52 protein-coding genes are annotated in these 41,850 nt (G+C 44.5%); 21 read left to right on the forward strand and 31 right to left on the reverse strand.

Features of this window, described 5'->3' with window-relative positions; all coding sequences use genetic code 11:
• From MICAI_RS02165 to MICAI_RS02180, 4 genes are all read left to right on the forward strand, one after another.
• Window positions 1–355: RNA-guided endonuclease TnpB family protein (locus MICAI_RS02165; RefSeq protein ID WP_039899490.1), on the forward strand; the 355-nt coding region annotated here is incomplete at its 5' end.
• A 124-nt stretch (window positions 356–479) separates the two neighbouring features.
• Window positions 480–782 (forward strand): hypothetical protein, encoded by a 303-nt coding sequence (locus tag MICAI_RS02170; RefSeq protein WP_008197202.1) that lies wholly within the window; start codon window positions 480–482, stop codon window positions 780–782.
• Window positions 783–837: 55 nt separating this feature from the next.
• A complete protein-coding gene (locus tag MICAI_RS02175) occupies window positions 838–1,293 on the forward strand; it encodes a (2Fe-2S) ferredoxin domain-containing protein (RefSeq protein ID WP_008197204.1) in 456 nt (151 codons plus the stop codon).
• A gap of 132 nt (window positions 1,294–1,425) precedes the next feature.
• Window positions 1,426–2,100: a response regulator transcription factor gene (locus MICAI_RS02180; RefSeq protein WP_008197207.1), complete on the forward strand. Its 675-nt coding sequence runs from the start codon at window positions 1,426–1,428 to the stop codon at window positions 2,098–2,100.
• Between the two features lie 376 nt (window positions 2,101–2,476).
• On the opposite strand, the gene MICAI_RS02185 is transcribed toward MICAI_RS02180, so the two are convergent.
• Window positions 2,477–3,076, reverse strand: a complete 600-nt coding sequence (locus MICAI_RS02185; RefSeq protein WP_002734165.1) for an ATP-dependent Clp protease proteolytic subunit — start codon at window positions 3,074–3,076, stop codon at window positions 2,477–2,479.
• A gap of 35 nt (window positions 3,077–3,111) precedes the next feature.
• A complete protein-coding gene (locus MICAI_RS02190) occupies window positions 3,112–3,798 on the reverse strand; it encodes an ATP-dependent Clp protease proteolytic subunit (RefSeq protein WP_002746650.1) in 687 nt (228 codons plus the stop codon).
• Window positions 3,799–4,538: 740 nt separating this feature from the next.
• Here MICAI_RS02190 and MICAI_RS02195 point away from each other — a divergent pair.
• On the forward strand, window positions 4,539–6,764 hold the full coding sequence (locus MICAI_RS02195; RefSeq protein WP_008197228.1) for a DNA methyltransferase: 2,226 nt from the start codon (window positions 4,539–4,541) through the stop codon (window positions 6,762–6,764).
• 658 nt (window positions 6,765–7,422) lie between these two features.
• On the opposite strand, the gene MICAI_RS02200 is transcribed toward MICAI_RS02195, so the two are convergent.
• The 22 genes from MICAI_RS02200 to MICAI_RS02305 all read right to left on the reverse strand — a co-directional run bounded on the left by MICAI_RS02200 (window position 7,423) and on the right by MICAI_RS02305 (window position 20,350).
• The gene (locus MICAI_RS02200; protein ID WP_002753892.1) at window positions 7,423–7,989 is read right to left on the reverse strand and encodes an adenylate kinase; all 567 of its coding nucleotides are present in this window, start codon (window positions 7,987–7,989) and stop codon (window positions 7,423–7,425) included.
• 71 nt (window positions 7,990–8,060) lie between these two features.
• Window positions 8,061–9,380 carry a preprotein translocase subunit SecY gene (secY, locus tag MICAI_RS02205; RefSeq protein WP_008197232.1) on the reverse strand — a complete coding sequence of 440 codons (1,320 nt, stop codon included), beginning with the start codon at window positions 9,378–9,380 and terminating at the stop codon, window positions 8,061–8,063.
• A gap of 331 nt (window positions 9,381–9,711) precedes the next feature.
• On the reverse strand, window positions 9,712–10,155 hold the full coding sequence (gene rplO, locus MICAI_RS02210; RefSeq protein WP_002780095.1) for a 50S ribosomal protein L15: 444 nt from the start codon (window positions 10,153–10,155) through the stop codon (window positions 9,712–9,714).
• 10 nt (window positions 10,156–10,165) lie between these two features.
• Entirely contained in the window at window positions 10,166–10,687 is a 522-nt protein-coding gene (rpsE, locus tag MICAI_RS02215) for a 30S ribosomal protein S5 (RefSeq protein WP_002757584.1), read from the reverse strand.
• A gap of 26 nt (window positions 10,688–10,713) precedes the next feature.
• Window positions 10,714–11,076 carry a 50S ribosomal protein L18 gene (rplR, locus tag MICAI_RS02220; protein ID WP_008197243.1) on the reverse strand — a complete coding sequence of 121 codons (363 nt, stop codon included), beginning with the start codon at window positions 11,074–11,076 and terminating at the stop codon, window positions 10,714–10,716.
• A 3-nt stretch (window positions 11,077–11,079) separates the two neighbouring features.
• The gene (gene rplF / locus MICAI_RS02225) at window positions 11,080–11,640 is read right to left on the reverse strand and encodes a 50S ribosomal protein L6 (RefSeq protein ID WP_008197245.1); all 561 of its coding nucleotides are present in this window, start codon (window positions 11,638–11,640) and stop codon (window positions 11,080–11,082) included.
• A gap of 105 nt (window positions 11,641–11,745) precedes the next feature.
• Window positions 11,746–12,147, reverse strand: a complete 402-nt coding sequence (rpsH, locus tag MICAI_RS02230) for a 30S ribosomal protein S8 (RefSeq protein ID WP_002734721.1) — start codon at window positions 12,145–12,147, stop codon at window positions 11,746–11,748.
• A 243-nt stretch (window positions 12,148–12,390) separates the two neighbouring features.
• Window positions 12,391–12,930 carry a 50S ribosomal protein L5 gene (gene rplE / locus MICAI_RS02235; protein WP_008197247.1) on the reverse strand — a complete coding sequence of 180 codons (540 nt, stop codon included), beginning with the start codon at window positions 12,928–12,930 and terminating at the stop codon, window positions 12,391–12,393.
• Window positions 12,931–12,984: 54 nt separating this feature from the next.
• Window positions 12,985–13,338: a 50S ribosomal protein L24 gene (rplX, locus tag MICAI_RS02240; RefSeq protein ID WP_008197248.1), complete on the reverse strand. Its 354-nt coding sequence runs from the start codon at window positions 13,336–13,338 to the stop codon at window positions 12,985–12,987.
• Between the two features lie 72 nt (window positions 13,339–13,410).
• A complete protein-coding gene (gene rplN, locus MICAI_RS02245) occupies window positions 13,411–13,779 on the reverse strand; it encodes a 50S ribosomal protein L14 (protein ID WP_002732358.1) in 369 nt (122 codons plus the stop codon).
• A gap of 20 nt (window positions 13,780–13,799) precedes the next feature.
• Window positions 13,800–14,042: a 30S ribosomal protein S17 gene (gene rpsQ / locus MICAI_RS02250; RefSeq protein WP_002734070.1), complete on the reverse strand. Its 243-nt coding sequence runs from the start codon at window positions 14,040–14,042 to the stop codon at window positions 13,800–13,802.
• Window positions 14,043–14,048: 6 nt separating this feature from the next.
• Window positions 14,049–14,267, reverse strand: a complete 219-nt coding sequence (rpmC, locus tag MICAI_RS02255; RefSeq protein ID WP_002746608.1) for a 50S ribosomal protein L29 — start codon at window positions 14,265–14,267, stop codon at window positions 14,049–14,051.
• A complete protein-coding gene (gene rplP / locus MICAI_RS02260; RefSeq protein WP_002780088.1) occupies window positions 14,267–14,686 on the reverse strand; it encodes a 50S ribosomal protein L16 in 420 nt (139 codons plus the stop codon). The genes rpmC and rplP overlap by 1 nt, the downstream gene beginning before the upstream one ends.
• A 30-nt stretch (window positions 14,687–14,716) precedes the next feature.
• Complete coding sequence (gene rpsC, locus MICAI_RS02265; RefSeq protein ID WP_008197249.1) at window positions 14,717–15,445, reverse strand: 30S ribosomal protein S3; 729 nt, start codon at window positions 15,443–15,445, stop codon at window positions 14,717–14,719.
• 23 nt (window positions 15,446–15,468) lie between these two features.
• Window positions 15,469–15,828, reverse strand: a complete 360-nt coding sequence (gene rplV / locus MICAI_RS02270) for a 50S ribosomal protein L22 (RefSeq protein WP_002746605.1) — start codon at window positions 15,826–15,828, stop codon at window positions 15,469–15,471.
• 153 nt (window positions 15,829–15,981) lie between these two features.
• On the reverse strand, window positions 15,982–16,263 hold the full coding sequence (rpsS, locus tag MICAI_RS02275; RefSeq protein WP_002753908.1) for a 30S ribosomal protein S19: 282 nt from the start codon (window positions 16,261–16,263) through the stop codon (window positions 15,982–15,984).
• Between the two features lie 30 nt (window positions 16,264–16,293).
• Window positions 16,294–17,127, reverse strand: a complete 834-nt coding sequence (rplB, locus tag MICAI_RS02280) for a 50S ribosomal protein L2 (protein ID WP_002771036.1) — start codon at window positions 17,125–17,127, stop codon at window positions 16,294–16,296.
• A 33-nt stretch (window positions 17,128–17,160) separates the two neighbouring features.
• Window positions 17,161–17,466 carry a 50S ribosomal protein L23 gene (locus MICAI_RS02285; RefSeq protein WP_002746599.1) on the reverse strand — a complete coding sequence of 102 codons (306 nt, stop codon included), beginning with the start codon at window positions 17,464–17,466 and terminating at the stop codon, window positions 17,161–17,163.
• Entirely contained in the window at window positions 17,456–18,088 is a 633-nt protein-coding gene (gene rplD, locus MICAI_RS02290) for a 50S ribosomal protein L4 (RefSeq protein ID WP_008197253.1), read from the reverse strand. The genes MICAI_RS02285 and rplD overlap by 11 nt, the downstream gene beginning before the upstream one ends.
• Before the next feature lie 20 nt (window positions 18,089–18,108).
• Window positions 18,109–18,747, reverse strand: a complete 639-nt coding sequence (gene rplC, locus MICAI_RS02295) for a 50S ribosomal protein L3 (protein WP_002796429.1) — start codon at window positions 18,745–18,747, stop codon at window positions 18,109–18,111.
• Window positions 18,748–19,341: 594 nt separating this feature from the next.
• Complete coding sequence (locus tag MICAI_RS02300; protein WP_008197259.1) at window positions 19,342–19,680, reverse strand: P-II family nitrogen regulator; 339 nt, start codon at window positions 19,678–19,680, stop codon at window positions 19,342–19,344.
• 184 nt (window positions 19,681–19,864) lie between these two features.
• Window positions 19,865–20,350: a DUF4079 domain-containing protein gene (locus MICAI_RS02305; protein WP_008197262.1), complete on the reverse strand. Its 486-nt coding sequence runs from the start codon at window positions 20,348–20,350 to the stop codon at window positions 19,865–19,867.
• 198 nt (window positions 20,351–20,548) lie between these two features.
• Here MICAI_RS02305 and MICAI_RS02310 point away from each other — a divergent pair, with 198 nt between their 5' ends.
• Window positions 20,549–21,208: a phosphoribosyltransferase gene (locus MICAI_RS02310; RefSeq protein WP_008197264.1), complete on the forward strand. Its 660-nt coding sequence runs from the start codon at window positions 20,549–20,551 to the stop codon at window positions 21,206–21,208.
• Window positions 21,209–21,567: 359 nt separating this feature from the next.
• On the opposite strand, the gene MICAI_RS02315 is transcribed toward MICAI_RS02310, so the two are convergent.
• Entirely contained in the window at window positions 21,568–21,864 is a 297-nt protein-coding gene (locus MICAI_RS02315; RefSeq protein ID WP_008197265.1) for a YkvA family protein, read from the reverse strand.
• 245 nt (window positions 21,865–22,109) lie between these two features.
• Between MICAI_RS02315 and MICAI_RS02320 the strand changes: the two genes are divergently transcribed.
• The 3 genes from MICAI_RS02320 to accD all read left to right on the forward strand — a co-directional run bounded on the left by MICAI_RS02320 (window position 22,110) and on the right by accD (window position 24,140).
• Window positions 22,110–22,919 carry a prepilin peptidase gene (locus MICAI_RS02320; RefSeq protein WP_008197266.1) on the forward strand — a complete coding sequence of 270 codons (810 nt, stop codon included), beginning with the start codon at window positions 22,110–22,112 and terminating at the stop codon, window positions 22,917–22,919.
• A gap of 101 nt (window positions 22,920–23,020) precedes the next feature.
• The gene (locus MICAI_RS26215; RefSeq protein WP_008197267.1) at window positions 23,021–23,170 is read left to right on the forward strand and encodes a hypothetical protein; all 150 of its coding nucleotides are present in this window, start codon (window positions 23,021–23,023) and stop codon (window positions 23,168–23,170) included.
• 19 nt (window positions 23,171–23,189) lie between these two features.
• Window positions 23,190–24,140: an acetyl-CoA carboxylase, carboxyltransferase subunit beta gene (gene accD / locus MICAI_RS02325; protein ID WP_008197268.1), complete on the forward strand. Its 951-nt coding sequence runs from the start codon at window positions 23,190–23,192 to the stop codon at window positions 24,138–24,140.
• Between the two features lie 100 nt (window positions 24,141–24,240).
• Here accD and MICAI_RS02330 read toward each other — a convergent pair whose 3' ends face one another.
• The gene (locus tag MICAI_RS02330) at window positions 24,241–24,624 is read right to left on the reverse strand and encodes a Fur family transcriptional regulator (RefSeq protein WP_008197269.1); all 384 of its coding nucleotides are present in this window, start codon (window positions 24,622–24,624) and stop codon (window positions 24,241–24,243) included.
• Window positions 24,625–24,655: 31 nt separating this feature from the next.
• Between MICAI_RS02330 and purS the strand changes: the two genes are divergently transcribed.
• The 4 genes from purS to rfbB all read left to right on the forward strand — a co-directional run bounded on the left by purS (window position 24,656) and on the right by rfbB (window position 28,161).
• Entirely contained in the window at window positions 24,656–24,913 is a 258-nt protein-coding gene (gene purS, locus MICAI_RS02335; protein ID WP_008197271.1) for a phosphoribosylformylglycinamidine synthase subunit PurS, read from the forward strand.
• A 114-nt stretch (window positions 24,914–25,027) separates the two neighbouring features.
• Window positions 25,028–25,711: a phosphoribosylformylglycinamidine synthase subunit PurQ gene (gene purQ / locus MICAI_RS02340; protein WP_008197272.1), complete on the forward strand. Its 684-nt coding sequence runs from the start codon at window positions 25,028–25,030 to the stop codon at window positions 25,709–25,711.
• 400 nt (window positions 25,712–26,111) lie between these two features.
• Complete coding sequence (locus tag MICAI_RS02345; protein ID WP_008197274.1) at window positions 26,112–27,038, forward strand: cation diffusion facilitator family transporter; 927 nt, start codon at window positions 26,112–26,114, stop codon at window positions 27,036–27,038.
• Between the two features lie 46 nt (window positions 27,039–27,084).
• Window positions 27,085–28,161, forward strand: coding sequence for a dTDP-glucose 4,6-dehydratase (gene rfbB / locus MICAI_RS02350; RefSeq protein ID WP_008197275.1), 1,077 nt, complete (start codon window positions 27,085–27,087; stop codon window positions 28,159–28,161).
• A 619-nt stretch (window positions 28,162–28,780) separates the two neighbouring features.
• On the opposite strand, the gene MICAI_RS25620 is transcribed toward rfbB, so the two are convergent.
• Window positions 28,781–28,930: a hypothetical protein gene (locus tag MICAI_RS25620; RefSeq protein WP_157221709.1), complete on the reverse strand. Its 150-nt coding sequence runs from the start codon at window positions 28,928–28,930 to the stop codon at window positions 28,781–28,783.
• Between MICAI_RS25620 and rpsP the strand changes: the two genes are divergently transcribed.
• Both rpsP and MICAI_RS02360 read left to right on the forward strand, forming a co-directional pair.
• Window positions 28,929–29,177 carry a 30S ribosomal protein S16 gene (gene rpsP, locus MICAI_RS02355; RefSeq protein ID WP_002780060.1) on the forward strand — a complete coding sequence of 83 codons (249 nt, stop codon included), beginning with the start codon at window positions 28,929–28,931 and terminating at the stop codon, window positions 29,175–29,177. The genes MICAI_RS25620 and rpsP overlap by 2 nt on opposite strands.
• Complete coding sequence (locus tag MICAI_RS02360; protein ID WP_008197276.1) at window positions 29,170–29,535, forward strand: KH domain-containing protein; 366 nt, start codon at window positions 29,170–29,172, stop codon at window positions 29,533–29,535. The genes rpsP and MICAI_RS02360 overlap by 8 nt, the downstream gene beginning before the upstream one ends.
• Before the next feature lie 9 nt (window positions 29,536–29,544).
• On the opposite strand, the gene obgE is transcribed toward MICAI_RS02360, so the two are convergent.
• Window positions 29,545–30,573 carry a GTPase ObgE gene (gene obgE, locus MICAI_RS02365; RefSeq protein WP_008197277.1) on the reverse strand — a complete coding sequence of 343 codons (1,029 nt, stop codon included), beginning with the start codon at window positions 30,571–30,573 and terminating at the stop codon, window positions 29,545–29,547.
• 468 nt (window positions 30,574–31,041) lie between these two features.
• Complete coding sequence (locus tag MICAI_RS26745) at window positions 31,042–31,182, reverse strand: hypothetical protein (protein WP_232306105.1); 141 nt, start codon at window positions 31,180–31,182, stop codon at window positions 31,042–31,044.
• Window positions 31,183–31,454: 272 nt separating this feature from the next.
• Here MICAI_RS26745 and sppA point away from each other — a divergent pair, with 272 nt between their 5' ends.
• Together sppA and MICAI_RS02380 are read left to right on the forward strand one after the other, a co-directional pair.
• The gene (sppA, locus tag MICAI_RS02375; protein ID WP_008197279.1) at window positions 31,455–33,266 is read left to right on the forward strand and encodes a signal peptide peptidase SppA; all 1,812 of its coding nucleotides are present in this window, start codon (window positions 31,455–31,457) and stop codon (window positions 33,264–33,266) included.
• Between the two features lie 56 nt (window positions 33,267–33,322).
• The gene (locus MICAI_RS02380) at window positions 33,323–35,482 is read left to right on the forward strand and encodes a ComEC/Rec2 family competence protein (protein WP_008197280.1); all 2,160 of its coding nucleotides are present in this window, start codon (window positions 33,323–33,325) and stop codon (window positions 35,480–35,482) included.
• Here MICAI_RS02380 and MICAI_RS02385 read toward each other — a convergent pair.
• On the reverse strand, window positions 35,472–36,002 hold the full coding sequence (locus MICAI_RS02385; RefSeq protein WP_008197281.1) for a universal stress protein: 531 nt from the start codon (window positions 36,000–36,002) through the stop codon (window positions 35,472–35,474). The two genes, MICAI_RS02380 and MICAI_RS02385, sit on opposite strands and share 11 nt — an antisense overlap.
• Before the next feature lie 555 nt (window positions 36,003–36,557).
• Here MICAI_RS02385 and MICAI_RS02390 point away from each other — a divergent pair.
• The 3 genes from MICAI_RS02390 to MICAI_RS02400 all read left to right on the forward strand — a co-directional run bounded on the left by MICAI_RS02390 (window position 36,558) and on the right by MICAI_RS02400 (window position 38,690).
• Entirely contained in the window at window positions 36,558–37,271 is a 714-nt protein-coding gene (locus MICAI_RS02390) for an acyl carrier protein (protein WP_008197282.1), read from the forward strand.
• 85 nt (window positions 37,272–37,356) lie between these two features.
• Window positions 37,357–37,743 carry a hypothetical protein gene (locus tag MICAI_RS02395; RefSeq protein ID WP_008197283.1) on the forward strand — a complete coding sequence of 129 codons (387 nt, stop codon included), beginning with the start codon at window positions 37,357–37,359 and terminating at the stop codon, window positions 37,741–37,743.
• Between the two features lie 2 nt (window positions 37,744–37,745).
• Window positions 37,746–38,690 carry an NAD(P)-dependent alcohol dehydrogenase gene (locus MICAI_RS02400; protein WP_008197284.1) on the forward strand — a complete coding sequence of 315 codons (945 nt, stop codon included), beginning with the start codon at window positions 37,746–37,748 and terminating at the stop codon, window positions 38,688–38,690.
• Between the two features lie 10 nt (window positions 38,691–38,700).
• On the opposite strand, the gene MICAI_RS02405 is transcribed toward MICAI_RS02400, so the two are convergent.
• On the reverse strand, window positions 38,701–39,936 hold the full coding sequence (locus tag MICAI_RS02405) for a bifunctional sterol desaturase/short chain dehydrogenase (protein ID WP_008197285.1): 1,236 nt from the start codon (window positions 39,934–39,936) through the stop codon (window positions 38,701–38,703).
• Between the two features lie 210 nt (window positions 39,937–40,146).
• On the opposite strand from MICAI_RS02405, the gene MICAI_RS02410 reads away from it, so the two are divergent.
• Complete coding sequence (locus MICAI_RS02410; RefSeq protein ID WP_008197287.1) at window positions 40,147–41,574, forward strand: glycosyltransferase; 1,428 nt, start codon at window positions 40,147–40,149, stop codon at window positions 41,572–41,574.
• Window positions 41,575–41,850: the final 276 nt, after the last annotated feature.

Raw genomic sequence — 41,850 nt, forward strand, 5'->3', positions numbered from 1 at the left:
CCCCAAGTTATCTCAGGCAATATCTGATGTAAGCTGGGGTGAAATCACCCGACAATTAGCCTATAAATGCCGTTGGTATGGCAGAAATTACATCGAAATAGATAGATGGTTTCCTAGCTCTAAAAGGTGTAGTAATTGCGGGTATATTGCTGAGAAAATGCCGTTAAATGTTCGAGAATGGGACTGTCCAGACTGTGGAACACACCATGACCGAGATGTTAACGCTAGTAAAAATATTTTGGCCGCAGGGCTTGCGGTGTCAGTCTGTAGAGCGACCATAAGACCAGAACAGAGTAAATCTGTTAAGGCAGGTGCGAAAAATCCTTCGGGACAGAAGCAGAAACTCAAATCGTGAGGTTTGGGAATCGCCGTCCGTTTACGGCGGTGAGGATGTCAATGTTACATTAATTCTGCGTCAACCCCTGTCAACCCCAATCATCGATAGAATAGGGATGAAGTGTTAATTAGCTTGAGTGTTTATGCAGTCTCCCGAACCGTTCGATACTAAATATACCCCAGAAGCAGTGGAAGTGGAAATTGAAACCGACGATTTCCCCCCCATTGATACCCCGGTTAGTTTCGCTACCACCCTCGAAAAAGTGAAAACTTGGTATGGCAGCCTGTCCACACCGGCACAGGTAGTGGTGGCAGTGGCGGGGGTTTTTGTGGCTCTTTCGATTTTAACGGCGATTTTACGGCTAGTTAGCGCAGTTTTAAGCGCTTTAATCCTCGCCGCTATCGTTTATCTCATCTATCGTTACATCCTCAAACCGAAAGTTTAGTCGGCCATGCACATTTTCTGTTCAATGTCAAGAGTTTAGTTGATAAAAAAAATTTATGGAAGAAGCGGACACCAGAGATATCTTAGGGGAAAATGTGGCTAAGTTGGGATTGGCCCAGATCCAGCGTCATCTATTTCTCTGCTGCGATCAGACTAAGCCAAAATGTTGTGACAAGCAAGAAGGGTTAGAAGTGTGGGATTATTTAAAGAAGCGGTTAAGTGAATTAGAACTCGATCGTCCTAGGTCCGACCGTCCGGGTTGTGTTTTTCGCACTAAAGCCAACTGTTTGCGGGTTTGTAGCCAAGGACCGATTTTATTAGTGTACCCGGAAGGGGTCTGGTATGGAAGGGTAAACAAGGAAGCGATCGAAAGAATTATCCAAGAACACCTAATCGGTAATCAAATCGTCACCGAATATGCTTTCCTTCGCCACGATTTACCAGCAATTTCTCTGAACTGTCCAGAAGAAGAACCCGAAACAATAGAGGAAAACAGGGTTAAAACTAACTGAAATCACTGATTCGATCGATTAAGATAAGTAGCTAGACACAATTAATTGCACATATCTAACTACCTGTTGCCTCTTGCCTATCGATCCTTTGTCCGTCTCCATTCCCCCAACCCTGCAGCCCGGAAAATAGCGATGAAAGAGACCAACAAAGACAATAAACAACTTTTATTAATCGACGATGACCCAAATTTAATACTTTTGGTGAAAGATTATCTAGAGTTTCGTGGTTATAGGGTGACAACCGCAGAAAACGGTCTTGAGGCCCTGGAAATCCTCGAACGCGGGGCAAATACTGCCAAAGCATCGGAAATCCCCGATATGATTATCTGTGATCTGATCATGCCGGAAATGGACGGTTATGCCTTCCTCGAAAAAATTCGTCGGGACAGTCGTTTTAGTGGCATTCCCGTGATTTTTCTCTCCCCTGAGGGGGACAGTCAGGACAAGGTAACAGGTGTAACCGCCGATGTCTATATGGTCAAACCCTTTGAACCGGAAGAATTAGTGGCCCGGGTGGAGTCTTCCCTTAAACAAGCGGGCCGGTTGCTGAAACGCAGCACCCGCATCCATTCCCCGGATGTCACCCCTGTTCAAGTCCAGGGTAATGTGGAATTAACCCCAACGGAGTTGAAAGTAGTACAATTGGTCGCCCAAGGACTGGCTAATCGGGAAATCGCCGCAAAACTCAATGTTAGTCAACGGACAATCGAAAGTCATGTGTCGAATATGCTTCATAAAACCGGTCTTCATAATCGCACGGAATTGGCCCAATGGGCGATCGAAAGTAATAAGCTGTTGACTATCTAGAGCTTGCTGAAAAACTTTTTTAGCATACCCTAAGTAAGTTGGTCTCTTGGAACGAAACCCAACAGATACCCTCTTAAATCAACAGAAGCGAGTTTATTTTTTTCTAATTTCTGCTACTTTTGATACAGATTTTTTAGTTTTTTTATAGTATGGGAGTCAGGTTTATTCCCTCAATATCAGAAAAAAAAAGAGCCTCTCTTGGCCCTTGGCTGAAAAATGTTCACAATGTCACATTATGGGCGCAAGCAGTTCGATAAACTGACTGACCACGTTGCGCCCCTACATTGCAGCTGCTGTGATTGGTAGGGACCCATAGCGTACGCCCTTCATTTGGGAGTTAGAACAGGTTTCTCGCCTGTTCTAACCTCTGACTGACTTAAGCCGGTCTTCCCTCCACCACCTTATCGATTAAACCGTAGGCGACGGCTTCCTCGGCGGAGAGGAAATAATCGCGGTCAGTGTCTTTTTCGATGCGTTCGATGGTTTGTCCAGTGCGATTAGCCATAATTTCGTTTAATTGCTGGCGAATACGCAGGATTTCCTTAGCTTCAATGTCGATATCCGTCGCTTGCCGGCGCCCGGTTCCGCCCATGGGTTGGTGAATCATAATCCGCGCATGGGGAAGGGCGAGACGCTTACCCGGACTACCGGAAGCCAGTAAAAATGCCCCCATAGAGGCCGCTAATCCCACACAAATAGTCACCACTTCCGCTTTGATGTACTGCATGGTGTCGTAGATGGCCATACCGGCGGTAACGGAACCCCCCGGCGAGTTGATATAGAGATAGATGGGTTTAGTGGGGTCTTCTGAGTCGAGATAAAGCATTTGGGCCACAAGGGCATTGGCTAACCCGTCGGTGACTTCCTGCCCCAAAAAAAGAATGCGTTCCACCGAAAGACGGCTGTAAATGCTAATCCACTGTTCGTATTGGCTACCCGGCAGACGGTAGGGAACTTTTGGCACACCGATAGGCATAATTGGTAACAACTCCTGCTAATTTGTAATAAATCTTAACTAACTTGGGCGAGGGGTTTCGGTAGTTCCTTGCGACTTTCGAGAACGCGATCGATTAATCCGTAGTCTTTCGCCTGTTGTGGGGTGAGATAGAAGGTGCGATCCATATCTTTCGCCAGTTTTTCGGTGGTTTGACCCGTATTTTTCGAGAAAATTTCCAACATCGTCTGTTTGTTGGCGATTACCTCCTTGGCACGAATCTGGATATCGGTGGCTTGTCCCTGGGCCCCGGTGCGATTTTGGTTGAGAACAATGGTAGCGTGGGGCAAGGAGGCGCGAAAACCCTTGGTTCCCGCAGAAAGAATCATCGCTGCAGTTCCCATGGCCTGTCCGATACAGATAGTATGAACGGGAGGTTTAATGTAGTTGAGGGTGTCACAGATGGCGAAAGCTTCCGTTTCGTAGCCGATCGCGTCGCCAGTGTACCAGGATGTGCCGGTAGAGTTGATATAGAAGAAAATCGGTTTTTCGGGATCGTCAAATTGCAGGTAGAGCAGTTGGGCGATAATTAATTCCGTCACGTCCACCCCGACATTGCGCTTGACATCATCGGAGGAAAATAAGGGCAACCCCAGATAGACAATTCTCTCTTTGAGCAGGAGAGATTCTAAGTCCGGTGGTGGTGTCCGATAGGCTGCATCCCCATAATAGGCAGTTTGTACCGCTTTAATCACTGAGTTCATCGAGTTTTTCCGTCATACACAGTATCCTGCTTTTGATTTTAACGTAATCGGGTTGACCGATTGCGTGGGGGTATTTTTAGCTAGGTTCTTCCCCCAAGAATCTCTCATCGACTCCCCGCAGATCTAATACTAAATCCGGTTATTAAAGACTGATTATCTATTGCCCCTATTGCAAGAGTGCCTATTGCAAGAGTGACTTTTGCCTGTCATCATAATACTAAATCCTGTTTAAAAAGTATAAGAGAGTGGGGGGAGTGAGAAGTGGGTTTTTAAAGTTGGATTGGGAGTTAATCAGACTATTAAAAACGGATTTTGTATGACTAGAAGCGGGTTGAAACTGGACTTCTACTCGATTACGATATATTTTAGGAAGCCTGTCTAACTCATATTGTTGAGGCATCGTCAAAGATACTCTATCCACCTTGTCTAGAGAAACCGCCAGAACGGGCAACGCCAGAACAAATGTCAAATCCTGTCATCAGCTGCCCGCGCATTTAAATTGCTTGTTCAGATGAGGCAAGGGGCAAGACCCCTGCCCCCTCAACCCCCCGACATCGGGTAGGGCAGGGGCGGGGTTGGGGGGGTGGGCGAGATGTAGCTCATCTAAGGATAGGCGGTTAAGATGCGTCTTAGCTTACCCAACTTCACGGCAGGTTAATGGTAAGTGTTCAAAGTTAATCGGTCTGATTTTCCCCTGAGTAAGGAAGATTTATCGAAACTATCACAAACAATGCTAACCCATGAATCATATTTTTTCTGCTATTGATTTTCAGGCAATTAAAAATAACCCTAACTTTAAGGAAGACAGCGTTAGAGAAGTGATTATTTTGCCTCTTTTAACAAGTTTGGGCTACCGAGAAGATAATATCGAAAGAAGTAAAACCCTACGGCATCCCTTTTTAAAGGTTGGCAGTAAAAAACGTCCGATAAATTTAATTCCTGACTATGTTCTCAAAGTTAATCAAAGTTATGCTTGGGTATTAGAGGCTAAAAAACCAACGGAAAATATCTACGAAGGTGATTCAGTAGAACAGGTCTATAGTTATGCGAGTCATCCTGAAATCAGAAGTAATTATTTTGCTCTTTGTAATGGCCTAGAATTTAGTTTATTTAAGACCCTCGATACCAGTACACCTATCTTATATTTTTCCCTTGATGAAATTACCTATAGTTGGCAAGAGTTGACCCAGTATTTAGCGCCAGATAGATTTCAAGTGGGGAAAAGTTTTAGTTATCAAAGCCATTCCCCAATCAGTCGCAAAACTTTTGACTACTCAAGTCGTCCCTTGTTAGAACCAATTGAAGTAAAAAAACAACAAGCTAAAAGACATTTTGGTGTTCATGGATATTTTACTAAACAAGCATGGAATGTGGTGGCAGAATATATTAAAAACTTCAGTCAACCGGGAGATGTCATTCTTGATCCTTTTGGCGGTAGTGGAGTGACGGCAATTGAAGCTTTAATGAATAACCGCAAAGCGATTAGTATTGATATTAACCCTCTGGCTATTTTTCTTGTTAATTCTTTAATTAGTCCCGTTGATTTTGATGATTTAAGTCAAGCTTTTGAACGAGTTAAATTAGCTTACCAAGAGCGAGAACCCCAAACCAAAGAGGAAATAACAAAGGCACTCAATACCTATCCCTATCCCGAAGGATTGAAACTGCCTAAAGGTTCTGATGTGGCTACTGTTGAACAGTTATTTAGTAACAAACAATTAGCTCGACTAAGTTTATTAAAACATTTGATTAAACAAGAACTAAACGAGAATGTTAGAGAGTCTTTATTGTTAGTTTTTTCCAGTACAATCAATAAGTATAATTTGACTTTTCATTACACAAGAAGTGCGGCGGGGGGTGATAGTTCTGTATTTAGATATTATCGGTATAGAATTGCTCATGAACCTGGAGAAATGCCCTTAATAAAAATTTTTGAAACTAAATTTAAAAAACTTGTTGCAGCTAAACAAGAAATGGAGTTTTATCTTAATAAAAAAACTATTGATAACGCAACAATTGTTAAAGGAACAGCGACAGACTTAAGTTTTATTGAAAATGAAAGCGTTGATTATATTTATACCGATCCTCCCTACGGAAAGAAAATTCCCTACTTAGATTTATCAATAATGTGGAATGCTTGGTTAGATTTAGAAGTGACGGAAAAGGACTATCAATTAGAAGCTATTGAAGGTGGAACAATCCAAAAAAGTAAACAGGAATATAATCAATTAATTGCCCAAAGTATTCGAGAAATGTATCGGGTTTTGAAATTTGAGCGATGGTTATCCTTTGTCTTTGCTCACAAAGATCCTGAGTTTTGGCATTTAATTTTAGATACCGCAGAAAGTTGCGGATTTGAGTATGTGGGAGCAGTGCCACAAAAAAATGGCCAAACTAGCTTTAAAAAGCGGCAAAATCCCTTTACAGTTTTATCAGGACAGTTAATTATTAATTTTCGGAAAGTTCGTAGTCCTAAAGCAGTAATGAAAGCTAACTTAGGCATGGATATAACCGAGATTGTCATGCAAACTGTTGAAGGAATTATTGCTAAAAATGATGGGGCAACCCTAGAACAAATTAACGATGAATTGATTATTAAAGGTTTGGAATTAGGGTTTTTAGATTTACTAGCAAAGGAGTATTCAGACTTGACTCCAATTTTGTTAGATAATTTTGATTATGAGGAAAAAACTGAATTATATACCATCAAAAAAGACAGTAAGTTTAAGTCAAAAATCGATGTTAAATTGAGAATTAAATACTATTTGATTAGCTATTTGAGAAGGATGGAAAGAGATAATAAAAGCTCTAGTTTCGATGATATTGTTTTTAATATATTACCTCTGTTAAAAAATGGCACAACTCCCGAAAATCAGACGATTCTAAGCGTCCTCGAAGATATTGCCCAGAGAGTTGGTGATGATAACTGGCGCTTAAAACAAGAAGGACAATTGAGTTTATTTTAAATCCAGTGGCAGCACACTTTGTTCTTTTTGTCAAAAAAACTTTCTCTTTGCAACAAAACTACACAATTAATTGATCAACGGGTTGGCTTAAAAAAGGCTCTTTAACTGCCATTTATTGCTGTTGCTGAATAGGTGAGTGTAGATTTAGCAAGGGTTTTCAGGATCAACAGATAGCTAAAACCCTAAAAAGCACAGAACATCCCATCATTTCATACTGCGAAATTATACCATAATCGCTGGAAGTATTGCAAACTCGTAAACAAATGAGAATTTTTTTCAATAAATTCCTAAGAAAAGGTAAATATTGCGAAATGTAAATTTTAATATGCTTAACTATTAAAGCTTGTTTGATATAAAAAACTTATAATACTAAATCCGTTGAGTAACGCACAGAAAACGGGTTTCTCCGAGAAACCCGTTTTCTACTCAGGCACTCATGCAAGAGGCAAAAGAGGGAATAAATAATCAGTTTTTAATAACTGGATTTAGTATAAGTAGGGAGGCACAATTATTTGTAGGATGGGTTAGCGGTAGCGTAAACTATGCGGGCGTTGGGTTTCATGCTTCAACCCAACTACTGATCACTGATTACTGATAACTGATCACTGATTACTGATGACTGATTACTGATGACTGAATTGATGATCTGAGAGAAACTTTAAACAGGAGTCACAACTGCTGTTAGAGCGGCAGTAACTGCGTCCATCGGTTGATTACCGTCGATATGGTTAAGAGTGCCTTTTTGACCGTAATAATCTAAAACGGGGGCAGTTTGGTCGATATAAACCTGTAGGCGACGGGCGATCGTTTCTTTAGTATCATCTTGACGACCGCGTTGCATGAGACGCTCAATTAAGACCGTATCTGGTACAGCCAAATTAACCACAAATGTGTAACTATCGGCCAATTCCTCCAGTAATGCGTCTAAAAAGCTCGCCTGTGCCACCGTGCGGGGAAAACCGTCAAGAATCCAACCCTTAGCACTGTCAGGCTGTTTTAAACGTTCCTGAATTAAACCTAATAACAACTCATCGGGGACTAATTCGCCCTTTTCCACATAAGCTTGTGCTTGTTGACCAAGTTCTGTCTTCTCTGTAATTGCTTGACGTAAAATTTCACCGGTAGAAATATGGGGAATCGTCAGAGATTCCGCTAATTTTGCCGCTTGAGTACCTTTTCCCGATCCGGGCGGTCCCAAAAATATCACACCGATCCGTTTGCTCATGGGATTAAATATAGGGTTTTAAGGGAAAAAATAACCAGTAACCGCTAAAAGGTCACTGGCTAACTATCTAACTACTTTTTAATCATGTCCTCATAGCGTTGAGACATGACATAGGTTTGAATTTGTTTCGCCGTATCGATCGCCACCCCCACCAGAATTAACAGGGAAGTTGCCCCCAAACCGCGAAAAGTGGTGACACCGGTGGCGCTTTCTACTACAGTCGGCACAGTAGCCACCAAACTTAAAAAGAGAGCGCCCAAAAGGGTGAGACGATTCAGCACCCCTTCCAGATAATTAGTAGTAGCGGTCCCCGGTCGAATCCCCGGAATACTGGTCCCCATTTTTTTCAGGTTTTGGGACATATCCTTGGGGTTAACGATCAGGGAAGCGTAGAAGAAACTAAAACCGAGAATTAGTAAGCTATAAAAAGCCACATAACCCCAACTATCGGGACGCAGGGCATTAACCAGCTGGACTAAAACCTGACCGACCGGGTTATCCGTGGGTAAAGCTTGCACCAATTGGAAAGGTAAGACCAACACTGCCGAGGCGAAAATAATCGGCATCACGCCCCCTTGATTGAGTCGTAGGGGTAGATAACTGGTTCTTTCCCGATAGAGACGACGACCCACCTGACGACGGGCAGAAACAATAGGAATCCGACGGGTTCCTTCCTGAACAAAAACAATGCCGATAATCATCACCAAGAAAACCAGCAAGAGAATCACCACTTGAGCGATCGCTTGTCGTCCCCCCTGTTGAGCAAAAGTAATCGTATCACCGAGGGTTTTCGGCAAAACGGCGACAATGTTGACAAAAATCAGCAAAGATGCTCCATTTCCCAGACCGCGTTCTGTGATCAGTTCCGAAATCCACATCACGAACATAGAACCGGCCACTAAAGCGAGAACCGTAGCGGCGATCGAGGGTAAAGTTCCAGCCACAACACCGTTAGCCACCAATAAACCGAGAGTAATACCGATACTTTGAATAATTGCCCAACCAAAGGCAACATAACGGGTAATTTGGGCAATTTTTCGCCGTCCTGCCTCTCCTTCATTTTTCTGTAAATCTTCCAAAGAAGGAAGGGCAGCGGTGAGCAGTTGCACGATAATTGAGGCGTTGATATAGGGAAGAATGCCGAGGGCAAAAATCCCTAACGTCGATAATCCTCCCCCGGTAAACAGGTCAAGGATTCCCAAAGCGGCGTTACTTTGAATAATTTCTGCTAATCTTGCCCGATCCAAACCGGGGATCGGTACAAACATCCCAAAACGGAGCAGAACCAGTAAACCCAATGTAATCAACAAGCGACCGCGTAAACCAGCCGCCTGTGCCATTTGCATAAACGTTTCCTGTGCCGTGGGAGCCTTATCACGACTGACGACCATTAACAGTTACCTCTAGTGCAGTTTTTTTATGGGAAAAAGTAATCGAGGGGGAAAACTTTCTCGATTTTTTTAAGATTTCCCCTGTCTTTCTTATGATATAGCAATCCGGTCTTGGGGATTGGGTGTTAGGGTGTGGGGTGTCGGGTGTGGGGTGTCGGGTGTGGGGTGTAGGGTGTGGGGAGAACAGAGCTGCCCTTTACCTTTTACCTTTTGCCTTTTGCCTTTTGCCTTTTGCCCTTTACCTTTTACCTTTTGCCTTTTGCCCTTTACCTTTTGCCTTTTATCTCCTGTCTCCTGCCTCCTGTCTCCTGTCTCCTGTCTCCTGTCTCCGTTAAATTTCTTCCCAAGTCCCTTGAGCGGCGGTAATTTTCTCTTTAGCACTATTGCTAAAAGCGGCGGCCTTCACCTTGAGGGGAACGGTAATTTCACCATCACCCAAAACTTTTAAAGGGCCGTCATTACTGGTGAGAATTTTAGCTTTTAGCAGACTTTCCAGGGTAACTTCCGTATTAGCGGGTAAAGAAGCCAATTTTCTCAGATTAACAATCGTGTATTGACGGGGGTTAACCAAAGGAAAATGCTTTAATTTGGGAACCCGACGATAGAGGGGCATTTGTCCCCCCTCAAAACCGGGACGAGTCCCCGTCCCAGAGCGAGATTTTTGTCCGCGCATTCCCAGACCGCAACTAGCGCCCTGGCCGGCCGAGACACCCCGGCCCACACGACGACGGCGTTTAGTTGACCCCGGTTGGGGGGCGATTTCGTGGAGTTTCATGGTGATTTCTCTAGGTGTACAAATGTTCTACAGATACGCCTCGATCCTTGGCCACTTCCGAGAAAGTACGGAGAGTTTCCAGGGCGTTAACGGCGGCTCTAGCGTTATTGAGGGGGTTATCGCTACCGAGTTGTTTAGCGAGGATATTTTTCACCCCGGCTAGTTCTAAAACGGTACGGACAGCACCCCCGGCAATAACCCCAGTCCCCGGGGCAGCTGGACGCATAAGCACCTGAGCGCCACCGGAAGCCCCCCGGGTGAGGTGAGTGATAGAACTAGCCTTAGTTAAGGAGACTTCAATTAGTTGTTTTTTGCCATCGGCCACGCCTTTACGGACAGCCCCGATAACGTCCCCTGCTTTGCCAACTCCCACTCCCACCTGGCCGTTTTCATTACCGACCACGACAATAGCCCGGAAGCTGAGTTTTTTACCACCCTTAACCACTTTACTAACCCGGCGAATCTGGATGACCCGCTCTTGCCAAGTGGTTTCTTTTTCTTTTTCGCGGTTGCCCTTGCGACGTTTTGCCATAGTTTTATCAGTGTTGAAAGGATATTTTAGAAGTTTAAACCGGCTGACCGAGCCGCTTCTGCTAAGGCTTTGACGCGACCGTGATAGAGATTGCCACCGCGATCAAAAACCACTTGTTCGATGCCTCTTTCTAGGGCCCGTTGGGCCACCAGTTTACCCACGGCTGCCGAAGCTTCTTGGGTAGCGGTGGATTCTAATTCCCCGCGCAAGCTGGCCTCTAGGGTAGAAGCGGCCGCGAGGGTGTGTTGGGCTACGTCGTCGATAATTTGGGCGTAGATGTGGTTATTAGAACGAAATACGGATAAACGGGGCCGTTCAGCAGTGCCATTAATTTTGCGACGCACACGCTGGTGACGACGACGGACTGATTCTTTGCGACTAAGTTTCATGGTTTATTTTTTACCTCCTTTACCGCCTTTACCGCCAGCTTTACCCACTTTGCGACGGACGACTTCACCAAGATAGCGAATCCCTTTTCCTTTATAAGGTTCGGGGGGACGAACTTCGCGGATTTTAGCGGCGGTGTTACCGACGGCTTCTTTGTCGATGCCACTGACGATAACTTGGGTGCTGTTCTCTACGGCGACGGAAACACCATCGGGCATCTCCATTTCCACGGGTTTACTGTAGCCGACGTTAAGAACTAATTTACCATCCTGCAACTGGGCGCGGTAGCCCACCCCTTGGATATCGAGGCGTTTTTGAAAACCAGTCGCGACTCCTTCTACCATGTTGGCCACTAGAGTTCTACAGAGTCCGTGGCGTTCTCTGGCAGTACGGGAATCGTCTTGACGGGTAACGAGCAGGGTTTCGCCATCTTTATTGATGGCGACGGCGGTGGGTAGGGTTCTCTGGAGAGTTCCTTTAGGCCCCTTCACCGTCACGGTAGCACCATCGATATCGACGGTGACTTGATTGGGAATAGGAATCGGGCGTTTGCCAATACGAGACATAACAGTTATCAGTTATCAGTGGGTCAGATATCCCGGAAGAGTTATCAGTGGGTCAGCTATCGGGTTTAAACTTGGAAAGGCTGACGGCTGATAGCTTATCCTTGTTTACCAGATGTAGCAAAGGACTTCGCCGCCAACGTTTTGTTTACGGGCCTCGCGATCGGTCATAATGCCTTTAGAGGTGGAAACAATGGCGATGCCAATGCCACCGAGGACGCGCGGTAAGTCTTTACTGTTGGAATAAACTCGTAAACCGGGTTTACTGACTCTGGTGAGGGTAGTAATGATCGGTTGACGGTTTTTGCCTTTATATTTGAGGGAAAGCACTAATTGAGATTTAATCCCCTCACCCACTTCCTCAAAGTCAGCAATAAAGCCTTCGTCCTTGAGAACTTGAGCAATACTGCGCGTCATCCGCGTGGTGGGAATTTGAGTAGTGGTCTGCCGAACCGCGCAAGCGTTACGGATGCGGGTCAGCATATCCGATATGGTATCGTTAGCAGACATGAATTACCTGTTTTTCTCCTAAATTGGGATCAACATCAGTGGTCAGTTATCAGTTATCAGTTATCAGTTATCAGTTATCAGTTATCAGTTATCAGATTTGAGTATTAAGTGAGTAGTATTAAATAGCAGTTTCCTGCTGTCTTTTCACTGAATCACTGTTTACTGTTTGCTGTTCACTGTTTACTGTTTGCTGTTCACTGTTCACTTATTTACCGGTCACTGTTTACTTTTCTCTTGATTGATTTATCTAAAGGGCATTCCCATCTCTTTGAGGAGGGCGCGTCCTTCTTCGTCGTTTTTAGCGGTGGTGATGATTGAGATGTCCATCCCGCGAATTTGATCGATTTTGTCGTATTCAATTTCGGGGAAGATCAACTGTTCACGAATGCCTAAACTGTAGTTACCACGACCATCAAAACTGTTACCGCTGATACCGCGAAAGTCGCGAATGCGTGGTAAGGCCAGATTAATGAGACGGTCTAAAAAAGCGTACATTCGATCGCCGCGCAGTGTCACCATCACACCCACGGGCATTCCTTCGCGAATTTTGAAGCCAGCGATCGCTTTTTTGGCTCTAGTCACTACTGGTTGTTGTCCGGTGATGGTGGACAGTTCCTCCTTGGAAGACTCCAAAGCTTTGGCATTTTGTGAAGCTTCCCCAAGACCGCGGTTAACAGTAATTTTGATAACTTTAGGTACTTGGTGGACATTGGTATAACCAAATTGTTCTTTCAGTTTCGGAACAATGGTTTCTTGATAGGTGGTTTTTAGTCTTTGGCTCATAGTTTTGCTGCTTACTTTTCCTGGGCTTGGTCAGGAACTAGAATTGATAGGAAACTAATCGATAATTTCGCCAGTTTTCTTCAGTATCCGCACTTTCCGACCGTCTTCGGTAAAGGTATAACCCACCCGACTGGCGATTTTTTTCTTCTCGGAATAAAGCATCACTTTGGAACTGTGAATCGGTGCTTCGTAGGTAACGATTTGACCCGATTCCCCTTCCTGTTGGGGTTTAGTATGTTTGGTGCGGATATTAACTCCCTTGACCACCACGGTACTTTCTTGGGGTAAAGCCCGTAAAATTTCGCCCACTTTGCCCTTATCGGAACCGGCGATTACCTGAACGACATCCCCTTTTTTAACGTGCATTTTTTGCCTTTGGGGTGGGGTTTGACTGTTTTTCTTACTCATTTTTTTTGACCTCAAAGTGTGAAAAGTTTTAGACTAGCCATCAGCCAATTGCCTTGGTACTTTTCACTTTGATCAGAGAACTTCTGGGGCTAAGGAAACAATTTTGGTGTAGTTTTTATCGCGCAATTCCCGAGCGACCGGACCAAAAACCCTAGTACCTTTGGGATTACCGTCATTATTAATAATCACGGCGGCGTTATCATCAAAACGGATGCTCATACCGCTATCGCGACGGACGGTTTGACGGGTCCGCACAATCACCGCCGTCACCACATCGGATTTTTTCACGGGCATATTGGGGATAGCGTCCTTAACCACGGCGATAATTTTGTCACCGATGCCACCGTAGGTACAGTTACCTGTTCCCAGCACCCGCAGACACATCAGTTTCCGCGCCCCGCTATTGTCAGCGACATTTAAGTAGGTTTGTTGTTGAATCACGGTTTTTACCTAGGTGAAATTTAACTATCGGTTAATATTTCCGCCACTTCCCAACGTTTGGTTTTACTGAGGGGGCGGGTTTCACGAATGCGAACTCGATCGCCTTGTTTGGCTTGATTTTCTGCGTCGTGAGCCTTAAATTTCTGGGTTTTTACGACGATTTTGCCGTATTTAGGGTGAGGAGAGCGGTTTTCAATGGCTACCACTACGGTTTTATCCATTTTGTCGCTGACCACTACCCCAACTCTTTCTTTAACTGCCATAGCGGGTTATGCCTCCGGGGTGGACTGGGCTAGTTGGCGCTCTCGTTCTACGGTCAATAATTGGCCGAGACGGTGGCGGGTGTGTTTGAATTCGTGGGTTTTTTCCAAGCGGCGGGTGGCCTGTTGCAAACGCAATTCAAACAGTTTCTTTTTGGCATCGAGGATAGCGTCGGCGATGTCGTCATCGCTCATCTTCCTCACTTCGGCGATTTTTGGTAGAGCCATTAGACAAAATCCTCCTCGCGAGTGATAAATTTGGTCTTAATTGGTAATTTTTGAGCCGCTAGGCGCATTGCTTCCCGGGCTATCGGTTCGGCTACCCCGGCAATTTCAAACATAATGAACCCCGGTTTAACCACGGCTACCCAGAATTCGGGGGAACCTTTCCCGGAACCCATCCGAGTTTCTGCGGCCCGTTGGGTGACGGGTTTATCGGGAAAAACGCGGATCCAGATTTTGCCACCCCGACGAATATAACGAGTCATTGCCCGTCTGGCCGCTTCGATTTGACGGGAAGTAATCCAACAGGGTTCGGTGGCTTGCAGGGCGAAATCGCCGAAATTAATCGTATTTCCGCCGGTGGCCAGCCCGCGCATCCGTCCGCGCTGTTGTTTGCGGAATTTTGTTCTTTTGGGACTTAACATGAGCTATTTACCACTGATAAATATTAGGGATCAGCCCTCACTAGAGCGATCTTCAAACTGTTGACGGCGACGCTGTTGACGGCGCGGTGCTTGAGCGGGAACGGCGGCGGCAATTTCTTCTTGGCCGGGGATAATTTCGCCCTTAAAGATCCAAACTTTCACGCCTAGAATCCCGTAGATAGTGCTGGCGGTTTTATAGGAGTAATCGATATCGGCCCGCAGGGTATGCAGGGGAACTCGTCCTTCCCGCACCCATTCGGTGCGAGCGATTTCTGCCCCGTTGAGACGGCCGCTAACTTGAATTTTGATCCCTTTGACTTCGGCCCTTTGCGCCCGTTGGATGGCTTGCCGCACCACACGACGGAAGGAAACCCGTCTTTCTAGTTGTTGGGCGATGTATTCGGCGATCAGGTTGGCATCGGCATCAACGCGAGCCACTTCGATGACGTTAATGCGAATTTGACGCTGGCCACCGAGGGCTTTTTGCAAACCTAGGCGCAGCTGTTCGATTCCCGTGCCACCACGACCGACGACGACCCCGGGGCGAGCGGTATGGATGGAAATATCTACTTGATCGGCCTTGCGTTCGATGCGAATATCGGCGATACCTGCATTAGAGAGGTTTTTTTCGACGTAATCACGAATACGGCGATCTTCTTGCACTAATTCGGGGTAACGTTTCGCGTCGGCATACCAGCAAGATTTGTGATCTTTGATAACGCCGAGACGAAAACCGAGGGGATGGATTTTTTGTCCCATTGTGGTTTTTTTAGTTAAGGTGATTAGTCTTTGTTGCTAGGAGCGACGGCGACGGTGATATGACAGGTGGGTTTGCGAATTTGGTAGGCGCGGCCTTGGGCCCGGGGTCGAAAACGTTTTAGGGTCGGACCGCCATCGGCAAAGGCTTGGCTAACCACCAAAGTGGCGGGATCGAGTCCTTCGTTATTTTCGGCGTTGGCAACAGCGGAACGCAGGACCTTCAGGATCGGGTCACAGGCCCGGTAGGGCATGAATTCGAGAATAATTAGGGCTTCCCGATAGGAGCGACCGCGGATCTGATCGAGTACCCGTCTGACTTTCAGGGGTGACATCCGAATATAGCGGGCGATCGCTTTGACTTCGTTAGAGGTATCGATGGTCATTTCAGTTATCAGTTATCAGTTAGGTAGGGTGGGTTAGGCGACGACAACTTATAAGACTTAGTTATTAATTTATCTAGTCGCCGTAACCCACCATCTCATGGTTATCTGAACGCTGACCGGGGGCTGACGGTTTTAAGATAACCGCCCACCGATCTATTTCCGTCCTGCTTTTTTGTCGCTCTTGGCGTGGCCGCGGAAGGTGCGGGTGGGAGCGAATTCACCGAGTTTATGACCGACCATCTGCTCGGAAACATAGACGGGAACGTGCTGTTTGCCGTTGTGAACGGCGATCGTGTGACCGACCATATCGGGAATGATTGTCGAGGCCCGGGACCAAGTTTTAATCACTTGTTTACTGCCCTGGGCGTTGAGTTTTTCGATTTTTTCCATCAGGTGGCCGGCGACAAACGGCCCCTTTTTCAGTGAACGACCCATAATTTTCAGTCAAAAGTAAAGTAATAATTTCTAACCCTGGTTACGACGGCGCACGATCAGATCGCTACTGCGTTTTTTCTTGTTGCGAGTTTTGCGACCGAGGGCGGGTTTACCCCAGGGAGTCATCGGGCCAGAACGTCCGATCGGAGCGCGACCCTCTCCACCTCCATGCGGGTGATCCACTGGGTTCATGACGCTACCCCGAACATGAGGCCGTTGACCCCGGTGACGGGTACGACCGGCTTTACCGAGACTGATGTTTCTAGCTTCGGCGTTACCGACTTTTCCGATGGTGGCGTAGCATTCACGCCGGATCATGCGTACTTCTTTGGAGGGGAGGCGGATGGTAACATAATCGCCTTCTTTGGCTACCACTTGGGCGAAACCACCGGCGGCCCGCACCATTTGACCACCGCGACCGGGGACGAGTTCGATGTTATGAACTTCTGTCCCTAGGGGGATGCGACTTAAAGGGAGGGCATTACCCACCTCGAAGGGAGCGTTTTCTCCAGCGATGACGGTATCACCAACGCCTAAACCAGCGGGGGCGATGATGTAGCGTTTTTCCCCGTCTTTGTAGAAAAGCAGGGCAATGCGGGCGTTACGGTTAGGATCGTATTCGATCGCCGCTACTGTGGCGGGAATATCCCGTTTATCGCGACGAAAATCGATAATCCGGTAGAGGCGTTTATGGCCACCGCCCCGGTGACGACTGGTGACGACACCGCGATTATTACGCCCTTGTTTGCTGTGTTTGTGATGAGTTAGGGACTTTTCCGGTTCGGTTTTGGTGATCTCCTTAAAGTCGGAGATGGCCGCCTGCCTTGTCCCGGGGGTTAAAGGTCTAAAAGAGCGAATACCCATAGTTTAGTTTTCCGTTATCGGGTTTCTTGGTGGTTATACGTCGGGATAGAGGGCGATCGAGTCGCCTTCGGCTAGGGTCACGATCGCACGTTTGTATTGGGGTTTGTAACCGAGGAAACGGCCGACGCGTTTTTTCTGACGAGAGGGGCGGCTGGTGTTCACTTTCGTTACTTTCACGTCAAACAGCAATTCGATCGCCGCTTGAATTTCCGGCTTAGTCGCTTTCAAGGCGACATCGAAGACGTATTTATTTTGTTCTAGGAGTAGGGTGGCTTTCTCGGTCACGATCGGCTTTAGGATCAGATCGGCGAGTTGCCTGGCTTCAGTTTTAAGCACCATAGACCTCCTCAATTTTGGCTAGGGCTGCGGCGGTGGCGATAACTCGATCGGCTAGGAGGACATCATAGACGTTGAGACTATCGGCGCGAATAATTTTGAGATTGCAGATATTACGTCCCGATAAATAGACATTTTCGGGAATTTCCGTCAAAATCAGCAGAATTTTTTCCTCTGGACTGGCTCCCCAGCGACTTAAGGCAGCGGTGAGTTCTTTGGTTTTGGGTTGGGAGAATTGTTCGGCGAAGCTTTCAACCACGATAAAGTTATCGGCCTGGCTGATCAAAGCGGTTCTCAGGGCTAATCTTTTCTCTTTGCGATTGACCTTAACCTCAAAATCTCTCGGTTTTGGTCCGAAGATGACACCGCCACCACGCCAGAGGGGAGAACGGATCGAACCGGCCCTGGCACGACCGGTGCCTTTTTGCCGCCAGGGTTTGCGACCACCGCCGCGCACTTCCGAGCGGGTTTTGCTGGAGGCATTACCTTGGCGGGCCGCCGCTAGATGGCTGATGACGACGCGGTGAATTAGGTGTTTGGCGGTTTCGGGTTTAGCGGTTTTCAGTTCCAGGGTGCCTGTTCCCGCTTCTTCCCCTTGCCAATTTTTGACTGTGTAGTTAACCATGGCTTTAATCTTTCCTTGCCCTATTTGCCAAATTTCTTGGCGGGGGTGATGTTTAACAGGGTTCCTGGTTTGCCCGGGACGGCTCCTTTGATCAGGATCAGGTTGCGTTCGCTATCGATTTTGACCACGGACAATTTGCGGATGGTCACTTGGGTGGCTCCGTATTGTCCGGCCATTCTCTTACCCGGGAAGACGCGGCCGGGGGTAGTACCGGCACCGGTGGAACCGGGGAGACGGTGGTTTTTGGAACCGTGGGTCATGTTACCGCGTTTGAAGTTATGGCGTTTTTGATAGCCGGAGAAACCCCGTCCGATGGTGGTTCCGGCCACATCGACTAAATCCCCCTCTTGGAAGATGTCGGCGGTAATTTCTTGGCCTAAGGTGTAAGCGGATGCGTCCTCGAGGCGGTATTCGATTAAATGCCGCAGGGGGGAGACACCGGCTTTGGCTAAATGACCCAGCAGCGGTTTATTGAGGGCTTTTTCTTTGACGGTTTTGTACCCCACTTGGATGGATTCATAACCGTCGGTTTTTTTAGTTTTGACTTGGGTGACGGGACACGGACCGGCTTGAACGACGGTGACGGGAATGGCGACTCCCGTTTTGTTGTCGAAGATTTGGGTCATGCCCAGTTTTGTACCGAGGATACCGATAGACACGGATTGTTCTCTTTATCTTTACTAGACGACAATCAAAAATAACGTGGCCGTGGCTATAGGAGCGGGAAAAATCTTTCCCGCTTTATCAGCCTGCCCAACTTGAATGACTTTTTTGGAGTTATTTAAGCTGGCATCCCGTTAAATTCGTAAGTGAGACTAGACAGGTTTGCTGGTTCTGCCTAGATTGTTGCTGGTCTTTGTTTCTTCGGGACTTAAAGGGTTTATCTTCAGTATCCAGGCGAAGACCGACTGGCCAAGACGCCGCTGCTTGGCAGTGCCTTTAGCACCACCTAACACCGATTTTGGCCACGATCAAACATTATATAATATTTGTGACTTTTTAGGCAAGAGGTTTTTTTAGTTACCTGAAATGATCAGAGCTAGTCTGGTCAAATTACCTGTGAGCAGTCTTCCCCAGCGATGGGAGCAGACCGAGCCAAGAGATTTAATTATAGTAGTTATCTTAATAGTGAGGTAGAAAGTTTTCGTTTTGGGGAATCAGTGGTCGATACCAAATTAGGTTACAATTCTTGAGGGGAAACACTGTCAATGGGGGGGGATGACAGCATTGTACTATCATCCCCTGTCGGGGGGTTAAATCGCTTCGAGGTCTTTTTCTCCGGTACGGATGCGGACGATCTGTCCCACGGGGGAGACAAAGATTTTACCGTCTCCGATTTCACCAGTACGCGCCGCCGAAATCAGCTTATCGACGACCATATCGACTTGGTTATCTTCGACGACGATCTCGATCTTGAGTTTTTGGAGAAATTCGACGGTGTACTCGGAACCGCGATAACGTTCCGATTGACCTTTCTGACGACCGAAACCTCTAACTTCGGAGACGGTCATGCCGACAATGCCCGCGTTAACTAGGGCGATTTTCACCTCTTCAAGTTTAAAGGGTCGGATAATCGCTTCTACTTTCTTCAAAATATCTATCTCCTCGTTGCGTGACGATACTTTACTTTCTTGGTAAATTACCTGTTAATTCTAAACGCAGAATCCCGACAAGAGCGCTTAAAGTCATAATTTCTTCAATTATTGGCCTTGGCCACAGTCTGCCGCCGTGAAAAATTTCCAGGTGGGAATTGGCCCACCCGAAGCCATAAACCAACTAGAGAGATAATCCTAACTGAAGACCAAAAACACCGTGAACTAGCAGTAAAATCAGGGCAATACTGCCGATATAGGCGTGAATAGTCCGGAAAAGTTCTTTTTTGCCGCCAGCGAAGCCAGTAAGGGATAATAATCCATTGAAAGCTAATAAACCGATCGCGGCGGATCCTGTCCAGAAATGGCTGCTTTCCAGGATGGGATGTTTCTGCATGACTAGGGATAAAATACCGCCGGTGTAACCGAGAGCGATAAATAAAAACAGCCAGGGGGCGAGTTTGCGGTGATCAGCCCGATTTTTGGCCACTACTTCCCCATCTTGGCTTAAACGGCTTTGCCAACCGGCATAGGCAGTATAACTACCCATAACTAAAACCACAATTCCCATCATGACTGGATGTCCCCAATGAACGATCGGTTCGGGAGTTCCGAGACTGCGAAAGGCGGCGGCGATCGGCTCTAGCGCATCACTTAAACTTTGATTCATGTTTGTTACCCAACTTTACAAAACCCTTTTGCCTAAGATTTTAGCCGATCTCCGGTCTGGAAAAACTGCGGTTAGCCGAAAAAATGTCAAGCCTTCGCTAAATTTCTTAACATTTCCGCTAGAGATGAGCGGAGAAATATAGAATAAAGGCAGGGGAGACTAGGGATCCCCACGGGGATTAACCCCTAGGAGGGCATTATGACTTATCTGCTCAAAGATCGGCGGTCGGCTGGGAGACTATTAGCTATTTACTTGACAGAATATACCAATAGTGCTAGGGCGCTGGTTTTGGCCTTGCCCCGGGGGGGGGTTCCGATCGCCTTTGAAATTGCCCAAAGGTTACATTTACCCCTAGATCTGTGTTTGGTGCGAAAATTAGGTGTACCAGAGCGAAAAGAGTTAGCTTTTGGGGCGATCGGTCAAGATGGTGTGCGGGTAATCAATGAAAGTATCGTTGAAGACTTGCACCTATCGCAGGCGATGATGGAACGGGTAGCAAAGGAAGAAATGATCGAATTAGAGCGACGGGATCGCTTGTATCGAGGGGAGCGACCCTTTCCAGACGTGACGGGAAAAACGATTATTCTAGTAGATGATGGTATCGCTACGGGAGCAACGATCAAAGCGGCGATTCTGACCCTGAAAGCTAGAAACCCCGCTGCTATTATTATTGCCGTTCCTATTGCGCCAGTGGAAGTGTGTGAGCAATTAGAAAAATTAGTCGATCGAGTAATTTGCCTACATAAACCCTACGAATTGAGATCGATTTCTCTTTGGTATGATGACTTTTCCCAAACCAGCGATGAGGAAGTGCAAACACTGTTGGCCAGCGTCGATAGTTCTTTGATTCAAGTTTAAGGAATTATGAATTATGAATTATGAATTATGGTTCTTGGCTCTTCGTTACTTGCTATGGTTCGATAGGGGGGCATAAATCGACTCAATCCTTATCTGGCAAGAGATTTAATTGATTAGTTCTCTCTAGAGCGAAAACAGTTGACAAAAATAGCAGCAATGTCTGTCTCTATAAGGGTTTCATTCCTTATAATCCCGTCCATTGCATAACAAAAACCGAAGAGCCTTATGAATTAGGGAGTGGGGAGATGGGGAAGTGGGGTAGTGGGGGAGACCACTTCCTGCGCGTTGCGGGGGGAGATGGGAGTGCTGGAGCAGGGAGAGGGGAGATGGGGAGAATAAATAAAAGCAATCTCCTGAATTCAGAATTCCACAGCATCGGTATCAACGGTATTGGTGGGGGAAGAAACCTCAGTTTGATTATTTACTCTCCCTGGACGGCGAGTGCGATAATCAAGAACTAATCGCGATAATTCCGTAGTTAAAAGGGTGAGGACAATACCATCATCGATCCAACCAATAATCGGGAAAATGTCAGGAGAAATATCGAGGGGGCTAAAAAGATAAACCATAGTTCCCAGAATGATAATCCAACGATATTTAGGGTGGGTGATTTTGCTGCTGTACCAGTTGTAAAAAGATTCAACAATCGGTTTCATTAATTTGTCCTCGTTGACTGGGATGATTTAATTTTGTCAGTTTATCCTTGAGGCTGATAGTGGGGTTTTACCCCCATTATCTAGGGTGATATCCGCTAATTATCCACTAAAAAAGCCCAGAAGAGAATTCACCTTTAGGGATGAGACTGAAGTATTATTACTGGATGCTTAAGAGGGGAGACAGGGGCATCTTTATCCCCTATAATGGACGATGACAAACTAATTAATTATCTGCCAGTTTAAGGATGGAAACCCTCTTTCATCTAGTTACTTTTGCCTTTGTCTTCACTTTTGGTGCCTCGGTGGGCAGTTTTTTAAACGTGGTCATCTATAGATTACCTAAAGGGATGTCTCTAGTTTATCCTCCTTCCCACTGTCCGAAATGTCACCATAGGTTAGGTAAAAGCGAGAATATACCCGTTTTCGGCTGGTTATGGCTAGGGGGTCGCTGTCGGTGCTGTAAAACCCCGATTTCTGTGCGTTATCCAGCCGTCGAAGCTTTGACCGGTTTGTTATTTTGTCTGGTTTTAGGAGATTTTAGCTTTTCTTGGCAGACCCTCGGCCATTGGATTCTGCTAAGTTGGTTATTAGCCTTAGCTTTGATCGATTTTGACACGATGACGCTTCCCAACTCCCTCACCCAATCGGGATTAGTTTTAGGGATAGTTTTCCAGACTTTCCTAGGTTGGCAAAATAATCAAACTGTTATCTATCTCTTTTCAGCGATCGCTAGTGCGGTTTTAGGAGTCTGGTTATTTGATCTGATCCAGTGGGGGGGGAGTTTTGCCCTCGGACAGCAGGCCATGGGGGGAGGAGATGCCAAATTAGCGGCCATGATCGGTGCTTGGTTAGGATGGCAAGCATTAATAGTCACCGCTTTTCTGGCCTGTGCTATCGGGGCGGCGATCGGTATGACGGGCATTTTTCTCGGTAAAATGGCCAAAAAACAAGCTATACCCTTCGGGCCATTTCTTGCCCTCGGCGCTCTGATGAGTGTCTTTTGGAGTGATAAGATCATCTCAGCCTATCAAAGCATTTTTTTCCCTTTGTTGTAAAAAAGCTATCTTGTAATTAAATCTTGATACAATAGTCTTCCGTGTCTTGGATCACGATTAGAACAACCCCCAGTCTAGGGTAAGCCGATTGGCTACAGGAAATGCTCAAAGCTCACCACATCCCCAGTTGCGTTATCGCTATTGGCCTTGGTATTTATTGCGGCCAGGGGCATCAGGCCGCCCTACAAGTGCGTCCCCAAGATCGCTGGACAGCACTTTTGTTATTAAGTCCTCTAGAGGAAAGTCGATAAATTGTCTTTATTTTAAACTATGTCTCTATTTGATTGGTTTGCAAATCGCCAAAAAACAGAACCCAAGGTTCAACAACAACAGGAACGAGAAATAGCCGATGGTTTGTGGACAAAATGTCCAAATTGCGGCGTTTTGGCCTATACGAAGGATTTATTAGCTAATCAACTGGTTTGTCTCGATTGCGGTCATCATAATCGGGTGGAAAGTGAAGAAAGAATTCGCCAGTTAGTGGATGCTAATACTTGGACTTGCCTCGATGAACAGATTCGACCGACGGATCCGCTCAAATTTCGCGATCGGAAAAGTTATAGCGATCGCCTGCGAGAAACCCAAGAAAAAACGGGTCTGACGGATGCTGTGCGAACGGGAACGGGGACAATCGACGGTTTACCCTTAGCTTTAGGGGTGATGGACTTCCGTTTTATGGGGGGTAGCATGGGATCGGTGGTGGGAGAAAAACTCTGTCGTTTGACGGAACGAGCTACCGATGAAAGTTTACCCCTGGTGATTATCTGCGCTTCTGGCGGGGCGAGAATGCAGGAAGGAATGTTAAGTTTAATGCAGATGGCCAAGATTTCTGGCGCTCTTAACCGGCATCGGGAAGCAAAATTACTCTATATTCCCGTCTTGACTAATCCCACCACGGGGGGAGTCACGGCCAGTTTTGCCATGTTGGGAGATATTATTATCGCTGAACCGAAGGCTACCATCGGTTTTGCCGGTAAACGGGTAATTGAACAGACTTTGCGCGAGAAATTGCCAGAAGGTTTCCAGACATCGGAATACTTGTTAAAACACGGGTTTGTCGATGCGATCGTTCCCCGTCCCCATCTCAAGAAAACCCTAGCCCAATTAATCAGTTTACATCAGCCCTTTTTTCCCTTGTTATCCCCCCTCAACAGTCATCATCACTACAGTCAACCGGAGTTAATCCCCCTGAAAACAGCCCAAGGACAAACAACAGTTTAATCCCTGTAGGACTTTACCGGAGTTGGCAGGGCTGGAGTTGCCAGTCCGAGCGTTTGTACTAAATTTACCCGATAGGCAGTTTAAATGTAGTACAGCTTACTTAACTGGGGTGACAGCGATCGCAAAGTCCAAAAAATTCGAGAGTATGGTAATAAACCTTGAATTGGTGGGATTTTTCGAGTTTTTCTTCCAATTCATGAACGGGACACTCATTAAAGACGATAGACCGGCCGCAATGAATACAGGTAAGATGGTGTTGGTCCTGCTGAACGGAACTGTAGAGGGATTCTCCTGTGGCTAGGGTTCTCACCTGCACCGCACCCTGTAGCTTTAGGGATTCTAGGGCGCGGTAAACAGTGGCTAACCCCATATTTTGGTCACGCTGACGGAGTTCCACAAACAATTCCTGAGCGGATACTGCCCGATTTAAGGTTTTGAGTAAGTGGATAATGCGCTCTTGCGATCGGGTGCGTTGGGATTTCATATCAAAAAGGTCAGCGATCAAATTTAATTCTATGCCAAAAAATTATCAGTGCTGTATTTATGTTACCCTGCGCCCTTCGGTTCTCGATCCGGCGGGTACGGCGGTAGAGTCGGGATTAAAGCAATTAGGTTATGATACTGTGGCTGGGGTGCGAATTGGTAAGTATATTGAGCTTACTGTGACAGCAGCGGATGAAACCAGCGCCCGCGCACAATTGGATCAAATGTGCGATCAACTATTGGCTAATCCTGTGATTGAAAATTATCGCTTTGATTTGCATTGTCAGTAGATAGGGGATAGAGATTAGGGGATAGGGAAATGGGGAAATGGGGAAATTCACCCAATACCCCAACACCCATCTGATGAGAGCTTTCTGCACAATGAATTAACCAAGTTAAAAATTATGAAGTTTGGGATTATTGTTTTCCCCGGATCGAATTGCGATCGAGATGTGGCAACGGTGACGGAGGGGATTTTTCAGCAACCCACCCGCTATGTTTGGCATCAAGAGACGGAGCTAGGGGATGTGGATGTGATTGTGGTGCCGGGGGGATTTAGTTACGGCGATTATTTGCGCTGTGGTGCGATCGCTAGATTTTCACCAGCAATGAAAACTGTCCGAGAAGAAGCCGAAAAAGGTAAATTAGTTTTAGGCATCTGTAACGGTTTTCAGGTATTAACGGAAATTGGGCTGCTACCTGGTGCGTTAATTCGTAATCGGGATTTACATTTTATCTGCGATCGAGTGCCAGTAAAAGTGGAAAACAATCAATCTGTCTGGACGCGAGGTTATCAAACGCAACAGGTGCTTAATTTGCCCATTGCCCACGGGGAAGGGCGTTATTATGCCGCAGAAGATACGTTAAAATCTCTGGAGGATAACGGTCAAATTCTCTTTCGTTACTGTACTCCCACAGGAGAGGTTGATGAGTCAGGAAATCCCAACGGATCGTTAAATAATATTGCAGGAATTACCAATAAAGCAGGAAATGTGCTAGGAATGATGCCCCATCCCGAGCGGGCCGCCGATCCGCTGCTCAATTTGACCGATGGTAGTCTATTATTTCGGGAGTTGATCAATTGTTGATGACCAGACCTCTTGCAAAAATCAAAAATTGTTGTTAGGGTCAGGGGTCAGTAGCCGGTCGTCAGGAGTCAGGAGAATTAAAAATGAATAATAATCAATTAAATGGTCTATTTACCGACTTTAGGCAATTTAATCCTTATTTTTGCCCTTTTTCAACCCTCAAGTAGTTGGGTTTTTGGGGTTTTAGTTGAAATTTCCCTGATAACTGATAACTTACCCACTGATAAGTGGGTGGGTAGAATTAAATATAAGATGAACGTAGGTTGGGTTGAAGCATGAAACCCAACGCCCGCATGGGTTACGCTACCGCTAACCCATCCTACAAATAATTGTGCCTCCCTACTTAACTGATAACTGATAACTGATAACTGATAACTGATAACTGATAACTGATAATCCTGTGGCTGTTTTAAAAGATAATCGGGCTACCGTCCAAAAAGTTCTCTGGATCACCCTGCTGCTGAACATTTTGGTTATGGCGATCAAAGCGGGGGTGGGTTTGAGGATTGGTGCTTTAAGTCTGCAAGCGGATGCTCTCCATAGTGTCACCGATAGTGCCAATAATGTCTTGGGATTAGTAGCGATGCGGTTTTCCTCTCCCTATCCAGATCGAGATCATCCCTACGGACATCTAAAATACGAAGCGATCGGAGCTTTGGCGATCGCCGCCTTTTTGGGGATTGCCTGTTTTGAAATCTTGCAAGGGGGGATCATGCGTATTATCAAAGGAGGAAAACCTGTCGAGATTGCAGGTCCTGAGTTATGGCTATTAATTATCGTTTTAGGGGTGAATATTTTTGTCACCTATTATGAGAGATCCGTGGGGCAGCGTGTCGGTAGTGCGATTTTGATTGCCGATGCTAGGCATACCATGAGTGATGTGTGGGTGACAATTACGGTTTTATTGGGTTTAGTCGGGGTTTGGGTGGGCAATACGGCTAATATTCCCCAATTACAATGGTTAGATGTGATTTTGTCCTTTCCCGTCGCTTTTTTGGTGTTTAGCAGTGGTTGGAAAGTCCTGATGGAGAATTTACCTTTGTTAGTGGATGAAATGGCGATCGCTCCTGAAGTGATTCATCAAATTGTGATGGAGGTGCCGGGGGTGCTTAATTGTCATGCGATCGCGTCTCGGGGAGTGGTGGGAAGACAGGTATTTATAGAAATGCACCTAGTTGTCTCCGCTCAAGATGTGGAAACTGCTCACAGGATCACGGAAGCGGTAGAAGCAAGATTAACCCAACAATTTAGCCCTGTGAGAATTTTAATTCACGTTGAACCGCCGGATTATCGCTCCGATCAGATCACTTTCGAGCAGGAATTGTAAGGCAAAAAAGCCTAAAATAAGTAGCGAACTTTTGCTAGAGGTGGCCATGGCGACAGAAAATCAAGCTAGAAACATAGTAATTACTGGTGGAGCAGGATTTATCGGCTCGAATTTTGTTCATCATTGGTGCGAGAATTATCCTGAGGATCGTGTCATTGTTCTTGATGCTCTTACCTACGCGGGCAATTTGAATAATTTAGCGACACTGAAAGATAGAAAGAATTTTCGTTTTCTGCAAGGGGATATCTGCGATCGAGCTTTAGTTGATCAATTATTTGCTGGTGAAAATATCGATACGGTTGCTCATTTTGCTGCCGAATCCCATGTGGATCGATCGATTCTTGGACCTGGGGCTTTTGTACAAACTAATGTGGTGGGAACTTTTACTCTATTAGAAAGTTTTCGGCAACATTGGTTAAGTAATCATCAACCCGATAACTATCGTTTTCTGCACGTTTCCACCGATGAAGTTTATGGTAGTTTAGGAGTAGATGATCCGGCTTTTACCGAAACTACTCCCTATGCTCCTAATAGTCCCTATTCTGCCTCAAAAGCGGGGAGTGATCATCTAGCGAGAGCTTATTTTCATACCTACGGAATGCCGACAATTATTACTAATTGCTCTAATAATTATGGTTCCTATCATTTTCCTGAAAAGTTAATTCCTTTGATGTGTATTAATATTCTTTTGGGTAAACCTTTACCCGTTTATGGTGATGGTCAAAATGTTCGAGATTGGTTATATGTGCGGGATCATTGTCAAGCTTTAGATACAGTTATTCACAAAGGAAAAGCGGGAGAAACCTATAATATTGGCGGAAATAATGAGGTAAAAAATATCGATTTAGTCAGGATGTTATGTGAGTTAATGGATGAATTGGCCACCGATTTACCCGTGAAACCCGCTCGGAATTTAATTACTTTTGTTAAGGATCGGCCTGGACATGATCGCCGGTATGCTATTGATGCCAGTAAAATTCGCACCGAATTAGGTTGGCAACCTCAAGAAACGGTAGAGGGGGGATTAAGAAAAACCATTCAATGGTATCTCGATCATCGGGATTGGTGGCAACCTTTGTTATCCAAAGAATATCAAGAGTATTATGGGAAAGTTTACGGTTAGATAAGGGTAAAAACTAGACCTCTTGTAAAAATCACAAATTGTTGTTAGGGTTAGGAGTCAGTAGCCAGTAGTCAGTAGTCAGGAGAATTAAGAATGAGCATTAATCAGTTAAATGGTCTATAGCGTTTTTCAGTCTGCTGAGGTACAAAAGTTATGGGTTTTAGGCAAAAGGCAAGAGGCAAAAGTCAAAAGGGAAGAAAAATAGGCTCTCCCAGGTTTGGTGGGTAAAATGTATTCTAGGATACAGTACTGCTGGCGAGTGAGTGGAACGAACCACAAAGACACAAAGGACACAAAGATTGATCGATCATATTGTAAGTTAAACTGATCACACAGAACCTAGAAGATCCGAAAAATATGTGTACCTCACTAGCTTAGGAAACGCTATATTTACAGATGTTGTGCGATTTAATCCTTATTTTTGACGTTTTTGAACCCTCAAAAAATTAATTATGCAAGAGGTTTAATTTAATCTTAATTTCGGGTGTGTTAGCCAAAACTAAGTGGGTGGGTGGAATTAAATCTAGGATGAACGTAGGTTGGGTTGAAGCATGAAACTCAACGCCCGATTATGTTACGCTACCGCTAACCCATCCTACAAATAATTGTGCCTCCCTACTTAACACACTTCAACTTTGTACCTCACCATTAAGATATAGGCGTTATTTTCAATAATAGCCAATGGCTGCCGACCGTTCCCTCGATCGCCACTTGTGGAAATACCGCTGGGATGAGTTAGAATCGGAAAGGAGAATTTTTGAGTAACCATGATCAAATTACGTCTAAAACGCTTTGGTAAAAAACGCGAAGCCAGTTATCGTATCGTTGCGGCCGTTAGCACCAGTCGTCGCGATGGTCGTCCCCTAGAGGAGTTAGGATTTTACAATCCTCGCACCGATGAAGTGCGTCTGGATGAAGAAGGAATCATCCGACGCTTACAACAAGGAGCGCAACCGACGGACACCGTGCGCGGCATTCTCACCAAACAGAAAATTTTCGAGAAAATCAATGCCTAGTACCCCCAATTATCTCGAACTGGTGAAATTTATGATCGAGCCGTTTTTGGAAGATCCAGCCAGTCTGAGATTGGATATCGAGCGCTGTAAGGAAAATGAACGTCTTTGGGTGCGTGTAGCCTTCGATGATGTCGATAAAGGCAAAGTTTACGGCCGGGGAGGACGCAATTTACAGGCGATTAGAACTACCCTAGAAATGGCGGCCGCGAGTGCGGGTCGCTCTGTTTATCTAGAAGTCTATGCGGCCGAAAATGAAGGCGAACAGCGCCGCACCCGTCGTTCTAATGGTAACTTTGAAGGTACGGAAAGAAGGCCGAGCAATCGCCGACCACCTGCACCCCGGCAGCTCAACAACTAACGAGCGATTTTAGGAAAACAGGGAAGGGGTTTCAACCTCGACCCTCTCCAGTTGCTCTAATTGCTGCCAAACTTTGGCGAGTAGAGTGGTTAATCCGGCTCCTGTTACGGCGGAAATAGTCAAAATCTCGGCATTGGTTATTTTAGCAAACTGCTTTTGATAGTTATCTATCGTTTCCTCGTCCACAGCATCAATTTTGTTGAAAACCAGTATTTGCGAGCGCTTTTCTAAGCCTCGACCATAGGCGGCTAATTCCCCTTGGATAATTTGATAATCGGCGATCGGGTCCTCTGATGTCAAAGAGACAAGATGAATTAACAGGCGTGTGCGTTCGATATGGCGCAAAAATTCGTGTCCTAGGCCGATTCCTCGGTGCGCTCCCTCGATTAATCCAGGAATATCGGCGAATACCGTCCCATCTCCCGTGGGTTTGCGTACCACTCCCAAGTTAGGGATAAGAGTCGTAAAGGGATAATCGGCGATTTTGGGACGAGCAGAGGAAACGGCGGAGATTAGGGTCGATTTTCCCGCATTGGGCAGCCCAATCAGTCCTACTTCCGCTAATAACTTCAATTCTAGGCGTAAATGGCGTTTTTCTCCGTCTAAACCGGGTAAAGCGTATTCGGGTGCGCGATTATTATTACTTAAAAAGTGGCGGTTGCCTAATCCCCCTTTTCCCCCGGCAGCCACGATTAAAGTCTGTTCGGGAGTGACCAAATCGCCGATAATTTCCTCGCTATCGAGATCGTAAACCACTGTACCACAGGGAACTTTAATAATGCGATCGCTACCGTTGGCTCCGGTGCAGTTGTTAGGGCCGCCCCGTTTACCGTCATCGGCCTTAAAATAGCGACTATACTGGAAATCTAGCAGGGTTTGCAGGTTCTGAGTCGCCACAAAAATCACCGAACCACCTTTTCCCCCATTACCTCCGGCCGGACCGCCAGCGGGGACGTATTTTTCCCGACGGAAAGCGACAATTCCATCACCTCCCTTACCCCCCTCTACTTCTATTTCGGCGCGATCAATAAACTGCATAAGATTAAGTAGTTAAAGTGAAAAAATGATCAAGCTTAAAGCTGTTATATGTTAATATCTTGCCAATTTAAAGCTTCTGCAAATCCCTGAAAATGTTTGACATTAGTAGTAGTGTGGAAGGAACCACAGAGACACAAAGGACACAAAGATCGCTACCATATAAGTTAAACTTATCACACAAAGAATAAGAGAGCCGATATTGTTTTTTTATAACTGCCAATGAGCAAGAATAAGTAATAGGACAAAATTAACTTCTTAGTTAGGATAGGCAAAAGGCACTCATGCAAGAGGTAGTTAGATATGTCTAATTAATTGTGTCCAGCTACTTAATAATATCCACATCAATATTGTAATTATCAGCCGTTTGTTTGCCAATCTTTAGAGTTTCTAGCCAAGGCTATAAAGCTTTAAACCTAAAGGACGAGCATTATCAATCGCGGTCTGAAAATTGAGCAAACACTGGGAAATTTATTGGTCTTGCTCATCGGTTATTTGTGACCGTTTTTGTCGTCTTTGTTCTAAGATAGCCAAAGCCGAACGATTTCGTTTAATTTGTTCTTTTCGCTCCCAATCTGGATAATTGACGAGTTTCGGTTTTAATTGATTCATCTCTTTTAAGTAGGTAGGTGTTAAAAATTGCCAGACACCCCCCTTATCAAGGGGGGAAGGGGGGATCAAAGACAGAATCTATCTTCAATTTAATTGATTCATCTCTTTGACTGGAAATTGTCTATCACAATCTTAGCCGATCCCTTGACATCTCACAACTCCAGTCACTATCCCCAAGACTTTAAGTACATTTGTTCGTAAATAAAAAACTTGTTTCTGGGCGGGGAATCCCTACAATAGGAAACAGGATAATTAGTAGCAGATGAAAACCGATGGGCCAGTTTTTTAAACAAACTTTCGCTAGTTGCTTGGGAACTTTATTGGGATTATTGGCATTTTCGGTCTTAGGTGTGGGGGGATTAGCATTTTTACTGCTTTCTTCCCTTATGTCTAGCGATAGCTCCTCAGTTAAGGAAAAATCGGTCTTAGTTTTTAACTTAGCCACCAATATCAGCGATGCTCCCCCTAGTTCCAGTTTAGCCGATAGTTTGACCGGTGAGAGTGCGACCACTTTAAATTTACGACAGGTAATAGCGGCGATCGAAAAGGCCACCCTTGATGATAATATTGTCGGTCTGTTACTCTACGGCCGCGGCACTGTCGGTGAATATGGCTATGCTACCCTGACGGAAGTGCGGCAAGCTTTGGCAAATTTTCGCCAATCAGGTAAAAAAATTATCGCCTACGATGTGGAATGGACGGAAAAGGAATATTATCTCGCTTCCGTTGCTGAAAAGGTGATTATTAACCCCGTGGGGAGAATGGAAATTAATGGTTTAAGTAGTCAACAAACCTTTTTTGCCGATGCACTAGAAAAATATGGTGTGGGGGTACAAGTGGTAAAAGTGGGTTCTTTTAAAGGTGCGGTGGAACCCTATACGCGTCAGGATTTAAGTGTCCAGAATCGTCAGCAGCTGCAAACCCTACTCGATACAATTTGGTCTAATTATAGTTCCACAGTGGCCAAAAGTCGCAATTTAACCCCCCAACAGCTGCAAACTATTTCTGATACTCAAGGTGTTCTGGAAGCCACCACAGCGAAAACGGCGGGTTTTGTCGATGAAGTGGCCTATTTAGATCGAGTAATTGTTTTAGCAAAGGAGTTAACAGGAGAAGCAAAAAATAAAACTAATGAGGAGGTAAATTCTGACTCTTTTTCGCAGATTTCTTTAGCTAATTATGCTAGTTCTCTCGATGAGGAGGAAGATAGTAGCAATCAAATAGCGATAGTTTATGCAGAAGGGACAATCGTAGAAGGTCAGGGAGATAGAGGCGAAATTGGTGGGGATAAATTGGCGAAGGAACTGCGAAAATTACAGGAGAAAGAAGAGGTAAAAGCGGTAGTTTTGAGAATTAATAGTCCGGGGGGAAGTGCCACTGCTTCTGAGGTGATTCTGCGGGAAATTAAGCGTTTAGATGCGAAAAAACCAGTAATTATTTCTATGGGTGATGTGGCAGCTTCCGGGGGTTATTGGATCGCCATGGGGGGTCAAAGAATTTTTGCCGATAGTGATACAATTACTGGTTCGATCGGTGTGTTTGGATTATTGTTAAATATTCAGAAAATTGCTAATAATAATGGCATCGATTGGGATACGGTGAAAACTGGAAAATTGGCCGATATATCTACTATTACCAGACCGAAAAATTCCCAGGAATTAGAAATTTATCAAGCGGCAGTTAATCGGTTCTATGATTTATTTATCGAGACGGTGGCCCGGGGGCGAAAATTATCCCCAGACAAGGTTAGAACTGTGGCCCAAGGTCGCGTCTGGACGGGAAAAGATGCGGTTAAAATTGGTTTAGTTGATCAAATTGGTGGTCTAGAAGCGGCAGTACAATATGCGGCCAAAACAGCTAAATTAGGGGATGATTGGAGTCTTAAAGAATATCCTCGATCGCAAAGTTGGCAAGAAGAACTTTTTTCTGATTTATTGCAAACCTATCTTCCTCCTCTCACTAAAAATAATCACCCTTTGACGCAGGAATGGCAAAATTTTCAGCAGGAATTATTGAAGTTACCTACATTTAACGATCCCCATAGTGTTTATGCTAAGTTACTTTTTAATCTCGATTTTCGCTGATATTATGTAAAAATAATGTTCCCTAATTCTGAAATTCTTTGACGACAAAAATTTCTATGAATCGCCCTAATAGCGTTATTCTTGGTTTAGCCTATATTCTGGGATTATTATCTACAGGTCTGCTAGATTTTAGTCCCCAGTTAAACCGATGGCAAGAAGTGGTAATTAGGATTGTTATTCTTGGTTTAATTACCCTGTTAACCACAACTTTTATCCGTCGTTTTTGGTGGCAAAGTCCCCCGAAACAAATTTGGCTGATAGCGGGATTAATAGCTATATTTGCCGTTGTTTATCTGGAAATTCGCACTCCTTACCCCACCGCAAACGATATCAGTCATCTTTTAAAAAATAATGTAGTTAACTCTATTAAAATCACGGGGAGTATTATATCAGAAATCCGTCTCAATCGCCGAGAGAATTTACAATTTTGGTTAGAAGTAAAGGAATTTAGCCTTAGGAATTTACCCACAGAAAAATCCGAAGGTAAACTCTACGTTACTCTCCCAAATCTAGCAGAAAATCAGGTTTATTCCGGACAAGAAATAACAGTTAAAGGATTACTTTATCGTCCCCGTCGTGCCAATAATCCCAATGCTTTTGACTTTGCTAATTATCTAGCGCATCGGGGTGCTTTTGCTGGTTTAAAAGGGGAAATAATTATCGACAAAAAGTCACCAAATTGGGGAGTTTGGCAGATTCGTCAGCGCATTGTTGAGGCACAAATTCAAGGACTAGGCCAAGAAAAAGGGACTTTATTAAGTTCGATTACCCTCGGACGACAAGCGGTTAATTTGCCAGCAAAAATCACCGATTTATTTATTAAAACTGGATTAGCTCACATTTTAGCAGCTTCTGGCTTTCATGTGGCTATTTTGTTGGGATTTGTTTTAACTATTACTCGCAATTTATCCCCCAAACAACAGTTTATTATTGCCCTTACTGTCTTAATAATTTACGGCACTTTAACCGGGTTACAACCTTCAGTCCTGCGAGCGATTTTGATGGGAATTGGGGCATTAATCGGTCTGCTTTATAATCGACAAGTTAATAGTTTAGGTTCCCTGTTACTAGCGGCTAACATTCTATTATTATGGCAACCTCTCTGGATTTGGGATTTAGGATTTCAGTTAAGTTTTTTAGCGACTTTGGGATTAATTATTACTGTTCCTTTACTGAAAAATAAAATTGACTATTTACCTAATTTAATCACTGAACCTATAGCTATTAGTCTAGCTGCTAGTCTCTGGACTATGCCTTTATTAATGTTTACATTTAACTCGATCGCTCTTTATAATATCCCGATTAATATTATCACAACCCCCCTAGTTACCCTAATTAGTTTAGGAGGAGTTTTTACTGCTTTTTTAGGCTTAATTTATCCCCCTTTGGGCAGTATCGGCGCTAGTATTCTCTATTACCCTCTAGAGTTATTACTGCAAATTACCACCTTTTTTAGTCTGCTTCCTTTTAGTACCTACTCCACAGGTAAATTATCTTTAGGAGTGATGTTAATTATTTATATTTGCCTTACCTTAATCTGCTTTAATATCTGGTTTCGTCAACGGTGGCATTTAATCGGTTTATTTATTCTCGCTGTAATTTTAATCCCGATTATTTATCAGCATTTAACTTTAACTCAGGTGACAGTTTTAGCCACCAAATCGCAACCGGTAATCATTATTCAAAATCGAGGAAATACTCTCTTAATTAATGGAGAGGAACCCGCAACGGCCCGTTATACAGTTTTGCCCTTTTTGCGACAGGAGGGAATTAATCAAATACAAGGGGCAATAACCGTTAATAATTCGGCGCAATTCTCAACTATTACTGAGGACATACCGATCCAAAAAACTATTAATTTATCCCAGTTAGAAAAATTTAATCTCGGCGAAATTACTGGACAATTGATCGAGAAAAATTTATTTAAATTTCAGGTAAAAAATCAATCTTGGCTCTGGATTATCAACCCGAAAAATCCCGTTAATTTATCCCAAGAATTTAGCCCCCTAGTGTTATTATGGCAGGGAAGCAATCTAGATAAACAATGGTTAGAGTCCATTCGACCACAAACAGCGATCGCTATCACTAACAATCTCTCCCGTAATGTCAGAAATCAACTGAGAAAGGCCGGGATTAAGACTTACTGGACAGGAAGAGATGGAGCAATTCAATGGACAGAAAAAAATGGATTTCAACCCTTTCTAATTAACGAGTGATGTGTACCACCAAAACTGAACAGGGAGCATGATGTACCACATAATTACTGACACTACCTAAGATTAACTCAGATAAGCCCGATCGACCGTGACGACCCACAATAATTAAATCTACCCCCTCTTGCTGGGCAACTTGACAAATCTTCTGTCCCGGATCACCGATGTAATAATCAGCCCGGGCTGTGATATTATCTTCCTTAGCTCGATCGACTAAACTGTTTAACCAAGCTTGTAATTCCGCCTGCATTTCTTCGGTAATTTGTTGTTCTAAGGCGATCATATCGGAGGGATAACCACCACCATAACCGATCAGATTACCATAAATAAAAGTTTCCGTGTAGGGAGTCAAAGGTTTGGACAGACTATAAATAATCCGCAACTCACTAGCGTAGGTTTTCGCTAAGAGAATAGCCGTATTCAATACCTCTGGAGTGACATCTTGATAATCCACAGCCACGAGAATTTTATTATAGAGTTTGTTGGTATCCCGATCGACTGAGAGTGTTTCCGTATTATTCATCGAATTAACCTCCTCGATAGCAGATAAAGTCAGGGTTGAAGTTAATCTTTTTTCCCACCGGCTGCCAGCAATACCCTGGGGAAATAGCCAAAAATTGCTGAAAGCTGATGATCGATCGCTGATGATCCCCTACCTCTAGTGTGACATTTTTCGGATAATTTAGCTAAATCCCCAAAAAAATTAACAATTTACCCCACTGTCACCCCTGTCCTCACTTATGGCAGTTATCTTAATGGTGAGGTATGAGGTTTTCGTTTTGGGGAGACTCCGAGACGATACCCGATCGGTTTATACTTCATCTTTATGAGAAACGCCCTATTTAAGTAGGTGGGTGGAATTAAATATAAGATGAACGTAGGTTGGGTTGAAGCATGAAACCTAACGCCCCGATGGGTTACGCTACCGCTAACCCATCCTACAAATAATTGTGCCTCCCTACTTATAGTTTTAACCAATAAATTGCTTGATCGGTGTTGATAAGCTAAATTTTTTAGAAAAGTATTTATCTTGAGATATAATACGGTTGAGATTTTTTGCAGCAGAGGATCTAATCAAATGAATGAAGATAGCAAAAATTATGAGATGCAAATTCTGGCAATGATGATCAATCAGTATTTAGATGATATGGTATCTCTGAGTGAAGAAAAATTAAATCAGCTAGAAGCAAACCGCGATCAGATTGTTTGGGATTTAGCCACAAGAATTTACAAGGAAAGTGGTCATAAAGTAGAATTTCATATAATACGAAACTTAATTAATTCTAGAATTGAAGTTATGAGATATCAGTTATTTTTCAGTCAATCCAGTCTATTGGAATCAAGGAGAATCAATGAAGAGAAAGCTATTAAAATAGCATCACAAAAAGCTAATGCTGTTATTAACGATAAAAACAATGATGATACCGAGAAAATAACGTCACAAGACAATGAACGAAAACTGGCAATTTTTATCAAAGTTCAAGAGATAATTAGTGATCAATTAGATGTGGAAAAGTCTGAGATACCTATTGATGATGAACTATTTTATTTAAAATCTAAGGAAAACGTCGGTAGTTATAGTTCTTATCGTTCTTATAGTTCTTGTAGTTCTTTTGTCCGGAATAGTTGGTCTGACTTATTATCAAATTGGGGAGGAGATGAACTTGATACACTTGAATTAATCATGACTTTAGAAGAAGAATTCGATCTAGAACTTTCAGACGAAAAATGCCAAGAATTTACAACAGTGAAAAAGCTAGTTGATTATCTTGCTGAAAATTTAGGCAAGTAACAATCTTAATTTTTACCAAAATATCTCAAGTTATCAGCCAAATATAGCTATAATCCAATTAGAGCGAGTTCTAAACCAACAACTTATGATTAGTCGCTACATTGTCGCATGGCTCCCGATGATCGTAATAGGAATTAGTAACGGTATCCTCCGAGAAACCACCTACGGAAAATATCTCGATGAACTACGCGCTCATCAAATTTCTACCCTGACAGGAATCCTCTTTTTTTGTCTTTATATTGGCACTCTTGTCTATTTTTTGGGTCTAGAATCGTCCGGTCAAGCAATTACTATCGGTTTAATTTGGTTAGTATTAACAGTGGGTTTTGAGTTTCTGTTCGGCCATTTTATCGCCGGTCAATCTTGGTCAAGATTAGGGCAAGATTATAATCTTTTAGCGGGACGAGTTTGGATTTTTGTTCTCTTGGTCATTACTTTTGCTCCTTTACTATTTTATCAACTTTTTTCTTAATTATGAAAGCTATTATCATTAATCGCTATGGCGATAGTAATGTTCTCCAATACACCGAAATAGAAAAGCCAATTCCCCAAGGGAAAGAAGTCTTAATTAAGATTATGGCAGCGGGAATTAATCCGATTGATTGGAAGATTCGTCGGGGAATGCTCAACATAGCCACAGGTAATAAATTTCCCCTGCAATTAGGTTTTGATTATAGTGGAATTATCGTTGAAAAAGGCAGTCAGGTGGAACAATTCCAGATCGGAGATGAGGTTTTTGGTTTTCTCAATCAATTACCGGGTAGAACCTATGCTGAATATGCAATTATTCCCGCTTCCCTGTTAGTTAAAAAACCGCCTAATCAGAGTTTTATTGAAGCTGCCGCCACTCCTTTAGCCGCTTCTACCGCTTTGCAAGTCTTGCGGGATTTTGGCGGTATTCAAGCAGGAAATCGGATTTTAGTGAATGGTGCATCGGGAGGAGTGGGTAGCTTTGCCGTGCAGATAGGAAAAATTTTCTCCGCACAAGTAGATGGAGTTTGTAGTAGCAAAAATATCGATTATGTCACCTCTTTAGGAGCCGATAAAGTTATCGATTATACCCAAGAAGATTGGAGAAAAACTGAGCAGAAATATGATATAATCTTCGATGCTGTGGCTAAGTCTTCTTTTTGGCACTGTCGTCAGCTTTTAAAACCCCAAGGCACCTATATAACCACCCTCCCAAATCCCGGAATTATCTTCCTAAATTATCTCGGTGCTTGGTTGCCCCAAAAAGGGAAAGTGATATTTTTTGCTCAAGCACAAGCGTCTGACTGGCAATTTCTCAAAGAAGCGATCGAATCGGGAAAATTAACTGTTAGAATCGATCGCACCTATACTTTTTCCCAGGTGGTAGAAGCTCATAATTATAGTGAATCGGAAAGAGTGCGCGGAAAAATAGTCCTGATCCCCGATTAAGGATAAATAGTTAGGGTTTTTCCTGATTTTTTGGGGAACGAGTAAATAGTTTTAAGTAGGTAGAAACAGAGAATTCCTTAATTGGGAAGGTGATAAAAGTCAAGGGATTAATAGTAATAATAATGTTGCGGCTATCTCTTTGTACCGCCTTGATAATCTGTTTAGCCACCCAATCGGCGGACATAATACCCACAGGATTTAAATTACTCTTAAAAGGACCAAGAATTAGCTTTCTCACCACACAGGGGGCATCTAAACGACGCAGGGTAATCATATCACCGATCGCCCGTTTACTGAGTTCGTAGAGGGGACTAAAGGCAGGATTAACCTCCGCTTCCGAGGTATTCACCCAGACTTCCTTGCGGGCAATTTGCTCGTTAGTGCGGACAGTTTTGAAGAATAATTCCATTAAACGCCAGACGGAAAAAGTATTCACTTGGTAGGCTAATTCGATCGCTTCTGGGGTTCTTTGGCCGTGGACATTAACGCCATGATTTAAAATCAGTATATCTACAGACTTAAATAGGTCCTCAAGTTGCGTTTCTTCGCCGATTTGCCATTTCACGGTTTTTACAGGTACTGATTCGCCGTTAATTTCAATGGCGATCGCATTCTCCCCAGAAGTGAGCGCGATCACCTTGGCTCCCTTCAGTTGTAGGTACTTTAATAGCGATCGCCCTAAGGTTCCATTCGCCCCGGTAATGGCGATCGTTTTGCCCTTGAGAGAAAGTGCCGTCCCCATCAATTTATCCATAAAGGTGAAAGTTCCACAATAATAAGCCTTTTGGTTATCAAAATGGTGTCGCCAGTGGTAGGTACGATTAACGCGCCATTGAGCCGGTAAACTCTCAAATTGCCCCGGACGATGGGTTAAATCGGTTAATTCCTCCAGATTAGCGATACCTAAACCTCGACCGATCGCCGTGCTGAGAAAAGCCAAAGTATAAAGGGAGCCTAACCAACCCAACCAAGGGCGATCGAAACCCCAAGAGTAGGCCATTAGTACCGGTAAAACACTGGCAGCCAACATGACCAAGGCCTCCGGTACATCATTGTACCAGTGGGCCCGACGATAAATTTCCTCGCTCATTACCGACAGATCGGGACGAAAAACCCGATGATGCCAGACGTGCAGACGATAAAGGGGCTGCCAATGGTGGGCCAGAGCATGATAGCAATCACGCACGATCTCCACCCAAATAATTGAGCCACAAATCAGTCCGACACAGAGGAGCAGGTTTGACATAGGGGATAAATGTTAAATTTTCTCAACGAATGTAAACAAAGCAATCTTAGCCGAAAAAGCGCATTTATGGGGAAAAAAAACCAATAGCTTGAAAAACTAGGGTTTCTTTGCCGAAAAAACTTAAGATTCTGTTAAAAATTTTAACAATTTTCGGTAAGATAAAGCAAGAAATAAGCTTCTATTTGAACAATTACTTAACCTGAGTCGATTATGGCAGAAAATTATTGGTCGCAAGAGGATGATAATGAAGAATTAGACCCGATTGGTTCCCTCCTATCTGACTGGTCCGATCCCGAAGACGAGGAGGACGAATTTAGAAGCGAAATTTTTCAAGGCCGATCGGGACGCAGACAGAAAGCAGCTTTTAGCCTCATGGCGGTCTGGACAATAATTATCGGACTTCATTGGCTTAGTTGGGGTTATTGGGCAATTATCGCCCTAACTATGGTACTATCGGGGCAAGCTTTGCGGCTGCTGTTCACCAAACCGGAAACGCCGCCAATTCCCTTACTGGATCAGGATTTAGCCTCTGTCCCCAGGGTTTCTCTCTTAGTAGCGGCCAAAAATGAAGAAACCGTAATCACGAAACTGGTTAATTATCTCTGTCATCTAGACTATCCCCAAGATAAGTTAGAAGTCTGGATCGTCGATGACTATAGCACCGACAACACGGGTGCGATTCTCGATCGCCTTGCTTTAGAATATCCCCAATTAAAAATTCTCCATCGTCCTGCTAATGCCGGAGGTGGCAAATCCGGCGCCTTGAATCAGGTTTTATCCCTGACTAACGGGGAAATTATTGGCGTATTCGATGCCGATGCGGGATTATCCTCCGATTTACTGCGTCATGTGGTGCCGATGTTCGACGATCGAGAAGTGGGTGCGGTACAGGTGCGAAAAGCGATCGCCAATGCCGCCGAAAACTTCTGGACCAAAGGACAAGCGGTAGAAATGATCTTTGATAGCTGTTTCCAACAGCAACGGATCGCGGTGGGAGGGATCGGAGAATTGCGCGGAAATGGTCAATTTGTCCGACGTAGTGCCTTAAATCGTTGCGGGGGTTGGAATGAACAAACGATCACCGACGATCTTGATTTAACTATTCGTCTCCATATCGATAATTGGAAAATTAATGTCTTAAATTTTCCCGCAGTAGCGGAAGAAGGGGTGACAACTGCGATCGCTTTATGGCATCAGCGCAATCGTTGGGCCGAAGGTGGTTTTCAGCGTTATCTCGACTATTGGAAAGCGATTTTAAAGTCTCCCATGCCTTGGCCGAAAAAGTTTGATTTAATTGCTTTTTTGCTCGTTCAATATATCTTACCTGCGGCCGCTATTCCCGATCTTTTAATCACAATTACCCAGCACCAAGCTCCGATTTTAACGCCTTTAACTGGTTTGGCTCTTTCCCTTTCTCTCTGGGGGATGGTGACAGGATTAATCCGAGTCAATACGGGTAGAAAATTCACTTTCGCTCTCGGTTTAGACATCCTTGCTCAAACCATTCGCGGCATGATTTATATGATGCACTGGTTTATTATTATTCCCAGTGTCAGCCTGCGGATGGCTTTGCGTCCTAAACGTTTAAAGTGGGTGAAAACCGTTCATCTGGGTGAACATCTCAGCGCCGAGGTTTAATTTTCGAGGATAGACTCCAAAAACTTTGGCCTTATCAGGCTCGAAATCCCTTGTCAGTCAAGGTTACAGCCTTTGGAAACCCCTTTGGGAAAAATTTCCAATTTCCTTAATCATGCTTGCTGCCAATAATGTGTTAATTTAGATACAGAATTGAATTCCGTGACAGCACTGGGGTGGCGAAAAGCGCTCGCTCCAGTTTTTTTTCTCGAGAAAACGGGTTTCTTCAAGAAACCCGTTTTCTGTGGGGTTTTTTGCCGGAAGCATTCCCCTCTTTTC

The organism is Microcystis sp. T1-4 (assembly GCF_000297435.1).
Lineage (GTDB): Bacteria > Cyanobacteriota > Cyanobacteriia > Cyanobacteriales > Microcystaceae > Microcystis.

What these genes read in the sequence shown, in the direction of transcription:
- MICAI_RS02170 (WP_008197202.1), top strand. Translation starts at nt 480, where the DNA reads ATGCAGTCTCCCGAACCGTTCGATACTAAATATACCCCAGAAGCAGTG.
- MICAI_RS02175 (WP_008197204.1), top strand. Translation starts at nt 838, where the DNA reads ATGGAAGAAGCGGACACCAGAGATATCTTAGGGGAAAATGTGGCTAAG.
- MICAI_RS02180 (WP_008197207.1), top strand. Translation starts at nt 1,426, where the DNA reads ATGAAAGAGACCAACAAAGACAATAAACAACTTTTATTAATCGACGAT.
- MICAI_RS02185 (WP_002734165.1), bottom strand. Translation starts at nt 3,076, where the DNA reads ATGCCTATCGGTGTGCCAAAAGTTCCCTACCGTCTGCCGGGTAGCCAA.
- MICAI_RS02190 (WP_002746650.1), bottom strand. Translation starts at nt 3,798, where the DNA reads ATGAACTCAGTGATTAAAGCGGTACAAACTGCCTATTATGGGGATGCA.
- MICAI_RS02195 (WP_008197228.1), top strand. Translation starts at nt 4,539, where the DNA reads ATGAATCATATTTTTTCTGCTATTGATTTTCAGGCAATTAAAAATAAC.
- MICAI_RS02200 (WP_002753892.1), bottom strand. Translation starts at nt 7,989, where the DNA reads ATGAGCAAACGGATCGGTGTGATATTTTTGGGACCGCCCGGATCGGGA.
- secY (WP_008197232.1), bottom strand. Translation starts at nt 9,380, where the DNA reads ATGGTCGTCAGTCGTGATAAGGCTCCCACGGCACAGGAAACGTTTATG.
- rplO (WP_002780095.1), bottom strand. Translation starts at nt 10,155, where the DNA reads ATGAAACTCCACGAAATCGCCCCCCAACCGGGGTCAACTAAACGCCGT.
- rpsE (WP_002757584.1), bottom strand. Translation starts at nt 10,687, where the DNA reads ATGGCAAAACGTCGCAAGGGCAACCGCGAAAAAGAAAAAGAAACCACT.
- rplR (WP_008197243.1), bottom strand. Translation starts at nt 11,076, where the DNA reads ATGAAACTTAGTCGCAAAGAATCAGTCCGTCGTCGTCACCAGCGTGTG.
- rplF (WP_008197245.1), bottom strand. Translation starts at nt 11,640, where the DNA reads ATGTCTCGTATTGGCAAACGCCCGATTCCTATTCCCAATCAAGTCACC.
- rpsH (WP_002734721.1), bottom strand. Translation starts at nt 12,147, where the DNA reads ATGTCTGCTAACGATACCATATCGGATATGCTGACCCGCATCCGTAAC.
- rplE (WP_008197247.1), bottom strand. Translation starts at nt 12,930, where the DNA reads ATGAGCCAAAGACTAAAAACCACCTATCAAGAAACCATTGTTCCGAAA.
- rplX (WP_008197248.1), bottom strand. Translation starts at nt 13,338, where the DNA reads ATGAGTAAGAAAAACAGTCAAACCCCACCCCAAAGGCAAAAAATGCAC.
- rpsQ (WP_002734070.1), bottom strand. Translation starts at nt 14,042, where the DNA reads ATGGCAGTTAAAGAAAGAGTTGGGGTAGTGGTCAGCGACAAAATGGAT.
- rpmC (WP_002746608.1), bottom strand. Translation starts at nt 14,267, where the DNA reads ATGGCTCTACCAAAAATCGCCGAAGTGAGGAAGATGAGCGATGACGAC.
- rplP (WP_002780088.1), bottom strand. Translation starts at nt 14,686, where the DNA reads ATGTTAAGTCCCAAAAGAACAAAATTCCGCAAACAACAGCGCGGACGG.
- rpsC (WP_008197249.1), bottom strand. Translation starts at nt 15,445, where the DNA reads ATGGGACAAAAAATCCATCCCCTCGGTTTTCGTCTCGGCGTTATCAAA.
- rplV (WP_002746605.1), bottom strand. Translation starts at nt 15,828, where the DNA reads ATGACCATCGATACCTCTAACGAAGTCAAAGCGATCGCCCGCTATATT.
- rpsS (WP_002753908.1), bottom strand. Translation starts at nt 16,263, where the DNA reads ATGGGTCGTTCACTGAAAAAGGGGCCGTTTGTCGCCGGCCACCTGATG.
- rplB (WP_002771036.1), bottom strand. Translation starts at nt 17,127, where the DNA reads ATGGGTATTCGCTCTTTTAGACCTTTAACCCCCGGGACAAGGCAGGCG.
- MICAI_RS02285 (WP_002746599.1), bottom strand. Translation starts at nt 17,466, where the DNA reads ATGGTGCTTAAAACTGAAGCCAGGCAACTCGCCGATCTGATCCTAAAG.
- rplD (WP_008197253.1), bottom strand. Translation starts at nt 18,088, where the DNA reads ATGGTTAACTACACAGTCAAAAATTGGCAAGGGGAAGAAGCGGGAACA.
- MICAI_RS02305 (WP_008197262.1), bottom strand. Translation starts at nt 20,350, where the DNA reads ATGAATCAAAGTTTAAGTGATGCGCTAGAGCCGATCGCCGCCGCCTTT.
- MICAI_RS02310 (WP_008197264.1), top strand. Translation starts at nt 20,549, where the DNA reads ATGACTTATCTGCTCAAAGATCGGCGGTCGGCTGGGAGACTATTAGCT.
- MICAI_RS02315 (WP_008197265.1), bottom strand. Translation starts at nt 21,864, where the DNA reads ATGAAACCGATTGTTGAATCTTTTTACAACTGGTACAGCAGCAAAATC.
- MICAI_RS02320 (WP_008197266.1), top strand. Translation starts at nt 22,110, where the DNA reads ATGGAAACCCTCTTTCATCTAGTTACTTTTGCCTTTGTCTTCACTTTT.
- MICAI_RS26215 (WP_008197267.1), top strand. Translation starts at nt 23,021, where the DNA reads ATGCTCAAAGCTCACCACATCCCCAGTTGCGTTATCGCTATTGGCCTT.
- accD (WP_008197268.1), top strand. Translation starts at nt 23,190, where the DNA reads ATGTCTCTATTTGATTGGTTTGCAAATCGCCAAAAAACAGAACCCAAG.
- MICAI_RS02330 (WP_008197269.1), bottom strand. Translation starts at nt 24,624, where the DNA reads ATGAAATCCCAACGCACCCGATCGCAAGAGCGCATTATCCACTTACTC.
- purS (WP_008197271.1), top strand. Translation starts at nt 24,656, where the DNA reads ATGCCAAAAAATTATCAGTGCTGTATTTATGTTACCCTGCGCCCTTCG.
- purQ (WP_008197272.1), top strand. Translation starts at nt 25,028, where the DNA reads ATGAAGTTTGGGATTATTGTTTTCCCCGGATCGAATTGCGATCGAGAT.
- rfbB (WP_008197275.1), top strand. Translation starts at nt 27,085, where the DNA reads ATGGCGACAGAAAATCAAGCTAGAAACATAGTAATTACTGGTGGAGCA.
- rpsP (WP_002780060.1), top strand. Translation starts at nt 28,929, where the DNA reads ATGATCAAATTACGTCTAAAACGCTTTGGTAAAAAACGCGAAGCCAGT.
- MICAI_RS25620 (WP_157221709.1), bottom strand. Translation starts at nt 28,930, where the DNA reads ATGGTTACTCAAAAATTCTCCTTTCCGATTCTAACTCATCCCAGCGGT.
- MICAI_RS02360 (WP_008197276.1), top strand. Translation starts at nt 29,170, where the DNA reads ATGCCTAGTACCCCCAATTATCTCGAACTGGTGAAATTTATGATCGAG.
- obgE (WP_008197277.1), bottom strand. Translation starts at nt 30,573, where the DNA reads ATGCAGTTTATTGATCGCGCCGAAATAGAAGTAGAGGGGGGTAAGGGA.
- MICAI_RS26745 (WP_232306105.1), bottom strand. Translation starts at nt 31,182, where the DNA reads ATGAATCAATTAAAACCGAAACTCGTCAATTATCCAGATTGGGAGCGA.
- sppA (WP_008197279.1), top strand. Translation starts at nt 31,455, where the DNA reads ATGGGCCAGTTTTTTAAACAAACTTTCGCTAGTTGCTTGGGAACTTTA.
- MICAI_RS02380 (WP_008197280.1), top strand. Translation starts at nt 33,323, where the DNA reads ATGAATCGCCCTAATAGCGTTATTCTTGGTTTAGCCTATATTCTGGGA.
- MICAI_RS02385 (WP_008197281.1), bottom strand. Translation starts at nt 36,002, where the DNA reads ATGAATAATACGGAAACACTCTCAGTCGATCGGGATACCAACAAACTC.
- MICAI_RS02390 (WP_008197282.1), top strand. Translation starts at nt 36,558, where the DNA reads ATGAATGAAGATAGCAAAAATTATGAGATGCAAATTCTGGCAATGATG.
- MICAI_RS02395 (WP_008197283.1), top strand. Translation starts at nt 37,357, where the DNA reads ATGATTAGTCGCTACATTGTCGCATGGCTCCCGATGATCGTAATAGGA.
- MICAI_RS02400 (WP_008197284.1), top strand. Translation starts at nt 37,746, where the DNA reads ATGAAAGCTATTATCATTAATCGCTATGGCGATAGTAATGTTCTCCAA.
- MICAI_RS02405 (WP_008197285.1), bottom strand. Translation starts at nt 39,936, where the DNA reads ATGTCAAACCTGCTCCTCTGTGTCGGACTGATTTGTGGCTCAATTATT.
- MICAI_RS02410 (WP_008197287.1), top strand. Translation starts at nt 40,147, where the DNA reads ATGGCAGAAAATTATTGGTCGCAAGAGGATGATAATGAAGAATTAGAC.